The following is a 57,311-nucleotide window of genomic DNA, read 5'->3' on the forward strand; positions in this document are numbered from 1 at the left end:
GTGGACGGCCCCCCCCGGCTCGAACCCGTCAGCCCGCAGGCGTTCAAGGCCTCGGCCTCGGTCCCCAGCGGCGAGGACGAAGAGCCCGAGGAAATCTCCGAGGACGAAGCCCAGTCCATCGACGAGGGGGACGACGACAGCCACTCCCGCGCGCGGCCCCAACCCGAGGAGCCGGACGAAATCAGCAGCGACGAGGTGGAGGAAGCGGAGATTTCCGCCAGCAGTGCAGCGCAGCTCATCGAATCGGACGACGACCTCGAGGAAGCCGACGCCGACGTGGCCCCCGAGCCACACGACGACGGCCCCGCTCCGGAGCCGGTTCCCTCGACGCTGAACCCGTGGTTCGCCCAGCTCGCGCACGGGTACTGCCCCCCCGACGGAATCCGCTTCGACCGGCACACGCCCCCAACGACGTTCCCCGGTCGCGACGAGCCCACGAACCCCGCCCACCCGGCCCCCTCAGGCCGTTCGGAAGTCGTCGTCCGCGGCAAGGGCTCGTGAGGCAGCCAACCGAGCTGCTCCTGGAAACTTTCCAACGGTCGCAAGCGCCCGATAGGATGTTCCGGTTTTCACAGCACTTTTTCCGGGACAAAGGGCTTCATGGAGCGTCGGGTCCTCATCGTCGAAAGCGAGCATGATTTTGCGCTCAGTATGGCCACCGTGCTCAAGGGCGCGGGATACCAGACAGCCTTGGCTGAGACGGCGGCTGACGCACAGCGTGAGCTGGAGAAGCGCCGGCCAGACCTGGTCGTCCTCCGCGCGGAGCTGAAGGATCAGTCCGGCTTCGTCCTCTGCGGCAACATCAAGAAGGGCAAGTGGGGTCAGAATCTCAAGGTCCTGCTGCTCTCCTCCGAGAGCGGCGTGGATGGCCTGGCGCAGCATCGTCAGACGCCGCAGGCGGCGGACGGCTACCTCGCCATCCCGTTCGAGATGGGCGAGCTGGCCGCCCTGAGCCACGGCATCGTGCCGCCGGGCACGGATGACACCGGCGCGTCGCTGGATGCCGCGCTGAACGGGACGCGCGAAGCACCGCCGCCCATGCCTCCGTCGCTCAAGGCCGCCGCGGGGGGGCCGCCGAAGCTGCCCAAGCGCGAGCGCCGCAGCGCGATGACGGAAGAGGACCGCGCGTTCCTCGACCGCACGTTCCAGTCCATCGCGGACCGCAAGGCGGAGCTGCTCGCCGAGTCCCGCCAGCTCAAGCGTCCGCCACCGCGGCGCGAGCTGATGGGCACGCCCGAGGGCAAGATTCAGATCCTCCGCGACGAGCTGAAGACGCGCGAGGCCCAGCTCGCCCGCCTCTCCGAAATCTGGAACGTGCGCGAGCGCGAGCTGCTCTCCGGCGAGGACCGCATCCACGAGAAGGACGTGGAGCTGCAGGGCCTGAAGATGCAGGTGGACGACCTGCTGCGCCGCTTCAACGAGGCCCAGCAGTCCACCATCCAGAAGGAGCGCGAGCACGGCGCCACCGTCGACGACCTGCTCCTCCAGAAGTTCTCCGCGGAGAAGGACCTCATCGAGGTCGTCGCCTCCAAGGAGAAGGACATCAACCTCCTGCGCCGGGAAGTCTCCCGCGCCGAGGAGGAGCTGAGCCGCCGCGCCGGCGAGCTGGAGCACGGCCGCAACGAGTACGACAAGCTGGAGAAGCACCTCGGCGTCGTCACACTCGAGTTCGAGGTCAAGGAGCAGAAGCTCCAGGACACCGTCCTCGCGAATGAAGGCGAAATCGCGCGGCTGACGAAGCGCGGTGACGACTTCGAGGCCGAGCTGAGCCGCACCATCAGCGAGCGTGACCAGCGCTTCGCCGAGCTGGACGGTGAAATCCAGGCCCTCCAGGAGCGGCTGCAGCAGACCGAGCAGGAGCGCGACACCACCGTGCGCGGCCTGGAAGCCCGCGCTGCCCGTGCCGAGGAGCACGGCACCCAGGCTGACGCGGAAATCCACCGGCTCAACGCCGAGCGCGATGCGCTGGAGGCGAAGCTCAGCCAGCAGGTCGCGGACCTGGAGGCGGACCTCGCGCGAACCACGGGCGAGCGCGACCAGCTCCGGCTGGACAAGGACGCCCAGGAGGCCGAGCTCACCCAGCGCGTCGAGGAGCGTGACGCGAAGCTCGGCACGCTCGAGCGCGAGCTGTCGGAGACCATCGCGCGGAACGAGCACACCGAGGCGGAGCTCAACGCCAACATCCAGCAGCAGCTGGAGCGCATCGGCGAGCTCGAGGGCGAAGTCGAGGCTGTCAAGACGCACCTGGAGGACCGCGAGAATGAGCTGACCGCGGAGCTCCAGGCGCTGGGACAGGCCAAGGACGAGCTGGAGACGGACCTCAACGACCGGCTCCAGGCCCTCTCCCAGGCGAAGGACGCGCTGGAGGCGGACCTCTCCCGTCAGTTGGAGGAGCTGCGCTCCGCCAAGGCCGAGCTCGAAGCGGACCTCACCGGCCAGATTCAAGCGCTCACCTCGCAGCTCGAGGAGACGCAGCGGCAGCTCGATGACTCGCAGCGGACCGGCGAACAGCTCTCCGCGCGCGTGGCCCAGTTGGAGGACACCGTCTCCCAGCGGGAGTCCACCATCGAATCCCTGCAAGGGGACGTGGCCGCGCGCGACCAGCGCATCTCCGAGCTGAGCGGAGACCTGGAGGCCACCAGCCAGACGCTCCAGCAGACGCAGCAGACGCTGGCGCAGACGGAGCAGCAGCTCGCCGACACGCAGAACACCCTCGCCAGCACCGAAGGCACGCTGGCGGAGACGCGCGGCGAACTGGACGCCACCAGCCAGACGCTGGTGGATACGCAGGCGCGCCTCTCCGACACCGAGGGCACGCTGGCGCAGACGCGCGGCGAGCTGGACGCCACCAGCCAGACGCTGACCCAGACGCAGCAGACCCTCTCCGACACGGAAGGAGCGCTGGCGGAGACGCGTGGCGAGCTGGATGCCACCTCCCAGACGCTCCAGCAGACACAGCAGGCGCTGGCGCAGACGGAAGGCGCGCTGGCCGAGACGCGCGGCGAGCTGGATGCCACCTCCCAGACGCTCCAGCAGACACAGCAGACGCTGGCGCAGACGGAGCAGCAGCTCGCCGACACGCAGAACACGCTCGCCAGCACCGAAGGCACGCTGGCGGAGACGCGCGGCGAGCTGGAGGCCACCTCCCAGACGCTCCAGCAGACGCATGCGGCGCTGGAGGACACGCGCGGCGCGCTCCAGGAGACCAGCGACACGCTGGCGCACACCACCCGCGAGCGCGACCAGCGCATCGCGGAGCTGGCGGACCTGGGCGCCGCGAAGGACGCGCTGGAGCAGGACCTCACCGGGCAGATTGGTCATCTCCGCAGCGAGCTGTCCGAGACGCAGGGCAACTACGAGGCCGAGCGGGCCGCGCACGAGAAGCTGGCCGCGGAGACGAGCGCGCACATCGGTGACCTCACCAGTGAGCGCGACGGACTCCGCTCCGAGCTGGAGGCCACCAGTCAGACGCTGGAGCAGACCCACGGCCAGCTCGCCGCCACCCGCGACGCGCTGGCGCGCGAGCAGCACGCGCACCAGGAGAGCCGGAAGGCCGCCGCGAGCACCCAGGCCGCGCTGGAAGGCCAGCTGGCCGAGGCGCGTGCCCATGGCGAGGACCTGGGCGAGCACCTCACCCTCACCAAGCACGAGCTGGGCACACGCGTCGCCGAGCTGACGCAGCTCACCGCCACGCTGGCGCAGACGGAGAACACCCGGGCCCACCTCGAGGAGCGGCTGCACACGCTCACCGAGGAGTCGCAGCGCCGCGAGGAGCTCCTCCAGAACGACCTGACGCAGAAGGGCACCGAGCTGTCGGACACGCTCCGCAAGCTCACCCACGTGACGCAGGAGAAGATGCGTCAGGCGGAGGTGCTCAACCGCGAGGTCGCCACCCGCACCGAGCAGCTCAAGGCCCTGGAGGCCAAGCTCCAGACGCAGGCCACCGAGGCCCGCCGTCAAGCCGAGGGCCTGGGGCAGCAGATTACCGGTCTCAACGAGCAGCTCGAACAGGGCCGCAAGGTGCAGGCGGGCCGAGAGGACCAGCTGCGCGCCGCGGGCGCTGCCCAGCAGAAACTCACCGCCGAGCGGGACGGCCTCGCGGGCCAGGTCCAGCAGGCCGAGGCCCGGCTCCAGCAGCAGGTCCAGCAGGCGAACCAGGAACGTGCCGACGCCAAGCGCGCGGCGGACGAACTGGCCGCGAAGCTGGCCAAGGCCGAGCAGCGCATCGCCCAGTTCGCGCAGGACGCCCAGACGCAGGCCACCGAGTCCGACGCCAGGGCCAAGGACCTGCAGGGCCAGCTGAGCGCGCGGGCGAAGAAGATTCAGGACCTGGAGCTGGCGGTGGAGAACGCGCAGGGCGCCAAGTCCCGCGCGGAGAAGGAGCTCAACGCCAAGGTGGCCGCCGCCGAGAGCAAGGCCCACGAGGCATCCACCCGCCTGGCCGCCGCGCAGAAGGAGCGCAAGGACCTGGAGGCGCGGCACGCCAAGGAGCAGGAAGACCTCACCGCCAAGCAGAAGGCGGAGCTGGAGCGTCGCGACGCCATCAAGGCGCAGGAGGTCGCCCGCCTGCAGCAGTCCGTCCAGGAGAAGAGCAAGGCCCTCAAGGTCGCCGAGCTGGAGCTGGCCCGCTACAAGAGCAAGTCCGCCACCGTGGCCACCCCGGCCAAGGCCGCCGCCAAGCCCGCGGCGGCCGAGGACGACGAGCTGGCCGTGAGGACGCAGCTCAACCAGGTCATCGCGCCCGCTGCGGCCCAGGCCCCGGCGAAGAAGCCGGCCGCAAAGCCTGCGGCCCAGGCCGCCGCGAAGAAGGCCCCTGCCCCGGCTCCCGCCCCGCCGGCGGCGCTGAGTGACGAGTCCGAGCCCACCGACCGGACCCTGGTCATCCAGCTGCCCACGGCCAAGGAAGACGACGACTGGACGGCCCTGGTGGACGAGCTGGACAAGTAACGTAACGGCGTCGGGATTCCGGCACCCCGCCGGAATCCCGACGGCCTCGGCCTCGAAACCCCGAGGTCTCAATGAAACGGCCCTGACATCCGTGCCCTAGCCGGGCAGGTGTGTCAGGGCCGTCTCAGTTCCAACCCAGGAAGCGTCGAGCGGTTCCATCCGCGCTCAGAGCGCGGCGCGTGCCTCGCGGACCAGCTCCTTGAAGTGGAGCGTGGAGACGACGTCCCGGAGCGACACCACGCGGCCCCCTATCTGGGCCTCCTCCTGGGCACGGCGCCAACTGCTGCGGAGTGTACGCAAGGCGACATAGGCCAGCAGAAGCGGGAAGCCGCCCGGAAGCAGGACCACTGCCACCATCATCACCATCCGCAACCACGCCCACACCATGACCGCTCACCTCCCTGAATACCGATTGGAAACAATGAGATGCACGACGTGTGCCCACGTTGCGCAGAAAATTTCCCTCCGGAATTACGCGGGTTTGCCAGGCAGCGGGGCGAACGGGCCACGGTGACGACACCGGAACCCTGGCATTTTTGCCGCAGTCGCCAGGAGGGCGTCGGTTAAGTTCACCGGGTGAGCACCCCTTCGACGGTTGAGAGCCACGCCTTCACCAGCGTGGAGGACGCGGAGAAGCGCCTGGAGCAGGTGGGCTATCTATCCTCGCCGGAGATCGCCACGGCGGCCTTCCTGGCGGACCGGATGGACAAGCCCATCCTGGTGGAAGGCCCCGCTGGCGTCGGCAAGACAGAGCTGGCCAAGGCCCTGGCCCAGGCGCTGGGCCGCGAGTTCATCCGGCTCCAGTGCTACGAAGGCCTGGACGAGGCGAAGGCCCTCTACGAGTGGGAGTACGCCAAGCAGTTGCTCTACACCCAGCTCCTCAAGGACAAGATTGGGGACATGGTGCAGGGCACCACCACGCTGGCGCAGGCGGCGGACCGGCTGGCCTCCAGCGACGCGGTGTTCTTCTCCGAACGCTTCCTGCTGCCCCGCCCGGTGCTGAAGGCCCAGCTCTCCGAGCGCCCCGCCCTGCTGCTGGTGGACGAAATCGACAAGGCGGACCCGGAGTTCGAGGCCTTCCTGCTGGAGGTGCTCTCCGACAACGCCGTCACCATCCCCGAGCTGGGCACCTTCCGGGCGAAGCACATCCCCCGCGTGCTGCTCACCTCCAACGCCGCGCGCGAGCTGTCCGACGCGCTCAAGCGCCGCTGCCTCCACCTGCACATCGACTTCCCGGACCGCGAGCGCGAGCTGCGCATCGTCCGCTCGCGACTGCCCCAGGTGCCCCAGGTGCTGGCGGAGCAGGTGGTGGAAGCGGTGGCCGCCATCCGTTCGCTCGACCTGAAGAAGGCGCCCTCCATCAGCGAGACGCTCGACTGGGCCCAGAGCCTGGCGCTGCTGAACGCGGAGCAGCTCACCGCCGACGTGGTGGCCTCCACGCTGAACCTCGTCCTCAAGTACGAAGGCGACATCGAAAAGGCGAAGGCCAACCTCTCGCAGATTGCCCAGGCCTGACGGGCCCTCGAAGCGCGTGCTGCTGAAGGAACGCTTCCAGATCACCCGGCCGCTCGAGGAGATGGAGCTCCGCCTCGTGCGCGCGTCGCTGGCCAACGCGGCCCTGGTCGACCCGCGCGAGGAAGCCATCCTCCGCACCGCCCTGTCGCTGGCGCGCCTCTACAAGGTGCGGCACGGCGAACGCGACGTAGGCGTGGGCGCGCTGCTCACTCCGTTTCGCGAGGAGGTGGAGCGCCGCCTGGGCCCCGTCCTCCAAGCCCCCTTCCCGCCCACGCGGGACCGGCTGATGCCGCACGTGAAGGACCTGCGCCAGCACGCCGCCAAGGCGCGCGACATGGTGGCGCAGCGGCTGCGCGGGCGCGTTCCCCCCGAGGCACTGGACCGGGAAATCCGGCACAAGGAACTGGTGCTGGTCACCGGCGGCGGCGGCGGAACGGCCTACGTCTACCTGGGGGTGATGAGCCTCCTGGACGAATACGGCCTGGAGCCGCGCCTGCTCGCCGGGACGTCCATGGGCGCCATCCTCGCCATCATGCGCTCGCGCCTGACGCGCTTCGACGCCACGGACATGATCAACATCGTCCGCGGGCTGTCCTTCCGGAAGCTCTTCCGATTCATCTCCACGGAGAGCCGCTATGGCCTGCCCGCCGCGCTGAGGCTGTTTCTGCGCGCGGGGCTGGGCCGCTTCTTCAGCGCGGGACCGGAGAACAGCGGCATGCGGCTCAAGGACTTGCCGGTGCCGACGCTCATCGCCGTGGGCGGCATCCGCCGCGGCATGCTTCCCCGGCCGCTGGAGTATTACGAGCGCCTGCTGGGCACCAGTCCGCTGGGCCTGCTCAACCCCGTGGGCGTGGCACGCCGCATCCAGGCCGCCATGGGCGCCATGGCCGAGCTCTTCACCCGCCCCGAAATCACCGCCCGCCTCTACCTCGGCGCGGACGACACCACTGGCGACTTCGACGCGCTCGACGCCGCGGGCTTCTCATCCGCGCTGCCCGGCGTCATCCACTACGACGTGCTGCGCGAGGACCCCGGCATGCACACGTTGGTGGAAGGACTCATGGGCCAGCACGGCATCGCGAGGCTCATCGACGGAGGACTGGTGGACAACCTGCCAGCGAAGGCCGCGTGGAAGGCAGTGGCCCGAGGCCGCATCGGCACGCGCAACGCGTTCATCCTCGCGCTCGACGGCTTCGCCCCGAAGCTGACCACGCCCATCTGGCTGCCTCTCCAGCGGCTGGCCGCGATGACGGTGGCACCGAACCTTCCTTATACGCACCACGTCAAACGCTTTCCGCGAACACTGTCACCGCTGGACGTCGTACCGTCGGTGGAACTGGCCTCGAAGGCGTTACAATTCGGCAGGACGGCACTGGCGGAGGACCTCCCGTTCCTCCGTCGGATGCTTGCCCCCCTGCCACCGGTGCTGTGACGGGTTCGGGACGAGAAACACGCTTTGACCTCATAGGTTTCGCTGACTAGAAGGCCCGGGCTGTCCTCTCAAACATCCAGGCGAAGGAACATCGAATGAGCTCGACCTCGAGTAGTGGAGTGCGCGCCGAGCAAATCTGGCTCGACGGCCGACTGATGAAATGGGACGAGGGCCACGTGCATCTGATGACGCACGCGCTTCACTATGGCCTGGGTGTCTTCGAGGGCATCCGCGCATACAAGACGCACGACGGACGGCTGGCCGTCTTCCGGCTGCGTGAGCACGTCCGCCGGCTGCTCGACTCGGCCCACATCATCATGCTGAAGATTCCGTACACCGAGGACGAGCTCTTCGACGCGTGCGTGAATCTGCTTCGCGCGCAGAAGGACCTGTTCGCCAACGGCGCGTACCTGCGGCCGGTGGCCTTCATGGGCGACGGGGCCATGGGCCTGGGCGCGGTGAACCCCACCCGCACGGCCGTGACGGCGTGGGACTGGGGCGCGTACCTGGGCGACAAGGGCATCAAGGAAGGCATCCGCGCCAAGGTCAGCTCGTACACGCGCATGCACGTCAACGTGAACATGGTGCGCGGGAAGATTACCGGCCAGTACGTCAACTCCATCCTCGCCAAGCGCGAGGCGGTGCTGGCGGGCTACGACGAGGCCATCCTCCTGGACATCAGCGGCTTCGTGGCCGAGGCCTCCGGAGAGAACATCTTCCAGGTGAACAAGAAGGGCATCATCAAGACGCCCCCGCTGTCCGGCCCCATCCTGGACGGCATCACCCGCGACACGGTGCTGCACATCCTGCGCGACAGCGGCCGCACGGTGGAGGAGGTCACCTTCACCCGCGACGCGCTCTACATCACCAATGAGATCTTCCTCTGCGGCACGGCGGCGGAGATCACCCCCGTGCGCGAGGTGGACAACCGCCAGGTGGCCGACGGCAAGCCCGGCCCCATCACCCGGTACGTGCAGGACATGTACTTCCGCATCGTGCGTGGCCAGGAGCCGCGCTACGCGGACTGGCTCACGTACATCTGAGCCACCCCGCTTCGCCCCCCTCTTCGGCATGAGAGGGGGGCGGGCAGCCAGGGAAGAGGCCACGTCCCGCGCCCGACCGCCCATCGAATGGGCTAGAACGGGGCTTGATGGCTCCTCCCGCTGGCTACGACTACGACGACAATCCGTTCAAGCTCGAGAACCCATCCATCCTCGACATCGCTCCACCGGAGCCGAAGTCGGTGGAGGACACGGGGCTCAAGATGGGCATCCTGTCCGACATCGCCCTGAAGTACCTCTATTACGCAGGCACGGGCACGGGCATGGGCATCGCGGACGAGATGCGGCTGCCGTGGCCAGGCGTCATCGAGCACGTGGTGGACTTCCTCGCCACGGAGAAGCTGGTGGACCTGCGCGGCGGCAAGGGCTTTGGCCGCGCGTCAGTGGAGTTCATCCTGTCGGAGAAGGGCCGCGAGTACGCGCGAGACGCCCTCACCCGCACCACCTACGTGGGCCCCGCGCCGGTACCGATTGAGCAGTACAACGCGCTCATCACCAGCCAGACGGAGGAGACGCCCGTCGTCAGCCAGGAGGAGCTGGTGATGGCGCTCAGCCACCTCACCGTCCCCGCGGAGCTGATGGACAAGCTGGGCCCGGCGGTGAACTCCGGCCGCTCGCTGTTCCTCTACGGCTCCCCCGGCAACGGCAAGACGAGCCTGGCCGAGGCCGTCTCCAACATGTTCGGCGGCGAGGTGTTCGTCCCCCACTGCCTGGAGATTGGGAATCAGATCATCCAGGTCCACGACCGGCTCATCCACACGCCGGTGTCGCTGGAGGTCGGCCGGGATGCCTCTGGCCGCCGGCAGACCTTCGAAATGGACAACCGGTGGCTCGTGTGCCGCCGGCCCTCCGTCGTCGTGGGCGGCGAGCTGACGCTGGCGATGCTGGACCTCATCTATTCGGAGAGCACCCGCTTCTACGAGGCCCCGTTCCAGGTGAAGGCCAACGGCGGCATGCTCCTCATCGACGACTTCGGCCGCCAGAAGGTCCACCCCACGGACCTGCTCAACCGGTGGATTGTCCCCCTGGAGAAACGGGTGGACTTCCTCACCCTCCACACTGGCAAGAAGTTCGAAATCCCCTTCGACCAGCTCCTCGTCTTCTCCACCAACCTGGACCCCAAGGAACTGGTGGACGAGGCCTTCCTGCGCCGCATCAAGTACAAGATTGAGGTCGGGAACCCCGACGAAGAGGCTTACCGGGAAATCTTCAGTCGCGTCTGCGAGGCAGCGGGAATCCCGTACGTGGACCAGGCCGTCACGTACCTCATCGAGCACTACTACAAGCCGCGGAGCATGGAGCTTCGCTCGTGCCACCCTCGGGACCTGGTGAGCCTCATCCGGGACGCGGCACGCTACCGGCAGATACCTCCAGCGCTCTCCAAGGACCTGCTCGACCAGGCGTGCGAGGTGTTCCTCGTCAATCTGTGATGATTTCGTTGTTACAACCGCGCGGAATTTCTAGAATCCACGCGCCGTTGTACCGCTCGGCCGCATGCTTCGAGTACCGCCCGCGGCGGACCCGCAGCGAGAAGGAGCCGCAGTCCGTGAAGGAACGCTACCAGGACATCGACGAGAAGAACGAAACGCTGCGTGGGTACCTCGACATCTACAAGGACAAGCCGGACGCGCGCGAGTTCTTGGACAAGATGGAGATGTCGTGGATCTACCACGACGCCGCGCTAGAGGGAGTCGTCTACACGCATCAGGAACTGATGGCCGCGCTGTTCCCTCATCGAACCAGCGCGGAAGCCTCCATGATTCCGGTGGTCCTCGAAATCCGGAACCACAAGGCCGTCTGTGACTTCATCCGTGAGGAGGCAGCGGGCGCGAAGAAGCAGGCGCAAATCACGCTGACCACCATCAAGCGGATGCATGACCTCTTCCTGGGCAACACGCCGGAGGCTCAGACGGAGCGCGCGCGCATGGAGCGCCGCGAGCGCACGGAGAAGGAGCTGGCCAAGGAACGCGACAGGTCCGGGCTGCGCAAGGACATGCCGCTGCACCGCACGTACTTCCACGACATCTCCCAGCCGGCGAAGATCCAACCGGAGTTGGAGAAGCTCGTGGACTACACGGCCAGCGCCGAGTTCCGGGAGTTCCACCCCATCAAGCAGGCGGCCACGGTCCAGCACAAGTTCGTGCAGATCTTCCCCTTCACTGAGCACAGCGGGAAGGTGGGGCGCATGTGCAGCAACCTCATCCTGCTGCGCAACGGCTACATGCCCGCCGTCATCCACTCCATCGACCGGCAGCGCTACTACGAGTCCTTCCGGGGACCCGTGGCCGGCTTCCGGACGGTGCTGATGGACGCGATGGAGAACTCGCTCGACAACGGCATGAAGTACTTCCGGGACCTGGGGCGCAAGTACAAGGCCCTGAACAGCTAGCCCACGTCCCGCGGCGGCCCGGCGAGGGAGCGCGCAGGCTCACGCTCCTCTCGCGCGTCGTGAAGGATGCGGGGTCCGTCGACACCATTGGTGTGTTGGCAACAGACCCCGGATCCTCGAATCCCTGGACGGGAGGAAGTAAGAAGAATACCCATGCCCGTGACACAGTCCCTCAACAGCCGCCGCGGAACCGGAAGCTCGGGAGGCGAGCTGACGGAGCCCCCGCCACCGCGGCTGGCCCATATGCCAGCCCGTGACAAGCTGGAGCGACTCCTGCGAGTGGCCCAGGGCCACCACAAGGCGCTCATCCTCACCCACGACAATCCGGACCCGGACTCGCTGGCGGCGGCGGTGGCCCTGGCGCACCTGCTCGAGCGCAAGGCGGGCCTGAAGGCCCACATCGGCTACGGCGGCATCATCGGCCGGGCGGAGAACATCGCCTTCGTGAAGGTGCTGCGCCTGCCCGTCTCACACGTGTCGACCATCGACTTCGACGAGTACGACCTCTTCGGGCTGGTGGACACGCAACCCAACGTGGGCAACCACTCCCTGCCCGCGCGGCTGGAAGCGCACCTGGTGGTGGACCACCATCCGCTGCGCCAGGAGAGCCTGGAGGCCCCTTTCGCGGACGTGGGCGGCGCATTTGGAGCCACGTCCACCATGCTGGTGGAGTACCTGCGCGCGGCTCGGTTGGAGCCCTCCGTGGAGGTGGCCACCGGCCTGTTCTACGGCATCAAGGCGGACACGCGCGACCTGGGCCGGGAGACGACGCCCACGGACGTGGACAGCTACCTGTGGCTGTTCCCGCGCATGGACAAGACGCTGCTGGCGCAGATTGAGCACCCCGAGCTGCCCGCGCGCTACTTCCAGCTGTACCACACGGCCTACGAGCGGGCGAAGGTGTACGGGACGGCCATCGTCACCGACCTGGAGGAGGTCTACTCCCCGGACATGGTGGCGGAGGTGGCCGAGCGGCTGATGTTCCTCGAAGGCATGAAGTGGTCGCTGGCCTTCGGGACGTACCGCAACCAGCTCTTCCTCAGCTTGCGCGTCAAGGACCGGCGGATGAACGCGGGGCGCCTCATCCGCGAAATCTGTGAGGACTACGGCGGCTCGTCCGGCGGCCACGGCAGCATGGCCGGAGCGCGGCTGCCGCTGTCTGGGAAGCTGGCGCAGCGCAAAGCACTCAAGCGCGAGCTGGTGGCCAAGTTCCTGGAGGCGTTCGGCGTCGCCGACGAGCGGCCGGTGTCGCTGCTGTACGCGCAGGACTCGTGACGTACTGGGACTACAACGCGGCCGCGCCGGTGCGAGCGGAGGTGGCGACGCTGCTGTCGCGCGCCTTCGCGTCGAGCGGTTATGGCAATGCGTCCAGCGTGCACCAGGAGGGCCGCGCGGCACGGGCCCGGTTGGACGCGGCACGGGCGAAGGTGGCCCGCGTGCTCGGCTGCGAGCCGAAGGAAGTCAGCTTCACCGGCTCTGGCAGCGAGGCGGACGCGCTGGCGCTCGTGGGCGCCTGGCACATGCGGCCCCAGCCCGAGCGGCGGCGGGTGGTGACGTCCGCGGTGGAGCACCCCGCCCTGCTGGGCGCGGTGGCGCAGTTGGAGCGGGAGGGCGCCCACATCGTGCGGGTGGCGCCCGGTCCGGACGGGCGCGTGCGTGAAGCCGACATGCTGGCGGCCCTGACGTCGGACGCGGCCTTGTGCTCGTTGATGTGGGCCAACAACGAGACGGGCGTGCTCCAACCCGCGAGGGAGGTGGCGCTCGCGTGCCGGCAGCGCGGCGTGCTGTTCCACACGGACGCGGTGCAGGCCGCGGGCAAGGTGCCCCTGTCCCTGCGCGAGGTGGACGCTGACCTGTTGTCCCTGTCCGCGCACAAGTTCGGCGGCCCTCCGGGCGTGGGCGTGCTGATGGTTCGCAAGAGCGTGGACGTCCGCGCGCTCACGCCGGGCCACCAGGAAGGCGGCCGTCGCGGAGGGACGCAGAACGTGCCCTACGCGGAGGCGCTGGCGCTGGCGCTCGCGTTGGCCCACGCGGAGCTGCCTGAGACAACGGCGCGGCTGACCACGCTCCGCGATGCATTCGAACGGGAGGTGACGGCGCGACTGCCCGGCGTGCACATCAACGGCGGCGCGGCCCCGCGTGTGCCCAACACCAGCAACCTGCGCTTCGACGGCGTGGAGGGTGAGTCGCTGCTCATCGCTCTGGATTTGGAGGGCATCTGCGTGTCCTCCGGCGCCGCCTGCGCGTCCGGCACGCTGACGCCGTCGCATGTCCTGCGGGCCATGGGCCTGTCGCCCGCGCAGGCCCGAGGCAGCCTTCGCTTCAGCATGGGCCCCGGCACGACGGAAGCGGACGTGGCGCGAGTGGTGGACGCGCTCGTGCGGCACGTGCCGCACGTCCGCGCGCTGGCCGGCTAGGACACGGAACGCCGGCTCAGGGGCAGCCGAAGGTGGAAGGTCGCCCCCTACCAGGACTGCTCCGGAAGCGGCTGCTCGCGAACGTCCGCGTCGGGTTGCCCGTAACCGGGCATCCCGTCTTCCCGGGCTTCGTCCGCCTTGGAGATCCGCGGACGCGGGCGCTCCTCGGGCTTGGGTGTGGACTGCTCCGGCTTCGGCTGCTTGGGCTCGTTGGCCATCTGGATTCCTCCCCCCACGCGACACCGCGCGCGGCGGAAGGAAAGGTCGTCATCGTCCTGGAAGGTGGGCAGGGACGGTGGAGTGGACAACAGGGTGCCCGCTCCCCTACCCCGCGCGCGAGCCCGGCGTCGGCGGCGTCCCGCTGGGCGACGGCGCGGCGGGCACCTCGTCACTGGCGCCGAAGAGACCGCGCACCACGGCGGCGATGGCCAGCGGCGTACCCACGCGTTCGTCGTAGTGAGGCGTCAGCGCCTGGGCGAACTCCTCGGCTGTCGGGAAGCGGTCCTCGGGACGCTCCGCGAAGGCCCGGGCCACCACGGCCTCCAGCGCCTCCGGGATGTCGGGCCGCAGCTCGCGCAAGGGCCGGTACTGCCGGGCGCGGATGGCGTTGAACACGGCATCCGGCGTCGTGCCGGCGAAGGGGCGCTCCAGCGTCAGCAGCTCGTAGAGCACCACCGTGGCGGCCCACAGGTCGGCCTCCGGGTTCACCTCGCCGAGCAGCGATTCGGGGGACAGGTAGTAGGGCTTGCCCAGCACCTCGCCACCCTGGAGCTTGCCGTCCACCAGCACGCGCGACACGCCGAAGTCGCCCAGCTTGATTTCGCCCACGCGGGAGATGAAGAGGTTGGACGGCGACACGTCGCAGTGGACGATGCCCAGCCGCTCGCCCTGGGGCCCCGTGGCGGAGTGCGCGTACGCGAGCGCCTCCAGCAGCACCTTGCCCAGGTACACCGCGAAGTCGAGCGGCAGTGGAATCCCGCGCACCTTGCAGCGCCGGAGGATCTGCCCCAGGTCGCGGCCGTCCACCAGTTCCATCACGATGAAGTAGATGCCCTCCAGCGCGCCGGCATCCAGCACCGTGACGATGTTGGGGTGGTGGAGCTGCTTGGACAGCTGCGCCTCGCGGGCGAAGAGCGACACGGACTCCGGATCCCGCGTCAGCGCGGGCAACAGGCGCTTGAGCGCCACCGTCCAGCCCTCACGTGGGCCGGACAACACCCGGGCCCGGTACACCTCCGCCATCCCGCCCTTGCCCAGCACGGAGAGGACTTCGTAGTTGCCGAAGACCCGCGTGGTCTTCTGCGGGGAAGTCGGCTGGCTCACGGCGTGGTGTTTCCAGCCCCCGCCGGCGGGCGGACGGGAACCCGCTTCCGGGTCCGCTGCTGTTGCATGAGCGTTTCGATGTCCTTGATGTCCTCGCGCAGCGCCTGCTCCGCCACCGCTTCCGTCGCGCGGCCCGCGGGCATCCAGCCCTGATCGAAGGCCTTGCGCAGCGACTCGCGCGAGCGGTTGCGGTTGCCTTCGCGCTGATACGCGTAGGCCAGCCACAGGTGGACGTCCGCGCGCCCCAACCCCCTGCCCGCCTCCAGCGTCTTCACCGCGCGGCTCACGTCATTGAGCATCAGCTGGCTGGCCCCCAGGCCCACCACCGCGGCGGCGCTGCGGGGGTCCTTCGACAGGGCCAGCTCGAAGTGGCGCTGCGCCACGCCCGCGTTGCCCGCAGCCAGCTGACGCTGCCCCTCCTCCAAGGGTGACACCTCGCCCTGCCGGCCCAGTCCCGCGGCCACCTGCGCCGCGGACGAGTTCGCGCCGTCCGCCGTGGCCGAGGCAGCCACGGCCGTGGTCGCCGAAGCCGCGCGCGCCGGCGCCACCGCGTCCCGGGACAACGGCCGCAGCAGCAGGAGGGAGTCGTTCTTCAACACCGGCGAGCGGCAACCGTCCTTCAGCCGGAACAGGGCCGTCATCACCCCATCTTCCGGGTTGAACACGACCAGCGCGGGCTGATTCACCCGCGGCTCACAGTGGGGCCCCAACTGACAGAGCAACACCTGTCCCACCAGGACGTTGTCCTGGAACTCGCCAGAGAGCACCTCCGTATCGGGTTCGAATCCGCAGGGTCCGCCAGTCGCGACCCCCACCAGTTGGTCTCCCTGCATGCGCAGGGACACCACGCCATAGGAGTCCCCTTGATAGGAGCTCGACACCGTGGGCGGTCCCGCCCACGCGAGGCCGGAGGCAACGGAAAGAACCGTCGCAAGACCCTTGTTCAATAGCGAGGGCGGCATATGTGGGTGGATTCGGGCTCTTTCCATCATAGAGGTCCCGCGCCTGCCTTGTAAACGCGCGAGGATGCCTTGACCCCGCCGCCCCCCGTCCTTATCATTTCCAAAGACTCTGGCGGGAATTCCCAATAGATTCGAGGATTTGGAAGCACTGTAGCTTTGTTCAAGGGCTGTCCCCTGCGGGGCGCGTGATGCTCGGCAGAAATTCGAACCGATACGTCCATTCCGGGGTCCGTTTCGGTCTCCATGTGCAAGCCCTCCCTCCTCACGGGGGATGAGGGAAGCCTGCGGAGGCATGACTTCGGTCCCCACCTGGCTTTTGAGGGTTCAATGGACGCCGGGCACACGGCCATGCTGCGGGGGACTTTTTCTTTGGAGCGGCGTCGGTGAGCGAGACGGTGGTGGAAGAGGCGGCGGCGAGGAAGCAGACCCTACGAGAGGAGCTCACGGCGCGCCGGAAGGCGATGACGCCGGACCTCATCGATACGCGGGGTCTCAAGGTTCAGTCTCGGTTTCTGGCGGCGCCGTATTATCAGAAGGCGCGCACGGTGGCGCTGTACGCCCCCATTCGGGGGGAAGTGCCAACCCGGGATATCCTGATTGCGGCGTTGCAAGACGGCAAGATTGTCTGCTACCCGCTCTCACATGTTCACGGGCGGATTCTTTCGTTCCGTGCCATCAAGTCGGAAAGCGAGCTGGAACCGGGACGTTTGGGGGTGCGTGAGCCCACCAACTCCGCGGACCTCATCGCGGTGGACCAGATTGACCTCTTCGTGGTGCCGGGCCTGGGCTTCACCCGGGAAGGCAAGCGGCTGGGGCGCGGGGGCGGTTACTACGACGCCACCCTCCGCGCGGCCAGTCAGCGCAGTCGTCGGGTGGGCCTGGCCTTCAATGACCAGGTCATCCCCGTGCTGCCCACGACCGGGGATGACGTCGACATGGACCTGGTCGTAACGGAGTCTGAGTCCCTGCGCGGCCTGTACCGCGACTGGGACTTCCTCGATACGTGAAAGTCCTCTTCATGGGGGACGTGGTGGGCCGCCCGGGTCTTCAGGCGGTCCGCACGCTCCTTCCGAGGGTCCGCGCGCAACACGGCGTGGACGTGGTGGTCGCCAACGCGGAAAACAGCGACCAGGGCTCGGGCATCACTTCAGAGACGGCCCACTACCTGCTCGACAGCGGCGTTCAGCTGCTGACGAGCGGTAATCATTTCTACTCCAAGAAAGCCATCCTCCCCTGGGTGAAGGAGCATCCGGACCTGCTCTTGCGTCCGGCCAACTACCCCAAGGGCACGCCGGGCAAGGGCCACAGCGTGGTGAAGCTGCCGGATGGGCGCGCGCTGGGCGTCATCAACCTGGAGGGGCGCGTCTTCATGCGCACCGAGGCCAGCCCCTTCGAGGTGGTGGAAGGGCTGGTGGAGGAGCTGCGCCAGCAGACGCCCTGCATCCTGGTGGACATGCACTGCGAGGCGTCCAGTGAGAAGAACGCCATGGGCGTCCACCTGGATGGGCGGGTGTCCGTGGTGGTGGGGACGCACACGCACGTGCAGACAGCGGATGAGCGCATCCTCCCCGGTGGCACGGCCTTCATCACGGATGTCGGCATGTGCGGGCCGTTGGACTCCGTCATCGGCATGAAGAAGGAGTCCTCGCTGACGCGCTTTCTGGGCAAGCCGGCGCCCTATGAGGTGGCGGAGCGGCTCGTCTACCTGCAAGGCGTGGTGGTGGACATCGACGACGCCACCGGACGAGGCCGGAGCATCCACCGCGTGCGTGAGCACCTGCCAGGCACCTGACCCCCGGTGGAGGAAGTGCGTCCACGGCTGGCGCACTTCGGGTAGCTTGCGGCGTCATGAATCCGGACGCGCTGCGCAAGGCGACCCCCGAGGAGCAGTTCGAAGAAGTGACCCGTGGCACGGTGGACCTCCACGTGCCCGAGGACCTGAAGAAGAAGCTTCAGTACTCGTATGACACGGGCAAGCCGCTGGTCATCAAGGCGGGCTTCGACCCGAGCCGGCCGGACCTGCACCTGGGCCACTCGCTGCTGCTCACGCGCATGCGGCGCTTCCAGGAGTTCGGCCACACGGTGGTGTTCCTCATCGGTGACTTCACGGGGTTGATTGGAGACCCGACGGGCCGCAACGCCACGCGTCCGGCGCTCACGCGCGACGAGGTGAAGGCCAACGCGGAGACCTACAAGAAGCAGGTCTTCAAGGTGTTGGACGAGTCCAAGACGCAGGTGCGCTTCAACTCCAGCTGGCTGGACTCGCTGGGGACGGAAGGGATGATCCGCCTGGCCTCGCGCTACTCCGTGCAGCGCATGCTGGAGCGCGACGACTTCAAGAAGCGCTTCCGCGGCGAGGTCTCCATCTCCATCCACGAGTTCCTCTACCCGCTCCTGCAGGGCTACGACTCGGTGGTGCTCAAGGCGGACGTGGAGCTGGGCGCGACGGACCAGCTCTTCAACCTGCTAGTGGGCCGCCAGTTGATGAAGGAAGAGGGCATGGCGCCCCAGGTCATCATGACGGGCCCCATCCTGGAGGGCCTCAACGCGAAGGCGGTCGACGGGAAGATTGTCGGCGACAAGATGTCCAAGAGCCTGGACAACTACGTGGGCATCGACGAGCCGGCGGACACCATCTTCGGCAAGTTGATGAGCATCACCGACGACCTGATGTGGCGGTACTACGAGCTGCTCTCCGCGAAGACGCGGACGGAGCTGGCGGAGATGCGCGCCCAGGTGGAGTCCGGCGCGCTGCACCCCAAGGCGGTGAAGGTCGGCTTCGCGCAGGAGATGACGGCGCGCTTCCAGGGCGAGGAGGCCGGGAAGAAGGCCGCCGAGGACTTCGAGAAGCGCTTCGCGAAGAAGGAGCTGTCCACGGACGAGCTGCCCCTGGTGGAGGTGTCCCTGGGCGGCGCGGAGAAGCTGCCGGTGACGAAGCTGCTGCCGGAGTCGAAGCTGGTCGCGTCCGCCACCGAGGCGCGCAAGCTGATGGCGCAGGGCGGCGTGCGCATCAACGGCGAGAAGGTGCAGGACGCCAAGGCGGAGCTGGGCGCCGGCGAGTACACGGTGCAGGTGGGCAAACTGAAGGCAGCCCGCGTGAAGCTCGGTTGAATCTCCGGCCGGTGACGGCCGTCGCAGGCGCAGGACATGCCCCCCTGCCCCTCCTCTGAGGGGCACGGCGGGGACTGCTGTAGACTCCCGTGCGCCATGCGTCTTTCCCTCCCCTGTCTCGCCCTGTTGCTGGGCGCCTCGCTGCCCGCCCTCGCGGGCCGCGGCGTCTTCGTGTCCGACGTCGCGGTGGACGCCCTCGAGCAGCCCGAGTCCCGCAAGGTCGTCTTCACGGTGGAGGCCGGGAGGCCCTACCCCCTGCTGAAGAAGGGCGGCCCCAACCGCGCCTGGTGCAAGCTGAGCGGCGCGTCCGCCGAAGGCTGGGTGTTGTGCGAAGGCGCGCCGGAGTCCACTGCGCCCGCCGCTCCGAGCGCGGCGGCCCTGGTGGCCGCGGACCGGGCCCACTCGGCGCGGCAGGTGGAGATGCGGGGCCCCGCGGGCAGCGTGGCCGCGCGTGACGCTGACAACGACGGCGACGAGGAACTGGCCGGCTCCGCGAGCTGGAAGCCGGCCACCGGCTGCGCGACGACGTGTGACAGCGCACCACTGTTCGCGAAGCCGCCGCCCTTGTCCGCCATGGACCGGGAGGTGTTGGACCTGTGCCCCGCGCGTCCCGACGTCAGCGTGAGTGAAGGCGACGTGCGGCGATTCCTCTCGCGCCACTACGACGACCCGCGCCTCCAGCGGGCCCTGTCCGTGGCGGGCCGGCCCGGCGCGCGGCAGGCCAACATCGACTGGCTCACGGGCCTCTGGGTCAGCACCGGACCTCGCAACGCCTTCACGCACGTCTTCTGCGGCGACGACTGGCAGCGAGGCCCCATTGGCGGCCTGCACTTCCTGCCGCGTTATGCCCAGCTCGAGGCGGAGGGCCGCCTCTGCTACCAGGGCCCGGTACGCGGTGCCGCGGCCTTGAAGGGTGACGCCTACCTCATCCGCTTCAAGGGCGTGGCGCCCTGGTCCTGCGGTGAGAAGCGCGTCGGCGGCTTCTCACGCGGGCCGGACGCGGTGGGCCTGATGTCCATTGGCACGCGCGCCTTCGCCCGGTGCTGCGCGCGCGGCGGGGCCAAGAAGGAAGGCGGCGTGTACTCGGCGCCGGACCTGGGCGGGACGAACTGGCGCATCTGGTGCGGCACGCGCAATGGCACCTACGGCATCGCCACCCTGCATCCCACGGACGACAAGGCCACCTGCGGGGAATGAGCCCGGGCTGAAGGGCCCACTCCCCGTGGTGGACCGCGCTACTTCGCCGCGCCCACCGTGAGCACCGCCCCGGCCGAGTACGCGGTGAACTCCGGCGCGTACATGGACTGCACCGTGGCGGGGCCCACCTTGAACTGGCCGGCCATGTTGGCGCGCAGCCGGTACTTGAAGGTGTACTCACCCGCGGGCAACTGCTCGAAGAAGAAGTTGGTGCCGGAGTCCCGCGTCTCCTCGTACCAGACGATGCCCAGGTCCCAGCGGTGGCGGGACTGCACGTTCTCCGGCTCCAGGCCCGCGGCGCGCGGATCTCTCAGGTGCACGTACTCCGCCGCGTGCTTCGCGCGCAGGGAGAGCTGCACCTCCACTTCGTCTCCGGGGAGCACCACGGCGCCCTCGGCCAGCGGCACGAGCCTGGCGTCCTTCCCCTGCCGCTCACGCAGGAAGTAGCGCCGCGACACCTGGAAGAAGTCCCCTCGGTCGCTGTCCGGCAGCTTCTCCGTGGAGAAGTGCCACGTCGCGGATGCGAAGGCGAAGCCCGGCGTCGTCTTCTCCACCACCACCGAGCTCATCGTCGCCGGATTCAACTCCGGCCCGGGCACGACGACCTGGTTCTTCTTGCCCGTGTACTCGTCCGGGGCGAAGGACATGCGCACCACGCGCGGGCCCACCGTCACCTGGGCGTCCTCGCGCACGCCCAGCGCGCCTTCCGCCTGAAGGTACTTCACCAGCGCGTACACCGACTCCGCCGTGGCGCGAGTGGACTTCCAGTGGTTGAGCTTCTTGTTCAGCAGCAGCCACTGGACCAGGCCCTCGCGGCGCGCGTCCTTCGGATTGAGCTCCGTCAGCGTGCGCAGCGCGAAGGCGTGCGTCTCCGTGGTGTCGTTGTACCAGAGCCAACTGCGGTCCTCCTGCGCCCAGTAGGTGCCCAGCTCGGGACTCGTCTTCGCCGAGTCCATGACACTCTCCCAGACGCGGTTGGCATCCGCGCCGCGCCCCGCGCGCTTCAGTGTCAGCGCCAGGTAGCCCTTGAGGTAGGGCGAGTGCTTCTTCCAGTGCTTGTAGCTGAACGCGAGCATCCGCGTCCGCTCCGCCTCGGTGAGGGCATCACCGGTGTAGCTCGCGTTCGGATACGCGGAGGCCGTGTAGTTGAGGAACGTGAGGAACTCCCAGCCGCGCTCCTCCTTCATCAGCTTCGTCGCGTACTCCTCGCGGAAGTGCCGCGCCAGGTAGCCCCAGGCGCCCCGGGTGATTTCCGGCGGGACTTCCACGCCGAACTCCATCGCGCGGGAGAGGCCATGCACGATGTAGAGCGTCATGTACGGCGACGGCGGACCACCCGGCCACCAGGGGAAGCCGCCGCTGGACGTCTGCGCCTTGCGGAGCTTCGCCAGCGCGGACGTGCGCTCGGCGGCGGCGACCTTCGGGTCCAACACCTTCACCAGACCGGCCTCCGGCCCGGCGCCGCCCTTCGCCATCTCCAGCCAGGGCGTCTCCTCCAGCGCCATCTTCCGGTTGGGGTCCACCGCGTCCCACGTCTCCAACTGGGTGGGGCGCTCGCTCAGCTGTTTGGCCATCCGCGCCACCGACGGGTACTGCCCGTACAGGCTGGACAGGATGCCCGTCGACACGAAGCGGTTGAGCGTCTGCTCCGTGCACTCGTAGGGGTAGTCCACCAGGTACGGCAGCGCCTGGAGCGCCGAATAGAACAGTTGCGTGTCCACCGTGACGACCAGCTGCTCGTTCACCCGCGTCGGGTCGCCGCCCGCGCGCAGGTCCTCGAACTGCATCGTCTTGGAGTCCTTGCCCTTCAGCGTCACGAAGCGCGACTGCGCTAGGTGCATCCGGCCCGGCAACACCGGCAGCGGGCGCAGCTCACCATCACTGTGATTCTCCGAGCGCGCCACCACCCGGAAGGCAACGGGCCCCACCCGCGTGGGCGTGGTGAGCGGGAAGCGCAGGCGCGTCCCCTTCCCCGCCTCCACGCGGAAGGACTGCGACGCCTTCTGGACGCCGAAGTCCGACAGCACGCTCTTCTGCAGCTCCAGGTCCTGGATGTCCAACGTGAGCGTGCCCTGCATCGGGCGCGACGCCGCGTTGTTCACCATCACCTCCAACACCGCGCGGTCGCCCTCGCGCAGGAAGCGCGGCACATAGGGGCGCACCATCAGCTCCTTCACGCTCCGGGAGGTGCGCTGCAGTGAGCCGCCCTTCAAGTCACGCGTGACGGCGTGCACCCAGACGCTCCACGCCGTCACCGAGTCCGGCACGGTGAACTCCAGCGTCGCCGAGCCATCCGCCCCGGTGAGCACCTGGGGCGCCCAGAACGCGGTCTCCGCGAAATTGGAGCGCAGCGGCTGTGGCGCGTCCGGGGTCGCTCCCCCGCTGCCAAAGCGCTCTTCCTTGTCCGCCTGCATCTTCGCCTCGGCCCGGGCAGGCGCCTCGGCGGGCGGCGGGGGCGGCGCGCCCGGAGCCGGTGCCATGGACATGGTGGCCCTTGGCGCGGCGCCCTCCCGCATGCCGCCCATCTCACCACGAACCATCTGCCGCATCCGCCGCCGGCCTGGGCCTCCCACCCCAAAGCCATCCCCGAAGAGCAAGGCGTCAGGCTCAGGCGGTGACCAGCTCGGCACCTCGCCATATCGCGCGTTCACCACCCACCGGGTGTCACCCATGCTCGCCGACGACTGCATGTCCACGGAGGCGTGCCACTGGGGATACAGCGACGCCACGCTGGGCGGCGTCTGCTTCGCGAACAGGTCCAGTGACTGGTCATACATGTACGCGAGCAGTTCGGCAGTGCCCGCCTCCACCTTCGCGCCCTTCGGCCCCTTCACCGTCACGCGCCAGGTCTCCTTCGCGCCCGGGCGCAGCGTGTCGCGGAAGGTGGCGAACTCCAGCTGCAGCTCCTTGTCGTCCCAGGGCACGAAGATGGACTTCGAGAAGAGCAGGAACTGGTAGTCACGCACCGTGGACAGCGCCACGGTGAAGCCGCCGCGCAGCTCCGCCGTCACCGGCACCTCCACCACGCCGGAAGACTGGCCCGCGGTGAGCTTGCGCCGGGAGATGCGCCGCTCTCCCTGGTAGATGTCGAGCAGCAGCGGCTGTCCCTTGAACCCCGAGACGGCCATCAACCGCACCACCTCCCCCACCCGCGCCGTCTCCCGCTCGGCCACCAGCATCGCGGGCACCGCGAGGGGCGTCGTCTTCCCGGCCACCACCAGCTCGCGCCCCACGGTGTACGTCTGACCGAAGGCGTCCGTCGTCTCGTAGTGGAGCCGGTACGCGCCCGCCTTGAGCGACGGCAGCTTGAGCACGGCCAGGCCCTCGGTGTCGTGCTGCACCGAGCCGGTCGCCTGCTCGGCCCCATCCGTCCAGCCGCGAATGGTGGACTCCGGCGAATACGCCCCGAACCACCGAGGACGCAGATTGTCTCCCGGCGTGGGCGTGAACACCGCCTCGGGGTCCTTGTACTCCGGCAGGCCGTAGGGCTCGTCCGCGGGCAGCAGGGGCTGCGCGGGCTGCTTCAGCGCCACCAGCCGCCATTTGCCCGTCCCCGGCTGCGGCGCGCCATCCAGCGTGGAGCGCGTCAGCCGAACCTCGGCCGCGGCGCCCTCGCGGAGGAACCCCGTGTCCAGGTCCACACGCGCCTCCACGGCGACGAAGCCCAGCCGGAAGGCCCGGCTGGCCGAGCGCGTCTCACCGCCTTCGTCCGTCGCGTCCGCCTCGATGCGGTAGTTCCACGTCAGCCCCGGGGTGGCCGCGGACCGCTCATCCGCCTCTGGCGTGAAGCCGATGGTGAAGCCTCCGTCCGCGCCCAGCGGCGACGTGCCCGTCGCCACCACCTGCCGCTGCGAGGCCCCGGACGGCGAGCCCCACCACCACCAGGGCAGCACCGGCTCGCGGTACGCACGCCACCGCACGGAGCCGGACGTCACCGGCATGCCGAAGTAGTAGCGAGCCTCGCCCTGGAACGTCGCGGGCTGGTTGAGGCGCAGCTGCGCCTTCGCGTCCTTCAGCGTCACCTCGAAGGTGGGCCGCTTGTACTCCTCCACGCGAATCGCCGCGCGGCCCCCCGCGCTCACAATCACGGACCACGCCCCCAGCATCCGGCCGGTGGGAATCGTGAACTCGCCCGCGGCGGAGCCGAAGTCGTTGGTGCGGACCTCCCGGGACTCCACCACCTGGTGGTTCGGGTCGAACAGCGTCACCTGGAGCGGGCGGTCCGCCAGCGTCTGGTAGCGCGCCTGCTCGCCCCGGCCGCTGAAGGCCACCGCCTTCCACAGCACCTTCTGCTGGGGCCGGTACACCGCGCGATCGGTGAAGACGAGCGCCGATTGGACGTCCCCGGGCTGATGGCGCTTGTAGAACGGTACCTGGCCCGGGTGCAGCAGCGCGTTCCGTCCGACGCCAGCCACCAGGACGTAGCTGCGGTAGCCATCGCCCGGGACCGAGTCGAAGGTGGCCGCGCCGTCCGCGTCCGAGAGGATGCGCGCCGCCTCCTTGAAGCCCTGTCTGTAGTCGACGCGGATGAGGCGCAGGGGAACCTTCGGCACAGGCTCGCCGGTGTCACCGTCCACCAGCCGCACCTCCAGCAGGTCCCCGTTCGAGGGCCGCGTGACGATGACCCAAGGCGTCACCGTCAGGTACACCGCGACGATGCGGTTGTTCGTCGCGCGGAAGTCCTCGTGGGCGGAGGCCATGATGACGTACGTCCCCCGGGCCGTGAGCGGCGGCGTGACGAAGGTTCGGTGCTCCCGGAAGTCCTCCGTCTTCGGCAGCGGCACGCTCCAGGTGGCCACCGGGCGCTGGCCCTTCACCAGGGCCTTCAACGGCGCACTGTCCGGCATGAGGTTGTAGTCATCCACCTGGGCCAGCCGCTTCTCCAGGTCCACGGAGTACGCACGGAAGTGCAGCATGGACACGTTGCGGTGGGTGACCTCGACGGAGCGGCGGCCCGGCCCGTCCGACGCCAGCGAGCCCATGCTGAACTCGGGCGCCTCGATGGCGGCCATGAGCACGCGACAGCGCTGCGCTCCCGTGGACTGGGGGTAGGTGGCCGCGCACGCCTTCGCCAGCGAGTGGGCACGCACGGCGTGGTCCGCCGCTCGCTCCATCTCCACGAGCTGGGCCTGCCCCATGGTCGACCACGGCACGTCGCGGAACGCGGGCAGCAAGGCGGCCAGGTGTTGCCGGATGCGGGTCCGGTCGGCCGTGTCCGTGAAGTGCTGGTGCAGCACCGTGTAGCGCTGCAGCCGGGCCTCCAGCGCCGACTCGCGCCGTCCCGCGGACTGGTGCCACGCCTCCAGGTCCCCGAGCACCGCCGCCACCTTCACCAGCGGATGGACGCCGGGGTCCGTCAGCGCCACCTTGGGCGTCCCCTCCAGGAGCGCGCCCAGGTCCAGCCGGTACGCCTCATTGGCCTGCTCGGGCCGCCAGTGCGAGCTGTCCGCCAGCAGCGACACGCGCAGGTACGACACGGCATCCCGCAGCGTGGAGCGCAGCCCCACCGGGTAGGTGTTGGGCTTCACGTACTCGGACAGCGCCTTCAGGGGCTCACCGCCCAGTTGCTGCCGCTGCTTCCACACCTCCTCGTAGGCCCGCTGGGCCTCGCTCAGAATCTCCTCGTAGGTCCACGCCTTGAGGTCCACCGGCCCGGAGGACGCCACGGACTCGCGCTGGCGCACCTCCCAGCCGTAGGCTTGCGCATAGGTGACGAGCGCGGTCGCGTAGTAGAGGTTCAGCGTCGCGCGAGGCAACGTGCCCTTGGGCCAGGGCTGCTCGCGCAGGAAGCGCACCGCCGTCTCGTAGCCATGCAATTCGGTGCGCAGTTGCACCGTGCGCACCAGCGCGCGCGTCCACTCGGCCTCGTCGCCCTTGGACTTCGCCTGCGCCAGACGGGCCTCGGCGCCCTGGGCGGCGGCCTCCAGCTTCTGCGCTTCGACCATCCCCTCGATGGCCTTCCACGAAGGCGGCGCCTTGCCCTGCCCCAGCACGGGCGAGGTCAGCAGCAATAGGGCGAACAGCCAGAAGCGAACAAAGGGTGCGCGGGTCCAGGGGGTCCGATACATGTCGGCACTCTAGACACAGCTGAGCACCCAAACGTTCCACAATGAACGTCAGTTCGCCTCCGGGGTCTCTGGCGCACGGCGACGAAGACCCACCAGGTAGACCTCCATGCTGGCGCCGCGGGTGGCTTCCGGCCGGACCACCTTCACCTCTTCGAAGAGGGCGCGGATCTGGTTGCGGAAGTCCTCGAAGTCCCGGCCCATGAAGACCTTGGCCACGAAGGACGAGCCGGGCCGACCCCGCGCCGCGGCCAACTCCAGCGCCTTGCCCGCCAGCCGCAGGCTGCGCGCCTCGTCGGTGGCCTTGATGCCGCTCGTCTTGGGGGCCATGTCGGAGATGACGGCGTCGAACGGGCCGTCATGGAGCTCGGTCAGCTTCGCGTCGAAGTCGTCCGCGAGCACGTCCAGCACCGCCGTCTGCACGAAGGGCTGGCTGAAGGGACGGATGGCGACGATGTCCACGCCGATGACGCGGCCCTTCGGCCCCACGGCGTCCGCCAATATCTGGAGGAAACCTCCGGGCGCCGCCCCCAGGTCAAGCACCACGTGCCCCTTCTTCACCATGGGGAAGCGCTTGATGAGTTCATCAACCTTGAAGGCCGAACGTGCCCGCAGGCCCTCTTGCTTGGCCTTCTGGAAATAGTGGTCTTTAGGACGGTAGGGCTTGCCCATGTCAGGGGGGCTCCCTAGCATCCGCTACTGTCTTCGGGAAGCCGGAGCAGTCGCGGGTGTCACTCCCCGTGCAACGGCCAGTCCGGAGGACGTAGGATGGGCACGACCCGGAGCGTGATGACGGCGCTGTGCATCTCCCTGTTGTCGGCTGGGGGCGCCGCCTACTGCTACACCCGCGCGGACGCCCTCCAGGTGCAGGGCCAGTGGCTGATGGAGCGCGGCACCGCCCAGGCGGAGGACTACGCGGCCCGGTTCGACGGCGCCGCAGCGGACGCCCAGCTGAAGACGTTCGCGGAGCGCCGGGCCATCCTGGAGAAGGCACACGTATGGCAGCGCGGGATGCTGCTGGGCGTGCTGCTCGCTGCGCTGGCCACCCTCTCCGCGTACCTCCTGTTCCTCCTCAAGCGGCTGAACGACCAACTGCTCGATGCGACGGGCGGCGGGGCATACGAAGGCACCGCCCGGGAGTCCGCCTCCCCGGAGCCCGTCCAGGCGTTGATGCCCAGTCCGCAGCGTTGAGCGCTCGCCGCCGGGCGCGGCCCGCTGGCACAATGGCGTCCCCGATTCTTGGAGGAGGCCATGCCCGGCTGCGCGCACTGTGGACACCGGTTGGACATCATCGCGAATCAGGTGGGCCGGCGTGACGATTGCCCCCACTGCGGCGAGGACATCCGTTCGTGCCGCAACTGCCGTCACTTCGACCTGGGCGTGGCGAAGGAGTGCAAGGAGCCCTTCGCCGAGGTGCCCAAGGACAAGGACGGCGCCAACTTCTGTGAGCTGTTCCAGATTGGCGAAGGCGGCATCCATGAGAAGGAGAGCCGGGACGCCCTGCTGAACGCCGCGGAGGCGCTGTTCCGCAAGAAGTGACGCAGCCCGCCACCCGAAGCCCCCGCTGTCCCCCGGCGCCTGGCGCCAACGAAGCGCCGAACCGGGGCGCTATAGTCCGCGGACTCCCGAGAGAGGGGTGCGGATGCGGTGGTTGAAGAATCTGTACGTCCAGGTGCTGCTGGCCATCGCGGTGGGCGTCATCCTCGGCTGGCTGCGGCCGGACCTGGGCGAGTCCATGAAGCCCCTGGGCGACGGCTTCATCAAACTGGTGAAGATGATCATCGCACCGGTCATCTTCCTCACCATCGTCGCGGGCATCGCGAAGATGGGCGACCTCAAGCACGTGGGCCGCATCGGCCTCAAAGCGCTCATCTACTTCGAAGTCCTGACGACGCTGGCGCTCGTCGTGGGCATGGTGGTGGTGAACACCCTGAAGCCCGGCGCGGGGATGAACATCGACCCGGCGCAGATCGACACCTCCGGCATCACCCAGTACCGCGCGTCCGCGTCGCAGCAGGGCACCATCCCCTTCCTCCTGGACATCATCCCGCATGACTTCCTGTCGGCCTTCACCGAGGGGAAGCTGCTCCAGGTGCTGCTCGTCGCCGTGCTGACGGGCGTGGCGCTCACCCGCCTGGGGCCCATGGGACAGCGCGTGCTCGACTTGTCGGATGACCTGGCGCAGGTCTTCTTCGGCATCGTCGGGATGATCATGAAGCTGGCGCCGCTGGGCGCCTTCGGCGCCATGGCCTTCACCGTGGGCAAGTTCGGTGTCGAATCGCTCAGCTCCCTGGGCCGGCTGCTCATCGCCGTCTACATCACCTGCGCCCTCTTCGTGTTCCTGGTGCTGGGGCTGGTGGCGCGGCTGTCCGGCTTCTCGCTGTGGAAGCTGCTGCGCTACATGCGCAGCGAGCTGTTGCTCGTGCTGGGGACGTCGTCATCGGAGTCCGCGCTGCCACGGCTGCTCAAGCGGCTGGAGACGCTGGGCTGCGACCGGGGCGCCGTGGGGCTGGTGCTGCCCACCGGGTACTCGTTCAACCTGGACGGGACGTGCATCTACCTGACGATGGCGGCCATCTTCATCGCCCAGGCGGTGAACGTGGACCTCACGCTGGGCGAGGAGCTCACCTTGCTGGGCGTGCTGCTGCTGACGTCGAAGGGCGCGGCGGGCGTGACGGGTTCGGGCTTCATCACGCTGATGGCCACGCTGGCGGCGCTCAACGGCAAGGTGCCCGTGGAAGGCGTGGCCCTGCTGCTGGGCGTGGACCGCTTCATGTCCGAGGCCCGGGCCATCACCAACGTCATCGGCAACACGGTGGCGACGCTGGTGGTGTCCAAGTGGGAGGGCGTGCGTGACGACACCGTCATGCACGCCGAGCTCGACAGCGGGCCCAAGCCCCTGGAAGGGATGAGCCTGGGCCACGGCACCTGAGTGCGCGGCGCTAGAAGCCGTAGAGCTTCGAGATGATCTCCTTCATCACCTCGGAGGTGCCGCCGCCGATGGTGATGAGGCGCACGTCGCGCCACATGCGGGCGATGGAGGTCTCCTCCACGTAGCCCATGCCGCCGTAGAACTGCTGGCAGTCGTAGGCCACGCGCTGGGCCAGGTCGCCCGCGAACAGCTTCGCCATGGAGACCTCCTTCACCGGGTTCTCCTTCCGGTCGAAGAGGTCCACCGCGTGGTACGTCAGGCGCTTGGCCGCTTCGATGGCCGTCAGGTGCTCCACGAACTTGTGGCGCCACACCTGGAACTTCATCAGCGGCCGGCCGAAGGCCTCGCGCTCGTTGCCGTAGCGGATGGAGTCCTCCACCATCCGCTCCATGGCCGCCACCGTGGTGATGGCGCCCACCAGGCGCTCACCCTGGAAGTTGGTCATGATGTGGTAGAAGCCTTCGTTCTCCTCGCCCAGCACGTAGCGGGCCGGAATCCGGCAGTCCTCGAAGTAGAGGACGGCGGTGTCCGAGGACAGGTTGCCCACCTTGTCCAGCTTCTTGGAGACGCCGAAGCCCTTCACGTCCGTGGGGAACGTCACCAGGGAGATGCCGCCGTAGCCGGCCTCGCCCGTGCGCACCGCCAGGGTGATGAAGTCCGCCCGCGTGCCGTTGGTGATCCACATCTTCGAGCCGTTGATGACGTAGTCATCCCCGTCCCGGCGCGCCATCGTCTTGATGCTGGCCACGTCCGAACCGCATCCCGGCTCGCTCACGCCCAGCGCGGCGATCTTCTCGCCCTTGAGCGCCGGCTCCAGGAACTCGCGCTTCTGCTCGTCCGTTCCAATCTCGTTGATGATGGGCGTGGCCATCTGGCTCTGCACCAGCAGCGCCATGTTCACACCCGCGTTGAGGCTGCGGCTCAGCTCCTCCGCGAACACCGTCACGTACCAGTAGTCCAGCCCGCTACCGCCGTACTTCGGGTCGTGGTTGATGCCCAGGAAGCCCAGGTCCCCCGCCTTGCGGAACAGCTCCTTGGGGAAGATGCCCGCCCGGTCCCACTCGAGGCCGTGCGGGGTCATCTCCTTCTCCACGAAGCTGCGCACCGTGTTGCGGAAGGCCTCGTGTTCCTCGGTGAATGGGTGGGGCATGGGGGTCCTCGGCACGAAAGGATTGATTCTTGAATCAATAACAGGGGCCTCTAGGTGCCACAAGCACCGCCGCCCAGGCACACAGTTCCCCTCCTTGAGGCCAGAGGACGGACGCACCGCGTCGTGTCATTTTCACCTGCCCGCTGAGCGGACGGCCGTTAGACGAGCCGGGGAAAGATAGTCCGCACTCCGGAGTATCCTCTTGACAGACAGTTCAGAGGCTGTAGTTTCCGGGCCGCAGACTTTCCATGTAGAAGCCGGCCCGGAAGTGTCTCCAGGGGACAAGCGCCCCGTGACCGGCAGGAGCAGGACGACCGTGATTCGACGCATGTGGATGGCCGCGGCAATGGCAGCGGTGGTGACGACGGGCTGTGGCAAGGCCAGCAACAAGCCGGCCCTCCCGGAGCAGACGGGTCCCGCGGCATTGGGCGTGCGCGCCATCACTCCGGCCACGGAGTTGAGCGCCGACGTCACCCGCGTGACGGGGCAGATCCGCTCGAAGAACGAGGCGGTCCTGGGGCCCCAGGCGACGGGCACCATCTCGAAGATGAACGTGCGGGTGGGCGACAAGGTGAAGAAGGGCCAGGTGCTGGCGGTGCTGGACGCCTCCAACGTCGCCATCAGCGTGGAGCAGGCGCGCGCCGTGAAGCAGGCGGCGGACGCGGCGCTGGAGCTGGCCACGTCCTCCCTGGAGCGTACCCGGAAGGTGGCGGAGTCCGGTGGCGTGGCCGCCGCGGGGCTGGATCAGGCCGTGATTGGCCAGAAGCAGGCCGCCGCCCAGGCCGCCCAGGCCGCCGCCGGGCTGCGGCTGGCGGAGGAGATGCTGCGCGACCACTCCATCATCGCCCCCTTCGACGGCGTCATCACGGCCCGCACGAAGAACATCGGTGACTCGGTGGCGATGACGCCCTCCACGCCCGTGTTCAGCATCGTCGACACGACGGGGCTGGAAGTGCGCGCGCAGGTCTCCGAGTCCGTGGTGGACAAGGTCCGCGTGGGCACCAAGACGCAGGGCACGCTGAGCCCCAGCGGCGCGCGCTTCGACGTGCAGGTGTCCGTCGTGGGCGCGGTGGTGGACGCCTCCAACCGCACGGTGGAGGTGCTGGCGGACGTGGTCGGTGAGCCGTCCACGGCGCTGCGTCCCGGCGCCCTGGTGGAGCTGGACTTCTCGACCGTGGGTCAGGCCGACGACGACAAGGGCCTCTTCCTCCCCACCCAGGCCGTCAGCGCCCGGGGCCAGGAGGGATTCGTGTGGGTGGTGCAGGACGGCACGGTGCGCAAGCGGGATGTGCGCGTCGAGCGAGTGCTGCCGGGTTACGTCCGCATCCTCCAGGGACTGGGCGCCGACGAGCGCGTGCTCGCCGACTCCTCCCTGGACGTGAAGGAGGGCACGGCCGTCCGCGTAGTGCAGTGACGCCTGCCCTCCCCTTTCAAGTTTGGAGTTCCTGAATGCTCAAGACATTCATCACCCGCCCTGTGTTCACCGCGATGCTGATGCTCGCGGTGGTCGTTTTTGGCATCAATGCCTACCCACGCATCGGCGTGGACCAGTTCCCCGACGTCGAGTTCCCCGTCGTCACCGTCACCACGGTGCTGCCCGGCGCGGACCCGGAGTCGATGGAGAAGAACGTCAGTGACCCGCTGGAGGAGGCGCTCAACACCCTCAACGGCGTGGAGCAGCTGCGCTCCATCAACCTGGAGAGCGTGTCCCAGATCGTCGTCCGCTTCACCCTGGACACCAAGGTGGACGTGGCGTCGCAGGACGTGCGGGACCGCGTCCAGGCCACGCTGAGCAAGCTGCCGACGGAAATCGAGACGCCGGTGGTGGAGAAGTTCGACATCGGCGCGGCGCCCATCATGACGCTGTCGCTGTCCGGCGCGCTCCCCATTGAAGAGATGACGCGCGTCGCCGAGGACGTCGTGAAGCCCGCCCTCCAGCGTCAGCCGGGCGTGGGCAGCATCGACGTGGTCGGTGGCCGCGAGCGCGAAATCCAGATCGTCGTGGATCCGGAGCGGCTGCGTGGCTTCGGGCTGGCCGTCAGCGACGTGAGCCAGGCCGTGCAGGCGCAGAACCTGGACGTCCCGGGTGGCCGCACCATGGACCGCGGCCGTGAGCGCGTGGTGCGCCTGACGTCCGAGGCCAAGAGCGTGGACGAGCTGCGCAACATCATCATCGCCAGCCCCAACGGCGCGCCGGTGCGCGTGCGTGACGTGGCCGACGTGGTGGACGGTCCCGAAGAGGCGCGATCCAGCGCCAAGAGCGGTGACCGCAGCGCGGTGGCGCTGGTGGTGCGCAAGCAGTCCGGCTCCAACACGGTGCAGGTGGCCGAGTCCATCAAGGAGTCCCTGGGAGAGGTCAACAGCCTGCTGCCCGAGGGCGTGCGCACGGAGATGGTGACGGACAACTCGCGGTTCATCCGCTCGTCCATCGCCGCGGTGCAGTTCGACCTGGTGCTCGGTGGCTTCCTCGCGGTGCTCATCGTGCTGGTGTTCCTGCGCAACCTGAACTCCACGCTGGTGGCCGCCGTCGCGCTGCCGGTGTCCGTCGTCGGTACCTTCGCCGTCATGGCGGCCCTGGGCTTCACGTTCAACGTCGTCACGATGCTGGCGCTGACGCTGTCCATCGGTCTGCTCATCGACGACGCCATCGTGGTCATCGAGAACATCGTCCGTCACCTGGAAGAGGGAAAGACGCCCATGCAGGCGGCGCTCGAGGGCGCCAGCCAGATCGCGCTCGCGGTGTTCGCCGTGACGCTCGCCATCGTCGCCGTGTTCATCCCCGTGGCCTTCATGGACGGAACGATGGGCATGTTCTTCTACCAGTTCGGCGTCACGGTGGCCGTGGCGGTGCTCATCTCCTACGCCGTGTCCATGACGCTCACGCCCATGCTGTCGGCGCGCATGCTGAGCCACCATGGCAACCCCACGGGCATCTCCGCTGCGGTGGAGAAGGTGCTGGTCGCCACGGAGACGGGCTACCGGAACATCCTGGCCAGCATCCTGCGGCACCGGGCCATCACCCTGGTGATCGCCGTGGTGGTGCTCTTCCTCACCCTCTTCATGGCCAGCTTCCTGAAGTTCACGTTCATCCCGGAGCAGGACAACGGCAACATCAAGCTGGCGGTGGAGCTGCCCATCGGCTCCACGCTGCAGGAGACGCAGGCGGAGCTGGACGCGCTGGACGCGCAGGTCCGCGCCCTGCCCGGCATCGACTCCACCTTCGCCACCGCCGGTGGCGGCGTGCAGGAGGAAGTGCACAAGGGCGAGCTGCTCATCAACCTGGTGCCGCTGAAGGACCGCGCCTTCAACCAGGGCGAGCTGAAGACGTACCTGCGCGGCGCCATCACCCCTCGCAGCGGCGTCACCGTCACGGTGCAGGACATCGCGGCCGTGGGCGGCGGCGGTGCCCGCACGCAGCAGATCCAGTTCAACCTCCGCGGCGACAACTGGGACGAGGTCATCAAGGCCGCCGAGAAGGTGCAGGCCGCCATGCGCCAGAATCAGGGCCTGGTGGACGTGGACATGACGTTCCGCTCCGGCAAGCCGCAGTACGACGTCAAGGTGGACCGCGAGCGCGCGGCCAGCCTGGGCGTCCCGGCGGCCTCGCTGGGCGCCACGCTGCGTGCCTTCCTGGGCCGCGACAAGTTCGGCGACTACCGCGAGGGTGGCGAGACGTACGAAATCAAGGTGGCCCTGCCGCCGCAGACGCTGGCCTCCGCCGACGCGCTGGGCAAGCTGACCGTGCGCAGCATGACGGGCCAGTTGGTGGAGCTGCGCAACTTCGCGACCATCACCCCCGCCGACGGTCCGGTGCAGATCGACCGCGAGTCGCAGAAGCGGCAGATCACCCTGCTGGCGAACCTGGCCTCGGGCTACGCGCTGAGCGACGGTATCAACTTCCTCAACGCGTACGCGGAGAAGGAGCTGCCCAAGACGGTCATCTACGACTTCGAGGGTAACGCGAAGGAGATGGGCAAGGCCGTGGCGGCCTTCGGCTCCGCCCTGCTGCTGGGCATCATCCTCATCTACATGATTCTCGCGGCGCAGTTCGAGAGCTTCATCCACCCCTTCACCATCATGATGTCGCTGCCCTTCGCCCTCATCGGCGCCATTGGCGGTCTGCTCGTCACCGGTCAGGCCATGTCGATGTTCGCCCTCATCGGCGTCATCATGCTCATGGGTCTGGTGGTGAAGAACGGCATCCTCCTGGTGGACTTCACGCTGCAGCTGCGTGAGGAAGGCAAGACGGCGACGGAAGCCCTGCTCCAGGCCGCTCCCGTGCGTCTGCGTCCCATCCTGATGACGACCATCGCGATGATCGCCGGCATGATTCCGGTGGCGGTCGCCAAGGGTGACGGCGCGGAGACGCGCGCGCCCATGGCCATCACCATCATCGGCGGTCTGGTGACGTCCACGTTCCTCACCCTGGGCGTGGTGCCGGTGGTGTACTCGCTGATGGATCAGCTCACCGAGAAGTTCAAGCGGCGCAAGGGTCCGGACGCGACCTCCGGTACGCCGCACGCGGTGGGTCCGCAGCACGGCGCCGAGTCGCCTTCCGTGGCCGCAGCGGCCCGGGTGGAGACCGCCTGATGCGGCGGCCGGATGACAAGCCGGCCGCGCTCGCGAATCGGCGCGGCGCCCCGGGCGCGGAAGGCCAGGACCCTCCCGAGGACGGTGGCTCCGAGGAGAGCCACGGTCTGATGGAGGAAGACGTCGAAGCCTCCACGCCCGAGTCGCGGCGCCTCCACGAGTTGCTGATTGAGTTCAGCCGCTACCGCTCTCTGAAGAACCCGCTGGCGGGCATCTGCGAGGACCTCCAGCTCACGCCCACGCAGATGCATGCGTTGTCGTGGCTGGGGAACGACGGTCCGGTGCAGGTGGGCGTCCTGGCCCTGCGGGTGGGCATCACCCGGAAGACCATCACCGGTGTGGTGGACCGCCTGGAGAGCATGGGTCTGGTGGAGCGGACCCGGGACGTGGAGGACCGGCGCGCCGTCGTCGTGCGCCTCACCGAGCAGGGCAGCGGCGTCTTCGCCCGCATCGACCGGGGCATGGACGCGAGCCTGCGGCGCGTGCTGAGCCTGATGAGCTCCGAGGACCGCGACGCCGTATTCGGCATCCTGGAGCGGATGCTGGCGCGCCTGACGGCCGAGGCGGAATCGGCCAGCGGCGACACCCAGGCGAGCTGAGCTTTACCCTCACGCGCGCCGGCCCATGATTCGGGTCGGCGCGCGTAGGACGCCGCGGGTGTCGCTGGCGCGACCGAGCGCATAAGCTCCCCCCGGCTGCCCACCGCATGACGATGACCGCCATCCTCCTCGTGAGCCTCACCATGGGACTGGGCGCCGCCGCCCCGGCTGGCGCGCGTGCGGAGGTGACGTGGCCCGCGGTGGCGCCGTCCACCGTCCAACTGCGTGCCCCCGGGAGTGCGGCGCCTCCGTCCGACGTGTCCTCGCTGCTGGCCTCCCGGTGCAGGCAGTGGGCCGCCACGCCCGACAACCCCTGGGCGCTGGCCCATGGCCTGGCGCTGGACGGCCGGGACTTCCGCACCCGCGACGGTCAGCCCGCGGCGGACACCATCATCGCGCGCTACCTGCGCCGGACACCTCCCCCGTCCCACTCCCCCGCCGCCGCCCAGCGGCTCTTCTTCGACAGCCGAACCGCCAACGGCACGCCGGTGGAGCCCCACCCCGCCCTTCAGCTCAAGAGCCTGCTGCACGCGGGCTACCCGGTGCGCCACCGCTTCAACGCGTCCTGGGGCCCCGTCATGGTGCAGGCGCTGGTGGAGCAACTGCAGCTCGATTTCCGCCCCTCACTCGTGGCCCATCCCGAGGGTGCCTGGGCGCTGGACGCCCTGTCCCTGGCGATGGAGCCCGGCGCCACGTTCCGCAACAGCGAGGGCACGACGGTCCACATCGACACGGTGATGCGGAACGCGCTCGCCACGCTCGAAGCCGCCCAGGCCGAGCTGTCCGCGGCGATGCGCGCGGGGCGGCCGCAGGTCCCCAAGCGAAAGCAAGGCATCTACGCCCACCCGTGCGGCGGGCTTCACTACTTCCAGGCCGTGGCGGGCTGGGCCCGGCATGCCTCCGTGCGCAAGGCGTGGCGCAAGCGGCTGGACGCGCAGGTGGACGTGCTGCTGTACCGGCTGGACTCGGAAGGCCGGCAGTACGAGGCGGCTCTGGCCGACGCGCCGTTCGCGCATCGGCTGCCCCTGCTGGTGCAGATGCTGAAGTTCCAGGGCCACCTGCTGGAGACGCTCGGCCGCTACCGCGACGACACCCGGTGGCGGCCCACGAAGGCCCAGCAGCAGACGGTGGAGCGAGCGCGCACGGCCCTGGAGCACACCGTGCGCCGGCTGGAAGCCGGTGGCGCCTTCGACGGGTGGCCAGCGCTGGCCGAACGGCAGCCGCAGCTCGCGTTGGACTTGTTGGGTGACACCTGCCACGCCGCGCGCGGCGAGGCCCTGTGGCGGACGCCCGCCGTCAGTGCCCCAGCCGCGCAAGCTCCTGCGCGGTAAAGCCCGCCGCTTCCAGAATCTCCCGCGAGTGCTGCCCCAGCGCGGGCGGCGCGCGCAGCGGCGTCTCGCCCATGCGCAGTGGCGTCAGCAGGTGCGTCACCTTGCGGCCCAGCGCCGCGTCCTCCGTCTCCACGAAGAGGCCCCGGGCCTGGAGCTGCGGGTCCTTCAGCACGTCGTCCCCTTCCGCCACGGGCTCGATGCAGAGGTCGGAGCCCGCGAAGCGCTCCTGCCAGTACGCCAGTGGGTGCTCGGCGAACAGGCGCGTCAGCTCCGCCTTCACGCGCGCGCCGGGCTCGCCCGGAGCGTAGGCGTCCTCCAGCAGCTCCGGACGCCCCAGCCGCTCACACACGCCCGCGAAGAACTTGGGCTCCAGCGCGCCCACCGCGAGCCACCGGTCATCCGCCGTGCGGTACAGGCCGTAGCACGCGTAGCCACCGTTGAGCGCCTCCGTGCCCCGCTGAAGGGCGGCGCCTTCCGTCCCCATGAAGAGGCGCGACGCCAGGTGCATGTGCAGGAAGGCCAGCGCGCCGTCCGTCATGGACACGTCCACGAAGCGCCCCTGCCCCGTGCGCTCACGCTCGTGCAGCGCAGCCAGGATGCCCACCAGCGCGAAGAGGCTGCCGCCGCCAATGTCCCCCATCTGCACGCCGGGAAACGCGGGCGCGCCGCCGGCCTCACCGCCGTAGCCCAGCAGGCCGGCGCGGGCCGCGTAGTTCAAGTCATGCCCCGCCTTCAGCCGGTCCGGCCCCGTCTGCCCGTAGCCGGAGATGGCGCAGTAGATGAGCCGGGGGTTCTCCGAGCGCAGCACGGACTCGCCCACGCCCAGCTTGTCCATGACGCCGGGGCGGAAGCTCTCCACCAGCACGTCGTAGTGGCGCACCAGCCGCTTCAGCGCCTCGCGGCCCTCGGGCTGCTTCAGGTTCAGCGTCAGGGAGCGCTTGTTCCGGTTGAGGCCGTAGAACAGGCCGCTGACGTCCTCCCGCAGAGGCGGCATCTGGCGGATGTAGTCCCCGCCCTCCGGCTCCTCCACCTTGTCCACGGTGGCGCCCAGGTCTGCCAGCACCAGGGTGGCGTAGGGGCCGGGCAGCAGGCGCGACAAGTCCAGCACGCGCAAGCCGGTAAGCGGGAGCGACGACATGGGCATTCCTCGGAGCGAGCGTCGGGGGGTGTGGAAACGACTGCGGCGCGCCCCTGTGAAGGAGACGCGCCGCGTGCGACAGAAGCCAGCGGGCGGAGTCCGCCCGCAGCGCTCCGGTCCGCCGGAAATTAGAGCAGCTTCGCGAGCTTCATCGCGAGGCCCATGTCCATGGGCTTGAACTTCAGCTTGCCCTGCATGGCCGCCATCTGAGCGTTGAGCTTCTTCTCGCGAATCTTCACGAAGTCGTCGTTGCTCACGGAGATGGTCATCTTCGCGCCCTCGACCGCACCTTCCGTCACCCAGCCCTCGGACTTGGTGGCGTCCAGCGTCCACTTCCCGCCGCCCTCACCCGACACGTCAAAGACGATGACGGCGTTGATTTCCTTCGCCAGCTCCGGCTTCGCCTTGAGGGTCTCCGGAATCTGGTTCTCGATGATGTCCTTCGCGCTCACGACACACTCCTTGGCCTGATCGTTGATTTGAAAATCAAAGACAGGGGGACCGTAATGGCGCCCCCCTGGCAGGTCAAGACACGGATGCGGCATCTGTCACGCGATGGTGGACGCGGCGGCGGGATTCAGCGAGCGGCGAACCATGTCCAACAAATCGTTGAGTTCGAACGGCTTGGCCAGATGCCCCACCGCGCCAATGTCGGCGGCCTTGCTGCCCACATTGCGGTCCGCGCTCAGGACGATGAGGGGGATGCTCGCCACCTCGGGCGGCTTCTGCCGCATCCGCTGGGCGAACTCCCAACCGTCCATCACCGGCATCATCAGGTCCAACAGGATGAGGTTGGGCGGTTCGGGTTCGAGCCGGTCCAACGCCTCCTTCCCGTTCCGCGCCCGGCGGATTTCGAAGCCTTCGGCTTCCAGAATCTCTGAAAGGGCCTCCAGGATGTCCGGGTCGTCATCGACGACCAGGACCACAGGGGCCCTCGCATGCTGTGCATTGTGCAAGGTCAGAGCAGTCTCCCGAGGTGCGACGCTGGGATTCTTCAACCATCCTCCCACACGGCCGCGCAAGAAAATGCGCCCACGCCGCCAGACATGGGCCCACGTTGCAAAACCGACAGTCGCTGCCCACCCTTTCCGTGACCTGATGGACTGGGGGTGTGGAACGTGGCGAGCGAGGGGGAGCTGAAAGCAGGCGACATGGCGGCACCAGGGCTTCTGCTCCTGCCTCGCGGAGGCAGCCCGCGCCTGCTCGGACGCTCGCTGCTGGGGCAGCTCGGCCTGGAGGCGCTCCCCAGCCACGTGGGCTCCCTGCCGGAGCTCATGGCGGCGGCGGGCTTCCAGCGGCGCGCTGGTAGCGGCAGCCTCTGGGAGCGGGACGGCCAGGTGCTGATGGCGGGCGCGGAGACGCTGGAGGACGGCGCACTGCTGCTGTGGACGTCGCCCCTGGCGTGGGACGAGGCCGGGGTGCGCCGGCGCGTGCGCTACCTGTCCATGGCGTCGCATGACCTGCGCGGCTCACTGGCCAACGTGCGCTCGTACGCGGCCCTGCTGCTCAACGGCCGCGTGCCCCTGGAGGCCAAGGTGCAGCGCGGCCTGGAGACCATCCTCCGCAACGCGGACCGCTCGCTGGCCTTCTCCCAGGACTTCTTCGACGCCAGCCGGGCGGACCTGGGCTCCCTGCCCTGCGAGCAGGAGCGCCAATCCCTGCTGCCCCTGCTGGACGCGGCGGTGGAGCGGCAGCGCGCCGCGGCCTCAGCGGCCCAGGTGGCGCTCGTGTTGGGCCTGAATCCGGCACAGGCGGTGCCCGAGGTCATCGTGGACGGGGCCCGCATCCAACACGCCGTGGAGTCGTTCATTCAGTACCAGTTGGCCCGCGCCCAACCGGGTGAGGTCATCCGCTTGGGCATCCGCGACTTCGCTCCCCGGGTGCGCGTGGAGGTCCGCCGGGACGGGGCACCCCTGACGGAGGAGGACGCCGCCGCCGTCTTCCAGCGCGAGGAGCGCGCCTTCCGGGAGAAGCGGCTGGAGGACCCCTTGCGCGTCTACCTGGCCCGGCAGGAGGTGGAGGCCCACGGGGGCAGCGTGGGCGTCGAGTCGGACCAAGGTGGCAGCACCCTCTTCCTCACCCTGCCCCAGGCCCCCGTCGCGGCGCTCGGTTCTCCAGCAACCATGCAGGCTTGAATCGCCCGCCGGTCTTGCTGGCGGTCGGCGGCGCCCATCGGTATGCTCTTTGGCGTCTTCGCGAAGGAGCCGAGTGATGGGTTTGAAGGGAATGGAAATCCTGCTGATCATGGGGGTGCTGCTGCTCCTGTTCGGAGCGTCGCGCCTGCCACAGCTGGGCTCTTCGCTGGGAAGTGCGATCCGCAACTTCAAGCGCGGCTTTGGCGGTGAGGGCGAGGAAGCAGCGGCCCCTGGGGACAAGAAGGGCTCCGGGACGCTCTCCAGCAGCACCGGCGTGCAGAACGACGTCACCAAGAGCCAGACGCCCAGCGGCCACGTCTGATCCGCCGCCGGGTGGCCGTGCCTCCCGGCAGGACGTGAGCAGTGCCCTGAAACGCGCAACGCCCGAGCCGCCCCCTGGAACAAGGGGTGGGCCGGGCGTTCGCTTTTGCCCTGTGCGTGGCGTGGGCCTCAGTCGACCACGGTGGTGCCTTCGTACATCCGGTCGAGCTGCGCCTTGTACTTCTGGGTGCAGACCTTCCGCTTCACGCTGAGCTTGGGCGTCAGCTCCTCCGTCTCCTGGCTGAAGTCGTTCTCCAGCACGGTGAAGCGCTTGAGCGTGGCGTAGGGCGGCTGCTGCGTGTTGAGCTGATCCACCGCGGCCTTCACCGCCGCCTGGACCTCCGGACGACGGGCATTGTCCGCGTAGCTTCCCACGGGGGCGCCCTGGTCCAGGAGGAGCTTGCGCGCGCCCTCCTCCGACACGGTGATGAGCACCACCAGGTACGGCCGCTTGTCGCCGTACACCATGGCCTGACTGATGATGGCGTGCGTCTTGAGGGCGTTCTCAAGATTCTGCGGCGCCACGTTCTTCCCGCCCGCGGTGACGATGAGGTCCTTCTTGCGGTCGGTGATGCGCAGGTAGTTGTCCGCGTCCAGCTCGCCGATGTCACCGGTGTGGAACCAGTTCTCCGCGTCGATGGCCTCCGCCGTGGCCTCGGGGTTCTTGTAGTACCCCTTCATGACGGCCGGGCCGCGGATGAGGATTTCGCCGTCGGAGGCAATCATCACCTCCATGCCCGGCACGGGCGCGCCCACGCTGCCAATCTTGATCTTGTGCTCGCGATTGACGGTGGTGCCGGCGCACGTCTCCGTCAGGCCGTAGCCCTCCAGCACCTTGAGGCCCAGCAGGTCGAAGAAGTAGCCGATCTTCGGCGACAGGGGCGCGCCGCCGGAGATGAACACGCGCATGTTGCCGCCCAGCTTCTCGCTGATGGCCGCGTGCACCTTGGAGAACACCAGCTTCTTCGCCAACGCGAAGCCCAGGGTGGCGTACTCGCGCCCCTGGCTGCGTGCCTCGACGTACTCGTCGAACAGCTTGAAGGCCCAGCGGAAGAGCCGGCCCTTGAGCCCCGGGGCCGCCGAGCCGTTGGCCACCACGTTGTTGTAGACCTTCTCGAAGACGCGCGGCACCGACGGCAGCACCGAGGGACGCGTCTCCACCAGGTTGGCGAGCAGCTTGTCCACCGACTCCGCGACGACGAGCCGGTAACCCATGCTCAGCCAGGCGGCCTTCACCACCTGCGCGAAGACGTGCGCCAGCGGCAGGAACAGCATCACCGAGTCAGAAGGCACCATCATCCCCACCGACTGGGCGGCCTTCGCCTCGAAGGCCCAGTTGCGGTGCGTGAGGATGACGCCCTTGGGGTCCCCCGTGGTGCCGGACGTGTAGATGATGGTGGAGGTGTCCTCCATGGACACGCCCGCCACCCGCGCCTCGAAGTCGTCCGGACGGGCGGCGTGCTCGGCGCGGCCCTGGGCGACGACGTCGGCGAGTGACAGCTCGGTGCCACCGGCGACGGGGCCCTCGAAGGCGACGATGCGGCGGAGCGCCGGACACTCCGCCAGCTTCTGGCGCAGGCGCGTGAGCCGGCCCGCCTGCCGGGCGTCCTTCTCGTCGTTGTCCACGAAGACGAGCGTCGTCTCGGAGTGGTTGAGGATGTACCGGCACTCATCCGGCGTGTTGGACGCATAGATGGGGACGGTGATGGCCTGCGCGGCGCTGATGGCCACATCGCAGATGAGCCACTGCAGACTGGTGTTCGCGAAAATCGCCACCCGGTCCCCGGGCTTCACCCCCTGGGCAACCAGGCCCGCGGAGAGCGCTTTCACCTCGTCCAGGAACTGGGCGAAGGTGACGTCCTGCCAGCGGCCGTCCTTCTTGTGGCTTGCGCCCACCGTCGACGCGTTCTTCGCGCGCTGAATGAGCAGTTGGACCAGCGTCGCATCACCCCCCGCGGTAGCGGGAGCCGCTACCTGATTCTCTGCCCTCATCTGAGCTCCTTCTCGATATCGGCTTCGACTTTCTTGGACCACTCCTGCACGCGCCGCCCTTCCGCGGGGTCGTACGCGATGCTGCCTTGCTTCACCTTTTGAATGGCCTCGCGCGCCTTCGCGGCCTTGCCGTCCTTGAGGAGCGTCTCCGCCAGGAAGTAGTAGGCGCGCAGCATGTGCGGGTGCTTCGCGATGGACTTTTCGTAGAGGCTGGCGGACTTCGCCAGGTCGCGCTTGGGCCAGGGCAGCTCGTAGTGGTAACGGCCCTTGGCCAGCAGCGGCGCGCCCCGGTCGTAACCCGGGTCAATCTGGATGGCCTTGTCGAGCCGCTCGTTGAACTTGCCCTCGAGCCCCTCGCCCAGCGCCTTCATGATGCCCACGGCCTGGGAGTAGGCGCCGATGCCGGTGGCCGCGTAGTAGTGGCCCTCCACCCGGGCGGGGTTGAGCTTCACTGCCTTCTCACCCCAATCCCACGTCTGACGGCCCAGCACCTTCTTGAGCTTCTCGTTGGCCGCCCCGTCCGCCTGCCACTGGAGGATGCGCGCCTTGCGCCAGACCAGCTCGTAATCCTCCGGCGCGGCGTCCAGCGCCGTCTTCAAGGCACCCTCGTAGGCCTTCTCCCCACCGGACTCGCCGCGCTTCGCGTACAGCGCGTCAAGCTCGGACAGCAGGGAGGCCTCAGCCCCCCAGGCAGGCAGGCTCAGGAGGAGGCTCAAAGCAAATGAAATCAAGCGCATAAGCGCCGGGCTTAGCACGCACTTTTGCCCGGTAGCAAACCATCGGCGGCCAACCATCCGCCAAACGACAAGAGGCGGGAGCGGCCCGAAAAGACTCGGTCCGTCCCGCCTCGATGACGCGCCCTCCCAGGTGGGACGGCTCCTGTTCGGGCGCTCACGCGGCGTCGGCAGCCTGCTCGCCCAGGTGCTCCTCGTTCTCGTTGAACGCCGACAGGTAGCGCTCCAGGAAGTTCTTCGTCTTCAGCTCCACCTGACGCACGCGCTCGCGCGACACGCCCCACCGCTGGCCCAGCTCCTCCAGCGTCAGTGGCTTGTCCTGCGTCAGCCGCTCCGTGAGGATGTCCCAGCCCAGATCACCAATGCGCTTGCGCACCTTGGCGAGCGCCTCCTGAATCTCCGTGTCCTGCTCGTGCGACAGGTACACCTGCTGAGGCGAAGGGCTGTTGTCCTCCAGCCGGTCGAGGAAGGTCGTCTCGCCGTCCTCGTCGATGGTGGCGTCCAGCGAGAAGTCCACCATGCTGCCGCGCTCGGCCTCACCACCGCGCACCTGGCTGCGGTTGTCCTTCAGGTACCGGGTGATGTAGGCGCGAATCCACCACACCGCGTAGGTGGCGAAGCGCACGTTCTTCTTTGGATCGAAGTGCTCGATCGCCTTCATGAGACCAACGTTGCCCTCCTGGATGAGGTCATCCAGTCGCGCGCCGCGATTGGCGAACTTCTTCGCCACGGCGACAACGAAGGCCAGATTGGAGCTGGCAAGCGTCTGCCGCGCGGACTCGTCACCCTTGCGGGCGCGGCGCGCAAGCTCGTACTCCTGCTCACGCGTCAGCTGCTGGTGCCCGCCCAGGTTCCGAAGGTAGTGCGACAGGCCTTCGGCTGCGTACTTCGTCGAATTGGCCATGATTTCCCGTCCTCCGTTCGATGCCGGACGCGCTCTCCCCCCGCCGCCTCGCGTCCACCTGCAACTAAGACGCGCAACGAGCGAAAGGGTTTCTCATTCCAGGTCCGATTAGGCATTTCGCGCGACATTCCCAGCCCTTCCCACGCTTTGGACGGTAAGCCGCTCGACGCCGGGACAAAAACGAGCCGCGTCGGCCACGAATCAAGAACGCATGAGCGCGGGGAAGATTTTCGAAGGGTTGAGCAACCCTGATGGATCGAAGAAGGCCTTGAGCCTGCGCTGCAGGTCGATGAGCGCGGGAGACTGCTCCAGCGAAAGATATTCCCGCTTCGCGTAACCCACACCGTGCTCGCCTGTGATGGTACCGCCCAGTTCCACGGTCATCACCAGCATGCGCCGCAGGGCCTCATCCACCAGCGGCCGTTGGTGGGCGCCCTCGTAGAGGATGTTGGCGTGCAGGTTCCCGTCGCCCGCATGGCCATACGTAGCCACGGTGAGTCCCAACTCCGCGCCCATGGCCTTCAAGCGCTCGATGACCTCCGGAATCTTCGAGCGGGGCACGACGATGTCCTCGGAAATCTTGTGAGGCTTGAGAGCCCGGAGGGCTGGGGAAATCACCCTGCGCGCGGCCCAGAGCTTCTCGCGCTGGGAAGCATCCTGGGCCACCAGCGTCTCGGTGGCGCCCTGACCGGCACAGATGTCACCCAACTGAGACAGCTCAGCGAGCAAGCCCTCGCGGCCGTTGCCGTCCACCTCTACGATGACAGCGGAACCCGCGCCCGGAGGGAACTGGAAGCCGCGGCCGTTCACCGCCCGCAGGGCCACGTCATCGATGAGTTCCAGGCAACGCGGGAGGATGCCCGCGGCCAGCACGGCGGACACCGCGCGCGCGGCGTGCAGCACGGACGGAAACACCACCAGAGCCGTCAGCACCTCGCGCGGCAGCGGGATGAGCTGGACGGTGATTTCGGTGGCGACCCCCAGCGTGCCCTCTGAGCCGACGAAGAGGCCCACCAGGTCATACCCCGCCACGCCCTTGATGGTGCGCCGGCCCACCCGCACCACCTCGCCGTCCGGGAGCACCCACTCCAACCCGATGACGTAGTCGCGCGTGACACCGTATTTGAGCGCGCGGGGCCCACCGGCGTTCTCCGCCACGTTGCCGCCCAGCGTGCACACCTCCCAGGAGTTCGGGTCCGGTGGATAGAAGAGCCCTACCGCTTCCACGGCCTTCATCAGGTCGCCGGTGATGACGCCGGGCTGCACCACCGCGGTGAGGTCCTCGGGGGAGATGGAGAGGATGCGGTTCATCCGCTCCAGGCTCACCGCCACCCCACCGTGCAAGGGCAGCGAGCCGCCGCTCTTGCCGCTGCGCGCACCACAGGGGGTGAAGGGCACGCCGTGCACCGCGCACGCCTTGAAGACCTGCGACACCTGTCGCGTGTCCGCGGGGAAGACGACGAGGTCGGGCGCGTGGACGCCACTGTCGGACTCGTCACGGGCGTAGGCGGCCAGCGCGGCGTCATCCACGCGCAGCTGCTCCGGAGCCAGAACGGCGGCCAGCGCCTCGCGCACGCGGGCCACGCGCCTGGGCCCCACTCGCGGCAGGGGCGCGCTCATCGCCGGGCCCCCAACCGGGCCCACAGCTCACGGCGCAGGGGGCCGTCGCGCCGCAGGGTGCCTTCATAGGCCTCCGCGTGGGTGACGGCGTCGCGCTGCTTGTCCCCGCGCAGGCGCAGGCACGCCTGCTCCGCCTCGATGATGCATGCGGTGGCGGGGCTGCCCAGCACCTGGGCCAGGGAACGCGCCACTTCCCGCGCCATGTCTTCCTGAAGGATGAGCCGGTGCGCGAAGCAGTCCACCAGCGATGACAGCCGGCCAAAGCCCACCACCCGCTTGCCCGGCACGTAGGCCACGTGGGCCCGCCCGGTGAGCGGCAGCAGGTGGTGCGGACACATGGAGTGGAAGCGCAGGTCCGTCACCACCACCAGCTCGCCGGAGGAGCCCGGCGGCGCGGGGAACGTCTCCCCCAGCGCCTGCTCTGGGGTGCGGCTGTAGCCGTCGAGGAACTCGGCCGTCCAGGCTTCGGCCACGCGCGCGGGGGTGTCCGCGAGGTGGACGTCCTGGAGGTTCAGACCGGCGGCGCGCAGGAAGTCCGCCACGGCACGCGCCATGGCCGAGGTATCGGGGACAGCGGCGGGGGCGGCAGCGGCAGGGGCTTTGCGGCGGGCTCGGGACGAAGTCACAGTGGAATCGCTCCTGGAAGGGGCCGGCACTCAGGGGGCGTGGACCCTACCTGATGCGGCCACGAGGATGTGCTGTCCCTGCACACGCACCGCATAGGTGCGGACCTGCACCCCCGGATGCCGCGGGCACTGCCCCGTCCGGACGTCGAACGGCCAAGTGTGCAACGGACAGTGCACCACGTATCCCACCAGGTCCCCCTCGGACAGGGGCCCGGCCCGGTGGGGGCATGCGTCCGCCACCGCATGGAGCTCCCCATTCACGCGGAAGAGGGCCACCGCGACACCGTCCACCTGCACCACCGCGCGGCCCCGCGCGTCGAGTACGTCCAGCGTCGCCACTGGAATGAATCCTCCGTCCATCTGTCCGTTCATCCCGATGTTCCCCAACGCCCGGCCGGGGCCGACACATCCCCACCCGGACGAAACAGAGCGTGATACCGTCCCTTGACACCCGCCGTGCCGCGTCATTAGAGCACCCGGGCAACCGCCCCTTCCGATGAATCAGCGAGCCCACACCTTCGCCCGCTGCACCGCGACGCTGCTCGTCGCGCTGTGGCTGTGTCAGCCGCTGGACGCGCTGATGCACGCGAGGGACGAGCACGCGCACCGGTTCTGTCCGCAGCATCAGACGTTCGAGGAGACAGCGCTCGGCACGGGCGCGCGGCTGTCCCGGCTCGCCATCGAGCAGAGTCCGCAGCTGTCCGCCCTGCCCGAAGCCGTCACGGACTCGGCCGCCCTCACCCATGAGGAATGTCCGCTGGTGACGTCCGGCTCCCGCCCGGAGCTCCTGACGCCCTACCGCACGACACTGGTGCTGACGCTGCTCGCCGTGAGCCGTCCGGCCACCGCGCCGCCTCGCGTCCAGGCCCCCCTCTCCATCCTCGATACCGCCCCCAAGGCCTCTCCTCCCGCGCACGCGTGACGTGCGTCGTCCGAGGTCTTTCAGGTCATTGGTGGGCGTGACCGCTTCGCGGCCGCCCCGTTCGAGGAGCATTCCAGGTGGCAACCCGTTCGCGCCGTGCTCACGGCGCTCTCATGGTCGTTTCACTCACGCCCTTGCTGTTCGCCAGCGGCGCCCGCGCCCAGGACGCCTCCGCGCCTCCGGCGGACGCCCCCGTGCAGGAGCCGCGGGAAGACGCCGCGCCCGCGCTCACGCCCGAGGAGTTGGAGGAGATTGAGAAGGCGCTTGGCAGCGATGCCGCGTCCGCGCAGCAGAACGCGCCCACCGGTACCGCGGCGCCGCCGGCCTCCATGCCTGGCGGTGGCTCCGCGCTCTCCATCCCCGGGGTGAACAATCCCAACACGGGCACGAACTTCCTGGACCTGAGCTTCATCCTGGACGTGGCCGCCGCGGCCTTCACGGACAAGGAGCCCCTGCAGAGCGGCGCGCACGACCCCACGCGCAACGGCTTCAACCTGCAGCAGTTGGAGCTGTCCATCGGCTCGGTGGTGGACCCCTACTTCCGGTTCGACGCCAACATCGTCTTCAGCCAGTTCGGCGTGGAAATCGAAGAGGCCTACGGCACCACGCTGGCGCTGCCCTACAACCTCCAGGTGCGCGCCGGTCAGTTCCTCACGCGCTTCGGCCGCATCAACCCCACGCACCCGCATTCGTGGGACTTCGTGGACCAGCCCTTCGCCGTGGGCCGCATCTTCGGAGGCGAAAGCAACCGCGGACTGGGCGCCGAGGTGTCCTGGCTGGCTCCCCTGCCCTGGTACGTGGAGGTGATTGGCAGTACCACCGACGCCACCGGCGAGGCCACCGCACGCAGCTTCCTGGGCGCCACCAGCGAACGTGTGCAGTCTCCGTTCGACTTGCAGCTCACCGGTGCGGTGAAGCAGTTCTTCCCGCTGTCGGATGACCTGTCCCTCATGTGGGGCCTGTCCACCGCCACCGGTCCCAATCCCACCGGCTACCGCAACCGCACGGACGTGTTCGGAACGGACCTGTACCTGCGCTACCGGCCCATCACCCAGGCCTACAACACCACGCTCATCACGTTCCAGGCGGAGGCCTACTACCGCCGCCGCCAGGTGCCCGGGGACGTGCTGACGGACTTCAACACCTACGCGCAGGCCGCGTGGCGCTTCTCGCCGCGGTGGGCCACCGCGCTGCGCTACGAACTGGGAACGGCGGCGCGAGGCGAAGGCGGCGAGCGCGTCATCGACCCGTTGGACCCGGACTGGACGGAGTCACGCAACCGCGTGTCCGCCAACGTCACCTTCTGGCCCACCGAGTTCTCCCGGCTGCGCCTCCAGGGCGCCAGGGACCATGCCGGGTGGCGGGATGAGGCCGGCTACTCCCTGATGCTCGCGCTCGAGCTGGTGACCGGCGCCCACGGCGCCCACGCGTTCTAAACCCTTTCGAAGGAGCCATGACCATGCGTCTCTCCCGTCTGTTCGCGGCCGTGTGCGCCGCCTTCACCCTCTTCGTCGCGTCCCCCGCTCGCGCGGACCTCAACGTCGTCACCACCCTGCCGGACCTGGCCGCGTTGACGAAGGCCGTGGGCGGCGACCACGTCAAAGTGCAGGCCCTGGCGCTGTCCAGCCAGGACCCGCACTTCGTCGATGCCAAGCCGAACCTCGCCCTGGCGCTCAACCGCGCGGACCTGCTCATCGCGGTGGGCCTGGACCTGGAGATCGGCTGGCTGCCCACGCTCCAGGTGGGCGCGCGCAACCCGAAAATCCTCGTGGGCAACCCGGGCTACCTGGTGGCCTCGCAGTTCGTGAAGCTGCTGGAGGTCCCCACGGCGCAGGTGGACCGGGGACAGGGCGACGTCCACCCGGGCGGCAACCCGCACTTCCTCTATGACCCGCGCCAGGCGCTGTCCGTCGCGCGCGCCATCACCGACCGGCTGGCGCAGTTGGATCCGAAGAACGCGCAGGCCTACCGCGACAACCTCGCCACCTTCACCACCGAGTTGGAGAAGTCGCGCGCGGACTGGGAGAAGCGGCTGGCGCCGCTGCGTGGCCAGCCCGTCATCGCCTACCACCGGACCATGGCGTACCTGGCGGACTGGCTGGGCTTCGACACCATCGCCTACCTGGAGCCCAAGCCCGGCATCCCGCCCAACCCGTCGCACGTCGCGAGCGTCCTGGCCCAGGGCCGTCAGCGAAAGGCGCGCATGGTGCTGATGGAGAGCTACTACCCGGACACCACCGCGCGGCTGGTGGCCTCGAAGATTCCCGCGCCGCTCGTCACCCTGCACGGCGGCACGGACTTCAAGGCGAAGGAGACGTACCTCCAGCACATCAACGAAATGGTCGAGCGCCTGGAAAAGGGGCTCGCCGGCAAGGGGACCTGAGCCATGCGGACCCGCCTCCTCCTTCCCCTGCTCTTCGTGTCCGGCTGCGCGCTGGAGCCCGGTGAGAGCTTCGCGGTGCTGGAGCCCGCCGTCCGCGCGGACTACACGCCGGTGGCCGGGCGCGACGTGGGCAACGGCTTCCAACGGCTCGCCTCCGACTTCGAGCTGCGCCTGGACGGCGCCGCGCTGGGCGTGGACCACATCGACCTGGTGGGCGGCGGCGGCACCCGCGGCCCCACCACCTTCGACCCGGCCAACCCGCCGCCGGGCTACACCAACTGCCACAACGGCCACTGCCACCACGACGATGGCGCGCTGGTGGACTACGAGGACATCCAGGCGGAGCTGGATGGCGGTGGTGGCGGCGCGGAGGCCACGGTGGCCAGCCTGCACGTGGACGCGGACCTGGACCTGCTGGCGGACCAGACGCTGTCGCCCGGCTGCGAGCCGTCCTGCGAGTTGGGCCGCACCCACGTCAGCCGCTACCAGTGGGACGTGTCGTCGGTAAACCTGGAAGGCGCGGTACGCGACAGCCGCGCCACGCCGCGCTTCAACGATGAGCGCCGCTTCCGGCTTGCGTTGGCGGCGGCGGAGGAGGCCACGCCGCTGATGGTGCTGCGCGGCACGGTGGACATTCCCGCGGACCGCGAGAACAAGCCGCGCGTGAAGCTCGCCCTGCGCCTGGCGCTGGCGCCCACGCTGTTCGACTCGCTGGACTGGGCGGCCACCACGCCGGGTCCTGACGGCGTGGTGGACCTGAACGCACCCGAGAACGCCGCCATCCGGACCGCGATGGTGGAAGCACTGGCCACCTTGGAGCCACAGGCGGAGGTCCGACGTGAAGACCGTTGAGCCCACAGACGGCGCGCACGCGGTGCCCGCCACCTTCGCGCCGGGTGACGCGTTGCTCACCTGCGAGAAGCTCGTCATCGGATACGACGGCAAGGCCATCCTGCCGCCCATCGACCTGACCATTCGCCGCGGCCAGTTCGTGGCGGTGGTGGGCCGCAACGGCTCCGGCAAGAGCACCTGGTTCCGGACGCTGCTGGGCATGCAGCCGCCGGTGTCGGGCACCATCTCCCGCGCCTCCGCGCAGGTGCGCAGTGCTTATGTGCCGCAGACGTCCGCCATCGACTCGCTGCTGCCACTGCGCGCGGGCGAGCTGACGGCGTGGGGACGCCTGCGCGGCTGGAGCTTCCTGTGGCCCTTCGCCCGGAAGGCGGACCGGCAGGCCGTGCAGAGCGCGCTGGAGACGGCCGGCGCGAAGGCCTTCGCCTCGCGGCCCTACCGCGAGCTGTCCGAGGGCCAGAAGCAGCGCACGCTGCTGGCGCGGCTGGTGGCCACCGAGGCGGACCTGGTGCTCCTGGACGAGCCCACCGCCGCCATGGACGCCGTCGCCGAGCACGAAACGATGCAGCGACTGTGCACGCTGTCGCGTGAGCGGGGCCTGGGCGTGGTGGTGGTGTGCCACGACCTGGAGGTCGCCGCCGAGCACGCGGACGTGCTCGTCTTCGTGGACCGCGAGACGTCCGCCTTCGTCGTGGGCGATGCCCGCACCGTCTTCTGTCACCCCGCCTTCCGCCGCCAGTACGGCGACGAGTACTGCCAACGCGCGCCCCTGGGACCTCACCGTGGAAACGACGCTCGCTGAACCGTCCAAGTGGGAGCAGTTCCACCTGGCGTTCGATTTGTTCAGGGACCCGCTGCTGTGCGCGCTCATCGCGGGCGGCGTGCTGGGCTTCCTGAGCGTGTACGTGGTGCTGCGGCGCATGGTGTTCGTCAGCGCCGCGGTGGCCCAATCCGCGGGCCTGGGCGTGGCGCTGGCGTTCTACGCGGCCATCCACCTGGGCACGCATGTGGAGCCCGTGCTGGGCGCCACCACCCTGGCGCTGCTGGCCACAATGTTGCTGATGACGGAGCCGGCGAAGCTGCGCCTCACGCGAGAGAGCCTGCTGGGCCTGGCCTATGCGCTGGCAGGCGGCGCCGCGGTGCTCGTGGGAGACCGCATCGCGCAGGAGGCGCACGACATCCAGAGCATCCTCTTCGGCACGGCGGTACTGGTGACGCCCGAGCAGCTCTACACGGTGGCCATCGCAGGCGGGGCCATCATGTTCATCCAACTGTGGTGGTACCGGGGCATCACCTTCGCCAGCTTCGACCGGACGGGAGCGCTGGTGCAGGGGCTGCCGGTGCGCCTGCTGGACGGCGTGCTGATGGTCAGCATCGGCGTCATGGTGGGCGTATGCGCCCGGGCGCTGGGCGCGCTGCCGGTGTTCGCCTTCTCCACGCTGTCCGCCATCGCCGCGCTGATGTTGGAGCTGCGGCTGCCGTGGACCTTCTTCGTCGCCACGCTCTTCGGCGCCATCGCGGGCGTGGGCGGCTATCTCTTCGCGTTCTTCTACGACTTCCCCGTGGGCGGCTCGCAGACGGTGTTCGCCGCGGCCATGGTGGCCGTGGCGACCGTCCTGCGGATGCTCGTCCACGCGGTGCAGAAGGCGCGCTGAGGGTCAGCGGACCGCAGCGGAGACCTGCTTGAACTCGGGCGTGCCGGCGCGCCCGAGCAGGTCGAACAGCGCGGCCTCCACCGTGACGACGTGAGCGCCCGCGTCGCGGCACAGCTGGAGGCCCACCTGCCGGTCCTCCTGCGCGCGGGACAGCACGGCGTCCGTGAGCAGGAACGGGGACAGGCCACGTTCGGCCAGGTCGCGCACCGTCTGGAAGACACAGATGTGTGTCTCCATGCCCGCCACCAGCACCTGCGTGCGCCCGCCGAGCGCGGCCAGCACGTCTGGCACGGCGGCGCTGAACTCCAGCTTCTCCACCGCCTTGACGTCCTTCAGCACCCGCATCCGCAGCAGCGAATGCGTGGGCCCCAGGCCCTGGGGGTACTGCTCGGTGAGGAGGATGGGGAGGCCCAGCGCGCGAGCGCCCTCGATGGCCGCGGCGGTGCGGCTGAGCATCCGGTCCAGCGCGTCCCGATCCATGGCGGCACACAGTCGCTCCTGGATGTCCACGACGAGCAACGCGGCCTGGTCCTGCTTGAGGCGGAAGGTGGGCATGCCCCCTCCTCGCGCGAACGGCGAGGGCCCGTCAAGCGGCGGGAGACGCCAGCGCGGCTGGTGGACGCCCGCACGGCGAGGACTTCCAGCGGGTGACAGTCAACCCGCGACGCGCGGGCAATGAGCCCCGTGGACGGGGCGCACGCTTGATGGGGCGCCTGACGGACCGCGAACAGGCGGCAGCCCCCGTGCCATTCGGGCACCGCTCAGCAGGACACCGTCCCATGCGCGGCAAGGGCCGGAGCCCCGGTCTCCCGCAGGGCGAGGAGCTCCGGCGGGCGCACGAGCCGCAGCAGACGCCCCCGCCCGGCGATGGAGGCCCGAGCGCGGCGAAGCTCCGGCTGATGCGGGTCCGCGTCACGCCAGCAGTCGAGGAACGCGGTGAAGTCCTCCACCGCGGAGTCCCAAGCGCCGAGCGCCACCTGGGACTCCGCGGACAGCAGTCGCAAGTGCCCGCACCCAGGCCGCTCCGCCACCAGCGTCTTCGCCAGCCCCACCGCCTTGTCCACGCGTTCAGTGCGCAGACGCAGCCGGACCAGTGCCTCGCGCGCGGGCCGGGAGAAGGCCGCGGGCCCTGCAGCCCGAAGCCGCCGCTCCAGCCGCCACGCACGTGTCAGCGTGGCCTCGGCGCGGCCCACCTCGCCCCTGCGAACCTCCAGCGCGCCACGCAGCTCCTGAGCGGCCACCTCCACCACCCGCGCCACATCTCGTGGACACAGAGCCAGGTCCTCCGAGCGGCAAGCCTCCGCGAGGAGCGCATGCTGCGCATCCAGTGAATTGCATGCCCGCTCCACATCGCCCAGCCGCGCGGCCTCGAGCAGGCTGAGTCCTCTCGTGTACTGGCGCATCCCGTCCCGCAGCGCCCGCTCCGCCGGGCTGGCCGTATCAGACAGCTCCATGGGCACGTCCGCCGCCGCACGCCAGAAGCCGAAGCGCAGGTGCGCGGACACCATCGTGGCGGCGGCGAACAGCAGCGCCTGGTCGTCGCCTCCAGCACCTTCCACCCGCTGCCGCAGGCGACGGGCCCACGCCTGGGACTCGCCGTACTGGCCCGCTTCGGCGCAGCCCTGGCTGAGCAGCCGCATGGCCGCCTCGGCACTCGGCGCGTCGGCGGTGTGCAGTCCTTCCTCGGCCAGGTACGCATCATCCGCGGCCACAGTGGCCTCCAGCACGCGCTGGGCCTCCGCCACCAGCCCGACCCGCTGAAGCAGGCGCCCCGCGGAGAGCAGCGCGGGGCCGGCACGAGGCGCCAGCGTCACCAAGCGGTGAGCACTGTCACGGGCAGCCTCGGGCCGGCCGCTGTTCAGCATGGCCTGCACCCATGCATGGTGGACGCCCGCGTGGTCCGGGTGTGAGCGCAGCAGTTCGCGCAGCAGGGCCTGCGCATACGGCTGCCCCTGCCCGGGCCGGCCATCCGGCTCGTAGCCGTCCAGGAGGAAGCCCGCGAGCAGCAGCCGCGCGTCGGCGTCCTCGGGATAGCGGTCGATGAGACACTCCATGTCACGCACGAAGGCGTGGCGCCCATTGGCCGGCCCCTTCTCCGCCAGCAGACTGCCCGCGACGATGTAGCGCTGCTCGCGGTCCGTGGTGCCCTCGCTCAGGGCCAGCGCGCGGCCCATGGCCTCCGCGCGGGCGGTGGCGAAGCGGGCACCGGAGCCTCGCGTGAGGGCGAGCCCCCACCAGGCCATGGCCAGCGACGGATCCTCGCGCGTGGCCTGCGCGAAGGCGCGGCGGGCCTCACCGCCCCACCCCAGGTGCAACAGCCGCAGTCCCTGATCGAACCAGGCCTGGGCCTGGGGCCATGCAGTGGTGACGCCCAGGTGTGCGTTACCCAGGCCCTCGCGCAGGAGCGGCGTGGGGAGCGCGTCATCCGCGACATCCTCCCACGGCGCGCGGGCATGGACGGAAGGTTCATCGGCTCGGAGCAGTCGCGCCAACATGATGGCCTCCTCAGGCCCCGGCGACCGGGGCGGTGCAGACGTTGAATCCAGAATCCAGGGAACGAAGGCGGGAAGCGAAGCGCCGCCACGCCGAGGCCAGTCCGTCCGCCTCGACGGGAGCCGCTTTGCGGCGTGCCCCGAAGCACTCACGGCGCCAGGACGGCCCCATCTCGGAGGCAATCCAGTCCTCGTGCTCGGCCAGCCACCCCGCCAGCGAGGCGAGCCCCGCGCGCAGCGCCCGCCGCTCATGCCCCGTGGTCGGCAAGCGCGCCGGGCCCAGTTCCTCCGCGCGAAACGGCAAACGGCCCGGCACCCCCTCCAGCAGGACGGGTGCGAAGCCCGCCCGAGGGACGAAGATGGCTTCGCCGCACTCACACAGCGCGCCGAAGCCCCACAGCGCCAGGCGCCCACCATCCCGAAGACCCACCGTGTAGGGGCTCTGTCCCTCCGCGCCTTCGGGGCGCGCGTGGCGCACGAGTCCTCGTCGAACGAGGAGGTTTCCCTCCGGGCAGAGGACATCCCGCCCGAGGCACCACATGGAGACGTCGAACAGCCGGTCTCCATCGCGTCGCAGCTCACAGGGAAGCACGGTGGACATGGCATTGCCGGACATGGGCGCGCGCTCCTCTCAGCTCGCGGACTTCTTCGCCGTGGCGCCGCGGCGCACGGGGCTGGCGCCAAAGAGCGCGGGCGCGTTCACCGGGCTTCCGCCCTGCTTGCCCAGCACCGCGTTGACGGCGCGCACCAGCTTCCCGCGCACGCTGGCCGTCAGTGGCAGGTCTCCCAGCGCGGCCTGGAGCTGCTGGGCGCTGATGCCCCGGCCGCTCGTCGGCTTGCCGATGGACAGCGACTCGTAGCTTTTGCCCTGCGTGTCCTTGTCACGGCGACGGGCGCTCCGCTTCTTCAAGAGGGTGCGGCCCTCGGAGCCGTAGGACTCGAGCTGGCGCGACAGGCGGAGGAGCTTCTCGGAGGGGATGTTCTTGTCCGTCAGGAACTGCTGGAAGGAACCCATGGTCTTCTCTCTTCGGGGAACGAGGGGCCGGAACTGGAGCACCGGCCCCCGGATGAACGGGCCAGGGGCCCGGGAACAGCGTCAGTGCTCGTGGCCGTGGCCGCCGTGCGACTCCTCGACGAGGACGCCGACAGTCGCGACGGACGTGGGGCCGAAGGTCAGGTAGTGCGTGCCCACCGTGAGAGGCACGACGTGGCGGCCCTTGATGTCGGTGCAGCCCCTCGAACTGCTGGTGCTCTCCTCGATGTCCACCGCCTCACCGCTGGCGGTGGTGATGGAAAGGGGCACGTCCGCGTTGGTGTAGATGACGTAGTCGGCGGCCTCGCTCGCGGCGAACAACACGAAGCCCGAATTCCCGTCCGGGCCACTCATCAGGGTGATGTCGTAGCGACGGTGGTCCGCGTGAATCTCGGAGGGCGGGTTGTTGGTGCCTGGCCAGGCGAAGACAGAAGTGGCAGGCCCATTCTGGAGGTGCTCGCACGCCTCGGCGTCGACGCCCTCTTCTTCGGGATGGTCGTCGCCGCAGCCGGCGGAGACGAGCGCGGTGGTCAGCAGGAACGCGGCAAGGAGCTTCTTCGTCATGGTGCTACTCCACGGGATTGGACTGCGGGTGTGCCACGCCCGCGCGCCAGCAACGGACACCGCCAGGACATGGAGGGGCCGCCACGGGTGCGTGGGAATGGAAGGAGCGTGCGCGGAGCACGAAACACAGGCGCCGTGAGACAGCTCAGCCGGCGTGGGCGCAAAGCCGCAATGACTCACAGCCCGCGCGGAGCGGACGGAGTCTGTCTGACTTTAGCGGACGGGCAACCTCACACGGCGCAACAGGCCGCCTGAGCGAGCAAACTCCCGGGCCTCACGCGCGCGGCGGAGACGCCTTGGGAGCCAGGTACAGACGGGCGACGGGCTCCGCGTGGAAGCGGAACACCGCCAGCGCGGGCTCGGAGCGAGCGGGCGCGACCAGGAGGGACGGCGTGTCCTGCTGCGGAGGCGGAGCCTCCCGCCGGAAGAAGGCGTGGACACAGTGGGCGTCGGAGCCGTGGGAGTCCGCCTCCGTGCTCTTGGAGGCGAGCCGCACGTCGTCGAAGGACGCCTCGACGTGACCGGCGACGTGGGCGTCACCAGCCTCCACGTGCATCACCTCACCATGCTCCAGGCACGTGGCGTGCTGGACCAGGGCGAAGTGCATCACGCTCCCCATGTACGCCAGCACGCACACGAGCGCGAACGGCAGCGCCAGCCGGCGCGACCGGACGGAACTCACGGGCTGGTGATAGGTGGAGCGGCTCACGTCAGGGCATTCCCGGTCGAACGGCGTCTGCGGTTGTAAGCCAGACAGGCCGTTCACGCAAGCCAGACTGTCTCACGCAACATTCGCCAGGAAACATCCCCCCGGCGAACAAGCAACAGCAACCCAGCAACAAAAGCAACCAGAGAGCCCTGTCCAGCGCCGCTGTCCGGGTGTGCCCCGGAGAGGCCGGTCCCAGGCCCGGCGGGCGGCCAA

General features: G+C 69.1%; 49 protein-coding genes, 1 other RNA gene and 1 pseudogene. 29 read left to right on the forward strand and 22 right to left on the reverse strand.

Translation table 11 applies throughout. The features are described from left to right. A pseudogene (locus tag F8M74_RS18960) lies at positions 1-501 on the forward strand (glycosyl transferase family 1); the annotation flags it as partial. A gap of 99 nt (positions 502-600) precedes the next feature. Next, positions 601-4,947, forward strand: coding sequence for a response regulator (locus F8M74_RS18965; RefSeq protein WP_141256829.1), 4,347 nt, complete (start codon positions 601-603; stop codon positions 4,945-4,947). Between the two features lie 165 nt (positions 4,948-5,112). On the opposite strand, the gene F8M74_RS18970 is transcribed toward F8M74_RS18965, so the two are convergent. Beyond that, the gene (locus F8M74_RS18970) at positions 5,113-5,334 is read right to left on the reverse strand and encodes a hypothetical protein (RefSeq protein WP_141256828.1); all 222 of its coding nucleotides are present in this window, start codon (positions 5,332-5,334) and stop codon (positions 5,113-5,115) included. Between the two features lie 189 nt (positions 5,335-5,523). Here F8M74_RS18970 and F8M74_RS18975 point away from each other — a divergent pair, with 189 nt between their 5' ends. From F8M74_RS18975 to F8M74_RS19005, 7 genes are all read left to right on the forward strand, one after another. After that, entirely contained in the window at positions 5,524-6,462 is a 939-nt protein-coding gene (locus tag F8M74_RS18975) for a MoxR family ATPase (RefSeq protein WP_011553045.1), read from the forward strand. Positions 6,463-6,478: 16 nt separating this feature from the next. Continuing rightward, positions 6,479-7,894: a patatin-like phospholipase family protein gene (locus F8M74_RS18980; RefSeq protein WP_171410419.1), complete on the forward strand. Its 1,416-nt coding sequence runs from the start codon at positions 6,479-6,481 to the stop codon at positions 7,892-7,894. Between the two features lie 95 nt (positions 7,895-7,989). Next, positions 7,990-8,937: a branched-chain amino acid transaminase gene (locus tag F8M74_RS18985; protein WP_011553043.1), complete on the forward strand. Its 948-nt coding sequence runs from the start codon at positions 7,990-7,992 to the stop codon at positions 8,935-8,937. A 107-nt stretch (positions 8,938-9,044) separates the two neighbouring features. Beyond that, positions 9,045-10,385 carry an AAA family ATPase gene (locus F8M74_RS18990; protein WP_141256826.1) on the forward strand — a complete coding sequence of 447 codons (1,341 nt, stop codon included), beginning with the start codon at positions 9,045-9,047 and terminating at the stop codon, positions 10,383-10,385. Positions 10,386-10,501: 116 nt separating this feature from the next. Beyond that, positions 10,502-11,344: a Fic family protein gene (locus F8M74_RS18995; RefSeq protein ID WP_163884489.1), complete on the forward strand. Its 843-nt coding sequence runs from the start codon at positions 10,502-10,504 to the stop codon at positions 11,342-11,344. Positions 11,345-11,497: 153 nt separating this feature from the next. Continuing rightward, complete coding sequence (locus F8M74_RS19000) at positions 11,498-12,619, forward strand: bifunctional oligoribonuclease/PAP phosphatase NrnA (protein ID WP_141256825.1); 1,122 nt, start codon at positions 11,498-11,500, stop codon at positions 12,617-12,619. Beyond that, the gene (locus F8M74_RS19005) at positions 12,616-13,761 is read left to right on the forward strand and encodes a cysteine desulfurase family protein (protein WP_141256824.1); all 1,146 of its coding nucleotides are present in this window, start codon (positions 12,616-12,618) and stop codon (positions 13,759-13,761) included. The genes F8M74_RS19000 and F8M74_RS19005 overlap by 4 nt, the downstream gene beginning before the upstream one ends. 47 nt (positions 13,762-13,808) lie before the next feature. Here F8M74_RS19005 and F8M74_RS19010 read toward each other — a convergent pair whose 3' ends face one another. From F8M74_RS19010 to F8M74_RS19020, 3 genes are all read right to left on the reverse strand, one after another. Next, positions 13,809-13,979 (reverse strand): hypothetical protein, encoded by a 171-nt coding sequence (locus F8M74_RS19010; RefSeq protein ID WP_228560627.1) that lies wholly within the window; start codon positions 13,977-13,979, stop codon positions 13,809-13,811. Between the two features lie 106 nt (positions 13,980-14,085). After that, positions 14,086-15,084: a serine/threonine-protein kinase gene (locus F8M74_RS19015; protein ID WP_141256822.1), complete on the reverse strand. Its 999-nt coding sequence runs from the start codon at positions 15,082-15,084 to the stop codon at positions 14,086-14,088. Further along, complete coding sequence (locus tag F8M74_RS19020; RefSeq protein WP_228560628.1) at positions 15,081-15,965, reverse strand: lipopolysaccharide assembly protein LapB; 885 nt, start codon at positions 15,963-15,965, stop codon at positions 15,081-15,083. The genes F8M74_RS19015 and F8M74_RS19020 overlap by 4 nt, the downstream gene beginning before the upstream one ends. Positions 15,966-16,214: 249 nt before the next feature. On the opposite strand from F8M74_RS19020, the gene ssrS reads away from it, so the two are divergent. The 5 genes from ssrS to F8M74_RS19045 all read left to right on the forward strand — a co-directional run bounded on the left by ssrS (position 16,215) and on the right by F8M74_RS19045 (position 20,354). Continuing rightward, a non-coding RNA gene (gene ssrS / locus F8M74_RS19025) (6S RNA) lies at positions 16,215-16,410 on the forward strand. A 19-nt stretch (positions 16,411-16,429) separates the two neighbouring features. Continuing rightward, entirely contained in the window at positions 16,430-17,053 is a 624-nt protein-coding gene (locus tag F8M74_RS19030) for a 5-formyltetrahydrofolate cyclo-ligase (RefSeq protein ID WP_141256820.1), read from the forward strand. After that, positions 17,050-17,838, forward strand: coding sequence for a TIGR00282 family metallophosphoesterase (locus F8M74_RS19035; protein ID WP_140790629.1), 789 nt, complete (start codon positions 17,050-17,052; stop codon positions 17,836-17,838). The genes F8M74_RS19030 and F8M74_RS19035 overlap by 4 nt, the downstream gene beginning before the upstream one ends. 56 nt (positions 17,839-17,894) lie before the next feature. Continuing rightward, complete coding sequence (gene tyrS / locus F8M74_RS19040) at positions 17,895-19,157, forward strand: tyrosine--tRNA ligase (protein WP_141256819.1); 1,263 nt, start codon at positions 17,895-17,897, stop codon at positions 19,155-19,157. Between the two features lie 96 nt (positions 19,158-19,253). Then, positions 19,254-20,354, forward strand: a complete 1,101-nt coding sequence (locus F8M74_RS19045; protein ID WP_228560629.1) for a hypothetical protein — start codon at positions 19,254-19,256, stop codon at positions 20,352-20,354. A 38-nt stretch (positions 20,355-20,392) separates the two neighbouring features. Here the strand turns inward: F8M74_RS19045 and F8M74_RS19050 are convergent, their stop codons facing one another. Together F8M74_RS19050 and F8M74_RS19055 are read right to left on the reverse strand one after the other, a co-directional pair. Continuing rightward, the gene (locus tag F8M74_RS19050) at positions 20,393-26,422 is read right to left on the reverse strand and encodes an alpha-2-macroglobulin (protein ID WP_141256817.1); all 6,030 of its coding nucleotides are present in this window, start codon (positions 26,420-26,422) and stop codon (positions 20,393-20,395) included. 48 nt (positions 26,423-26,470) lie between these two features. After that, positions 26,471-27,112, reverse strand: coding sequence for an RlmE family RNA methyltransferase (locus F8M74_RS19055; protein WP_141256816.1), 642 nt, complete (start codon positions 27,110-27,112; stop codon positions 26,471-26,473). A 75-nt stretch (positions 27,113-27,187) separates the two neighbouring features. On the opposite strand from F8M74_RS19055, the gene F8M74_RS19060 reads away from it, so the two are divergent. The 3 genes from F8M74_RS19060 (at position 27,188) to dctA (ending at position 29,351) form a co-directional block, all read left to right on the forward strand. After that, positions 27,188-27,610, forward strand: coding sequence for a hypothetical protein (locus tag F8M74_RS19060; RefSeq protein WP_141256815.1), 423 nt, complete (start codon positions 27,188-27,190; stop codon positions 27,608-27,610). Between the two features lie 60 nt (positions 27,611-27,670). Then, complete coding sequence (locus tag F8M74_RS19065; RefSeq protein WP_140790617.1) at positions 27,671-27,958, forward strand: hypothetical protein; 288 nt, start codon at positions 27,671-27,673, stop codon at positions 27,956-27,958. A gap of 103 nt (positions 27,959-28,061) precedes the next feature. Further along, positions 28,062-29,351 carry a C4-dicarboxylate transporter DctA gene (dctA, locus tag F8M74_RS19070; protein WP_171410418.1) on the forward strand — a complete coding sequence of 430 codons (1,290 nt, stop codon included), beginning with the start codon at positions 28,062-28,064 and terminating at the stop codon, positions 29,349-29,351. 10 nt (positions 29,352-29,361) lie between these two features. On the opposite strand, the gene F8M74_RS19075 is transcribed toward dctA, so the two are convergent. Beyond that, on the reverse strand, positions 29,362-30,501 hold the full coding sequence (locus tag F8M74_RS19075) for an acyl-CoA dehydrogenase family protein (protein WP_141256813.1): 1,140 nt from the start codon (positions 30,499-30,501) through the stop codon (positions 29,362-29,364). A gap of 346 nt (positions 30,502-30,847) precedes the next feature. On the opposite strand from F8M74_RS19075, the gene F8M74_RS19080 reads away from it, so the two are divergent. From F8M74_RS19080 to F8M74_RS19095, 4 genes are all read left to right on the forward strand, one after another. Continuing rightward, positions 30,848-31,915 (forward strand): efflux RND transporter periplasmic adaptor subunit, encoded by a 1,068-nt coding sequence (locus F8M74_RS19080; protein WP_171410420.1) that lies wholly within the window; start codon positions 30,848-30,850, stop codon positions 31,913-31,915. A 35-nt stretch (positions 31,916-31,950) separates the two neighbouring features. Then, on the forward strand, positions 31,951-35,091 hold the full coding sequence (locus F8M74_RS19085; RefSeq protein WP_141256811.1) for an efflux RND transporter permease subunit: 3,141 nt from the start codon (positions 31,951-31,953) through the stop codon (positions 35,089-35,091). Next, positions 35,091-35,690, forward strand: coding sequence for a MarR family winged helix-turn-helix transcriptional regulator (locus F8M74_RS19090; RefSeq protein ID WP_141256810.1), 600 nt, complete (start codon positions 35,091-35,093; stop codon positions 35,688-35,690). The genes F8M74_RS19085 and F8M74_RS19090 overlap by 1 nt, the downstream gene beginning before the upstream one ends. 107 nt (positions 35,691-35,797) lie before the next feature. Then, the gene (locus F8M74_RS19095) at positions 35,798-37,021 is read left to right on the forward strand and encodes a hypothetical protein (RefSeq protein ID WP_141616921.1); all 1,224 of its coding nucleotides are present in this window, start codon (positions 35,798-35,800) and stop codon (positions 37,019-37,021) included. On the opposite strand, the gene F8M74_RS19100 is transcribed toward F8M74_RS19095, so the two are convergent. From F8M74_RS19100 to F8M74_RS19110, 3 genes are all read right to left on the reverse strand, one after another. After that, positions 36,987-38,159, reverse strand: coding sequence for a CaiB/BaiF CoA-transferase family protein (locus F8M74_RS19100; RefSeq protein ID WP_141256040.1), 1,173 nt, complete (start codon positions 38,157-38,159; stop codon positions 36,987-36,989). The two genes, F8M74_RS19095 and F8M74_RS19100, sit on opposite strands and share 35 nt — an antisense overlap. Positions 38,160-38,287: 128 nt before the next feature. Continuing rightward, positions 38,288-38,611 (reverse strand): SCP2 sterol-binding domain-containing protein, encoded by a 324-nt coding sequence (locus F8M74_RS19105; RefSeq protein WP_141256042.1) that lies wholly within the window; start codon positions 38,609-38,611, stop codon positions 38,288-38,290. 96 nt (positions 38,612-38,707) lie between these two features. Further along, positions 38,708-39,085 (reverse strand): response regulator, encoded by a 378-nt coding sequence (locus tag F8M74_RS19110; protein WP_141256044.1) that lies wholly within the window; start codon positions 39,083-39,085, stop codon positions 38,708-38,710. Positions 39,086-39,268: 183 nt separating this feature from the next. Between F8M74_RS19110 and F8M74_RS19115 the strand changes: the two genes are divergently transcribed. Both F8M74_RS19115 and tatA read left to right on the forward strand, forming a co-directional pair. After that, a complete protein-coding gene (locus tag F8M74_RS19115) occupies positions 39,269-40,294 on the forward strand; it encodes a sensor histidine kinase KdpD (protein WP_141256046.1) in 1,026 nt (341 codons plus the stop codon). A gap of 73 nt (positions 40,295-40,367) precedes the next feature. Next, complete coding sequence (gene tatA / locus F8M74_RS19120) at positions 40,368-40,616, forward strand: twin-arginine translocase TatA/TatE family subunit (protein WP_171410343.1); 249 nt, start codon at positions 40,368-40,370, stop codon at positions 40,614-40,616. Positions 40,617-40,744: 128 nt separating this feature from the next. Here the strand turns inward: tatA and F8M74_RS19125 are convergent, their stop codons facing one another. From F8M74_RS19125 to F8M74_RS19150, 6 genes are all read right to left on the reverse strand, one after another. Then, positions 40,745-42,607, reverse strand: a complete 1,863-nt coding sequence (locus F8M74_RS19125) for a long-chain fatty acid--CoA ligase (RefSeq protein ID WP_141256047.1) — start codon at positions 42,605-42,607, stop codon at positions 40,745-40,747. Continuing rightward, entirely contained in the window at positions 42,604-43,401 is a 798-nt protein-coding gene (locus F8M74_RS19130) for a lipopolysaccharide assembly protein LapB (protein WP_141256049.1), read from the reverse strand. The genes F8M74_RS19125 and F8M74_RS19130 overlap by 4 nt, the downstream gene beginning before the upstream one ends. Positions 43,402-43,498: 97 nt before the next feature. Continuing rightward, entirely contained in the window at positions 43,499-44,245 is a 747-nt protein-coding gene (locus F8M74_RS19135) for an RNA polymerase sigma factor RpoD/SigA (RefSeq protein WP_141256051.1), read from the reverse strand. A 201-nt stretch (positions 44,246-44,446) separates the two neighbouring features. After that, on the reverse strand, positions 44,447-45,865 hold the full coding sequence (locus tag F8M74_RS19140) for an FAD-binding oxidoreductase (protein WP_141256053.1): 1,419 nt from the start codon (positions 45,863-45,865) through the stop codon (positions 44,447-44,449). Continuing rightward, entirely contained in the window at positions 45,862-46,419 is a 558-nt protein-coding gene (gene folE / locus F8M74_RS19145; protein ID WP_216620342.1) for a GTP cyclohydrolase I, read from the reverse strand. Before folE ends, F8M74_RS19140 begins: the two co-directional genes overlap by 4 nt. Before the next feature lie 102 nt (positions 46,420-46,521). Continuing rightward, a complete protein-coding gene (locus tag F8M74_RS19150) occupies positions 46,522-46,851 on the reverse strand; it encodes a Rieske 2Fe-2S domain-containing protein (RefSeq protein ID WP_228560490.1) in 330 nt (109 codons plus the stop codon). 136 nt (positions 46,852-46,987) lie between these two features. On the opposite strand from F8M74_RS19150, the gene F8M74_RS19155 reads away from it, so the two are divergent. The 6 genes from F8M74_RS19155 (at position 46,988) to F8M74_RS19180 (ending at position 52,300) form a co-directional block, all read left to right on the forward strand. Beyond that, complete coding sequence (locus F8M74_RS19155) at positions 46,988-47,413, forward strand: hypothetical protein (RefSeq protein WP_141256059.1); 426 nt, start codon at positions 46,988-46,990, stop codon at positions 47,411-47,413. Positions 47,414-47,490: 77 nt separating this feature from the next. Further along, on the forward strand, positions 47,491-48,849 hold the full coding sequence (locus tag F8M74_RS19160) for a zinc-regulated TonB-dependent outer membrane receptor (RefSeq protein WP_141256061.1): 1,359 nt from the start codon (positions 47,491-47,493) through the stop codon (positions 48,847-48,849). A 17-nt stretch (positions 48,850-48,866) separates the two neighbouring features. Then, on the forward strand, positions 48,867-49,796 hold the full coding sequence (locus F8M74_RS19165) for a metal ABC transporter substrate-binding protein (RefSeq protein WP_141256063.1): 930 nt from the start codon (positions 48,867-48,869) through the stop codon (positions 49,794-49,796). A 3-nt stretch (positions 49,797-49,799) separates the two neighbouring features. After that, positions 49,800-50,648: a hypothetical protein gene (locus F8M74_RS19170; RefSeq protein ID WP_141256065.1), complete on the forward strand. Its 849-nt coding sequence runs from the start codon at positions 49,800-49,802 to the stop codon at positions 50,646-50,648. After that, positions 50,635-51,447, forward strand: a complete 813-nt coding sequence (locus F8M74_RS19175; protein WP_141256067.1) for a metal ABC transporter ATP-binding protein — start codon at positions 50,635-50,637, stop codon at positions 51,445-51,447. Before F8M74_RS19170 ends, F8M74_RS19175 begins: the two co-directional genes overlap by 14 nt. After that, the gene (locus F8M74_RS19180) at positions 51,428-52,300 is read left to right on the forward strand and encodes a metal ABC transporter permease (RefSeq protein ID WP_141256068.1); all 873 of its coding nucleotides are present in this window, start codon (positions 51,428-51,430) and stop codon (positions 52,298-52,300) included. Before F8M74_RS19175 ends, F8M74_RS19180 begins: the two co-directional genes overlap by 20 nt. 3 nt (positions 52,301-52,303) lie before the next feature. Here F8M74_RS19180 and F8M74_RS19185 read toward each other — a convergent pair whose 3' ends face one another. From F8M74_RS19185 to F8M74_RS19210, 6 genes are all read right to left on the reverse strand, one after another. Continuing rightward, positions 52,304-52,855, reverse strand: coding sequence for an isochorismatase family protein (locus tag F8M74_RS19185; RefSeq protein WP_140862219.1), 552 nt, complete (start codon positions 52,853-52,855; stop codon positions 52,304-52,306). A 206-nt stretch (positions 52,856-53,061) separates the two neighbouring features. After that, positions 53,062-54,795: a hypothetical protein gene (locus tag F8M74_RS19190; protein ID WP_141256070.1), complete on the reverse strand. Its 1,734-nt coding sequence runs from the start codon at positions 54,793-54,795 to the stop codon at positions 53,062-53,064. A 10-nt stretch (positions 54,796-54,805) separates the two neighbouring features. After that, the gene (locus tag F8M74_RS19195; protein WP_141256072.1) at positions 54,806-55,408 is read right to left on the reverse strand and encodes a hypothetical protein; all 603 of its coding nucleotides are present in this window, start codon (positions 55,406-55,408) and stop codon (positions 54,806-54,808) included. A 15-nt stretch (positions 55,409-55,423) separates the two neighbouring features. Next, the gene (locus tag F8M74_RS19200; RefSeq protein ID WP_141256074.1) at positions 55,424-55,807 is read right to left on the reverse strand and encodes a hypothetical protein; all 384 of its coding nucleotides are present in this window, start codon (positions 55,805-55,807) and stop codon (positions 55,424-55,426) included. Positions 55,808-55,888: 81 nt separating this feature from the next. Next, positions 55,889-56,389, reverse strand: coding sequence for a hypothetical protein (locus F8M74_RS19205; protein WP_141256076.1), 501 nt, complete (start codon positions 56,387-56,389; stop codon positions 55,889-55,891). A gap of 274 nt (positions 56,390-56,663) precedes the next feature. Next, complete coding sequence (locus F8M74_RS19210; RefSeq protein ID WP_141256078.1) at positions 56,664-57,098, reverse strand: hypothetical protein; 435 nt, start codon at positions 57,096-57,098, stop codon at positions 56,664-56,666. Positions 57,099-57,311: the final 213 nt, after the last annotated feature.

It is taken from the genome of Myxococcus sp. CA023, from assembly GCF_010998615.1.
Classification (GTDB): Bacteria; Myxococcota; Myxococcia; order Myxococcales; family Myxococcaceae; genus Myxococcus.

Excerpts from the sequence above, each read along its gene's own strand:
- F8M74_RS18965 (WP_141256829.1), top strand. The coding sequence starts at position 601 with ATGGAGCGTCGGGTCCTCATCGTCGAAAGCGAGCATGATTTTGCGCTC.
- F8M74_RS18970 (WP_141256828.1), bottom strand. The coding sequence starts at position 5,334 with ATGGTGTGGGCGTGGTTGCGGATGGTGATGATGGTGGCAGTGGTCCTG.
- F8M74_RS18985 (WP_011553043.1), top strand. The coding sequence starts at position 7,990 with ATGAGCTCGACCTCGAGTAGTGGAGTGCGCGCCGAGCAAATCTGGCTC.
- F8M74_RS18990 (WP_141256826.1), top strand. The coding sequence starts at position 9,045 with ATGGCTCCTCCCGCTGGCTACGACTACGACGACAATCCGTTCAAGCTC.
- F8M74_RS19000 (WP_141256825.1), top strand. The coding sequence starts at position 11,498 with ATGCCCGTGACACAGTCCCTCAACAGCCGCCGCGGAACCGGAAGCTCG.
- F8M74_RS19010 (WP_228560627.1), bottom strand. The coding sequence starts at position 13,979 with ATGGCCAACGAGCCCAAGCAGCCGAAGCCGGAGCAGTCCACACCCAAG.
- tyrS (WP_141256819.1), top strand. The coding sequence starts at position 17,895 with ATGAATCCGGACGCGCTGCGCAAGGCGACCCCCGAGGAGCAGTTCGAA.
- F8M74_RS19045 (WP_228560629.1), top strand. The coding sequence starts at position 19,254 with ATGCGTCTTTCCCTCCCCTGTCTCGCCCTGTTGCTGGGCGCCTCGCTG.
- F8M74_RS19050 (WP_141256817.1), bottom strand. The coding sequence starts at position 26,422 with ATGTATCGGACCCCCTGGACCCGCGCACCCTTTGTTCGCTTCTGGCTG.
- F8M74_RS19055 (WP_141256816.1), bottom strand. The coding sequence starts at position 27,112 with ATGCTAGGGAGCCCCCCTGACATGGGCAAGCCCTACCGTCCTAAAGAC.
- F8M74_RS19060 (WP_141256815.1), top strand. The coding sequence starts at position 27,188 with ATGGGCACGACCCGGAGCGTGATGACGGCGCTGTGCATCTCCCTGTTG.
- F8M74_RS19065 (WP_140790617.1), top strand. The coding sequence starts at position 27,671 with ATGCCCGGCTGCGCGCACTGTGGACACCGGTTGGACATCATCGCGAAT.
- dctA (WP_171410418.1), top strand. The coding sequence starts at position 28,062 with ATGCGGTGGTTGAAGAATCTGTACGTCCAGGTGCTGCTGGCCATCGCG.
- F8M74_RS19075 (WP_141256813.1), bottom strand. The coding sequence starts at position 30,501 with ATGCCCCACCCATTCACCGAGGAACACGAGGCCTTCCGCAACACGGTG.
- F8M74_RS19080 (WP_171410420.1), top strand. The coding sequence starts at position 30,848 with ATGGCAGCGGTGGTGACGACGGGCTGTGGCAAGGCCAGCAACAAGCCG.
- F8M74_RS19085 (WP_141256811.1), top strand. The coding sequence starts at position 31,951 with ATGCTCAAGACATTCATCACCCGCCCTGTGTTCACCGCGATGCTGATG.
- F8M74_RS19090 (WP_141256810.1), top strand. The coding sequence starts at position 35,091 with ATGCGGCGGCCGGATGACAAGCCGGCCGCGCTCGCGAATCGGCGCGGC.
- F8M74_RS19095 (WP_141616921.1), top strand. The coding sequence starts at position 35,798 with ATGACGATGACCGCCATCCTCCTCGTGAGCCTCACCATGGGACTGGGC.
- F8M74_RS19100 (WP_141256040.1), bottom strand. The coding sequence starts at position 38,159 with ATGTCGTCGCTCCCGCTTACCGGCTTGCGCGTGCTGGACTTGTCGCGC.
- F8M74_RS19125 (WP_141256047.1), bottom strand. The coding sequence starts at position 42,607 with ATGAGGGCAGAGAATCAGGTAGCGGCTCCCGCTACCGCGGGGGGTGAT.
- F8M74_RS19130 (WP_141256049.1), bottom strand. The coding sequence starts at position 43,401 with ATGGTTGGCCGCCGATGGTTTGCTACCGGGCAAAAGTGCGTGCTAAGC.
- F8M74_RS19135 (WP_141256051.1), bottom strand. The coding sequence starts at position 44,245 with ATGGCCAATTCGACGAAGTACGCAGCCGAAGGCCTGTCGCACTACCTT.
- F8M74_RS19140 (WP_141256053.1), bottom strand. The coding sequence starts at position 45,865 with ATGAGCGCGCCCCTGCCGCGAGTGGGGCCCAGGCGCGTGGCCCGCGTG.
- folE (WP_216620342.1), bottom strand. The coding sequence starts at position 46,419 with ATGGCGCGTGCCGTGGCGGACTTCCTGCGCGCCGCCGGTCTGAACCTC.
- F8M74_RS19150 (WP_228560490.1), bottom strand. The coding sequence starts at position 46,851 with ATGGACGGAGGATTCATTCCAGTGGCGACGCTGGACGTACTCGACGCG.
- F8M74_RS19155 (WP_141256059.1), top strand. The coding sequence starts at position 46,988 with ATGAATCAGCGAGCCCACACCTTCGCCCGCTGCACCGCGACGCTGCTC.
- F8M74_RS19165 (WP_141256063.1), top strand. The coding sequence starts at position 48,867 with ATGACCATGCGTCTCTCCCGTCTGTTCGCGGCCGTGTGCGCCGCCTTC.
- F8M74_RS19170 (WP_141256065.1), top strand. The coding sequence starts at position 49,800 with ATGCGGACCCGCCTCCTCCTTCCCCTGCTCTTCGTGTCCGGCTGCGCG.
- F8M74_RS19185 (WP_140862219.1), bottom strand. The coding sequence starts at position 52,855 with ATGCCCACCTTCCGCCTCAAGCAGGACCAGGCCGCGTTGCTCGTCGTG.
- F8M74_RS19190 (WP_141256070.1), bottom strand. The coding sequence starts at position 54,795 with ATGTTGGCGCGACTGCTCCGAGCCGATGAACCTTCCGTCCATGCCCGC.
- F8M74_RS19195 (WP_141256072.1), bottom strand. The coding sequence starts at position 55,408 with ATGTCCGGCAATGCCATGTCCACCGTGCTTCCCTGTGAGCTGCGACGC.
- F8M74_RS19200 (WP_141256074.1), bottom strand. The coding sequence starts at position 55,807 with ATGGGTTCCTTCCAGCAGTTCCTGACGGACAAGAACATCCCCTCCGAG.
- F8M74_RS19205 (WP_141256076.1), bottom strand. The coding sequence starts at position 56,389 with ATGACGAAGAAGCTCCTTGCCGCGTTCCTGCTGACCACCGCGCTCGTC.